Consider the following 56095-nt stretch of genomic DNA (forward strand, 5'->3'; position numbering starts at 1 on the left):
ACAATCGCATGCCTGCTGGCCAACACCCTGACCGCCGCATGCCGCGCAAACAAACTCCCAGAACCAGAAGGCCTGACTGTGTGACCCATAGCGGACAGTCGTGCATGTAGATTTTCAGGGCCGGGGTACTCCCCGGCCTAAAATTTGTTAATATGTAAACTAAGTGTGAGATTACGGGCATTGAATGTGCCTGTATTGGTGATAAACTTTCTATTCCAGCCGGTTACGTTGTAATATGGCAAGTCCCCGGTAGTATTGGCTGGACCCGGAGAGTTGTTGTCGAGTGTTTATGTTCACGAAACTGCGCCCAGTTTTCGCCGAAATAGTAGGGTACCGGTTGATTGCCGGGCTGGTTTTCCTTCTGCTATTGTCCTTCGTATTCCAACCATTTCAGGCCATCGAAGTAACCTTTCCTTGGCGCTTGGCCTTCTGGGTCGGGGTGATGGGGCTGGCGCTAGGAGTGACCTGCGTCGCAAGAAGATTGTTGCGTAGGTTGTTCGCTGAGACCGAGTTTTCTGGGCGCGACCTTGTGCTGATATCTTTGGTTTTCGTCCTTTTTGTTCCAAGCCTTTGGTTGATGGTCTGGTTGCTGTTTTCGGCCAACGGACTGCCGTGCCCGGATATGTTATCTGTAACATCTTATGGCGCCTTGCTGTCGGTGGGCTTGATCCTGGTGCGGCGTGAGGCATCGAAACCTCAATCCGAAAATGCTGAAATTCCGCTGCCGCGCATCTACAAACGGTTGCCGGGATCCTTTCAGGGTCGGGTCTATCGCCTGACGGTCCAAGACCACTATGTGGATGTGGTGACTTCTGAGGGCACGTTTACGATCCGGTCGCGTTTTACCGACGCCATAGAGGAAATGGAACCTATACCGGGCCATTGCACGCACCGATCGCATTGGGTTGTCGATGACGCCATTGCTGGGGTCGAACGTAAGGGTGGCAAGACCATGTTGCGCCTGAAGAACGACGAGCTTGTTCCGGTCAGCAGGAAATACCGTCCGTTCCTAGAAGAAGATGGCCTGATCTGAGCCGCCCTATCTGGGCATTGGGATCATTTGCGGGATTTTCCCTGTCAAGATCGCCATTGCCTGATCGCTCATCATGGCGTCCAGAACGTGATCCGAGCTAAAGAGCCCACCAGTATAAGTCCCATAGGCAGGCAGGATCAGACGCGCCTGATCCATCAGGAAGGCGGGGCGGGTGATGGAACGACCGCGAACCCGCACGCGCGCCTTGGGGTGGTAATGTCCCGAAACCTCAGCCTTGCCCTTGGGTTGCGCAATATGACGAAAGACCAGAGGATCAACCGCATATTCGGCCAGATGGCTTCCGCCCAGATCTACCGGGCCGGGGTCATGGTTTCCTTCGATCCAGACCCAGCGGCGACCGGCCTGCATCGCCGTAATCTGCAGCCTGTCGGGCACACTCAAGGCGTTTAGGGCATCAAGATCATCAAAACTATCCCCAAGGCAAATAACGATGTCAGGCTGAGTGTGCTCGATATCTGCGGCCAATCGAGCTAGGGTGTCCTGGCTGTCATAGGGGGGTAATGTCGTGCCGCCCCGGCGCGCCAAACGCTCGGATTTACCCAGATGCAGATCGGACACGCAAAGCACGCTTTTGTCGGGCCACCAAAGGGCACCAGACCCAAGCGCCAGCAGATTTTGCCCGGCTAAACAGATCGAAACTTCGTTCATGTTACGTTCTTTGCGACGTTCCGCTACCGCGCGCAAGAGGTTTTAGCAGGATTTCAGCCCAGCCTCTTGCAATAGGCGCGCGCTTTCTTCCGCCAGCAGGCGTTCTTCAGCAGCACCTTTTACGGGTACCTTGCCAACCTCAAGAAACAGTGGTGCAGCCAGAGGTGAAACCCGATCCAGTCGCATCAGATCTATACGTCCCCCGATCCGCTCGATCAGTGCTTCGATCCGCCCGAAATCGACGAGGCCGCGCATGGCCTCTTCTCGGGTGATCTGCATTAACAGGTGATCGGGATCGTATTTCAGCAAAGTATCGTAGAGGATATCTGAGGAAAACGTGGCCTGCCGACCATTTTTGCGCTGACCGGCCATGTTCCGTTCGATCAGCCCTGCAATCGTGGCCGAGGCACGAAAGGTGCGCTTCATCACGGCATTGCCCGCCAGCCAGGTTTCCAAGCCGCTGCGCAGCTCGTCCGGTTGGAACAGCAGGCGCGGGTCCATTACTGCGTCCAGCCCCCAGATCAGGGTTGCATAGTCGGTGGCAACAAAGCCCAGCGGTGCCAGGCCGGTTTCCTCCATTCGTTTGGTCAGCAACAGCCCCAGTGTCTGCTGCGCATTGCGACCCGCAAAACCGTAGACACACAGGTTTTCGCGCCCATCGTTGGGGAAACTTTCGATCAGTAACCTGTCACGTTGAGGCAGGCGCGAGATATCGCGCTGCAACGCCAGCCAATCCGCGGTATGCGCGGGTAACTGGGGCCAATCGGGCTGTGCAAACAGCCGCAGGATACGGTCGCTCAGCTGCGTCGAGGTCGCAAATTTGGTGCCTGAAAACGTTGCGATCTTGGGCTTCTTATCCGCTCGGCGGCTGACTTCGACCGTCATCTCGCGCAATCCCTCATAGCGCACGATCTGGCCGCCGATCAGAAAGGTATCTCCGTGTGTCAGCGAGGCAGCAAAGGCTTCTTCGACCTCTCCCAGAGGTTTGCCCCCTCGATTGCGTTTCAGGCGGACTTTCAACGTATCGGTGTCCTGAATCGTGCCAAGGTTCATGCGGATACGCTGCGCAGCACGGGGGTCACGCAGCTGCCATTGACCATCTGGCCGTAGCTGCAGCCTTTGCCACCGATCATAGGCGCGCAGCGCATAGCCCCCGGTTGCACAAAAGTCCAAACAGGCGTCGAACTCTGCTCGGGTCAACCCGGCATAGGGGCCCGCTGCGGTCATTTGCCGGAACAGGTCATCGGCCAAGAATGGCCCGGATGCCGCGGCAATCAGGATATGTTGACACAACACATCGCGTGGACCTGCGCCGCGGGGATCACCGTCCAGATCATGAGCTTTCACAGCCTCAAGTGCCGCTATGCATTCCACAACTTCGAAGCGGTTTGCGGGCACTAACAATGCTTTGGAGGGGGCGTTGTATCTGTGATTTGCGCGCCCGATGCGCTGAACCAGCCTTTTGACGTTTTTGGGCGCCCCGATCTGAATGACCAGGTCGACATCGCCCCAATCAATACCAAGATCCAGACTGCCTGTGCAGACGATTGCGCGCAGCTCACCGCGAACCATTGCGGCCTCGACACGTTCGCGTTGCTGCCTGTCCAGACTGCCGTGATGAATGCCAATCGGCAGCCCGTCTTCGTTGGCAAGCCAGAGGTTGTGAAAGAAAATCTCGGCCTGTGCGCGGGTGTTGTGAAAGATAAGCGTCGTCTTATGCTTCCGGATCTGGTCCAGAACGGCAGGGATGGAATAGGCCGCTCCACCGCCCGACCACGGAGGCATTTCCGGCGTTTCCAACATTTGGATATCGGGGTCAGGCCCAGGATCGGCCTCAACGATCCGGCAGGGATCAGGGTGACGTGCCAGAAATCGGGCAATCGCATTGGGGTCTTCGACCGTTGCAGACAGGCCCACCCTGCGCAGGTCCGGGCAGAGCCCCTGCAAACGGGCCAGCGCCAGCATCAGCTGGTCGCCACGCTTGCTCTCGGCCAGGGCGTGGATTTCATCGACAACCACCCGTTGCACGCCCTGAAACATCCGCCCGGCGTCTTCATAAGAGGTCAGCAGGGCCAGGCTTTCAGGTGTGGTCAAAAGGATCTGCGGTGGGTCAACCCGCTGACGCTTTTTCTGTGTGGCTGAGGTATCTCCGGTGCGGTCCTCAATCCGGACGGCCAGGCCCATTTCCTCGGCTGGGCCACGCAGGTTTCGCCGGATATCTGCCGCCAGCGCCTTGAGAGGGGAGACGTAGATTGTATGCAGGCCATCATGGTCCCGCTCTGCCAGATCGGCCAGCGTGGGCAGAAATCCGGCCATTGTCTTGCCCCCGCCGGTGGGGGCTATCAGCAACGTCGCCGGTTCAAGGGCCCGGTCGTACATGTCCTGCTGATGCGGGTGGATGGACCAACCTTTGTTTTCAAACCAGTCAGTAATCCGGGCGGGAATCTGCGTCATAAAGGCAGATTACCCGGCCCGTTAGCGAAATGGCATTAGGTTATTTGACGATTTTCTCATCTTTGACGAACATGTTGGCCCAAGCGCGTTCAATCAGATCGGGGCTCATCTGATAGGGGATGCCCTCGAATTCGCAGATCGAGATCATCTGATCAATCAGGAATATCGGCTGATAGTTCGCATAGATGTTGTCGATGGTCGGGTATTTGACCTTTAGCAGATGGACCAATGCGGCCTCGTCGAGAGGCATCCCGCGTTTGCGGGCCACCATGGCGAAGATTTTCAGGAAGTTCTCTTGGTTCGGACCGTCAATCTTGATCTTGAAGAAGATTCGGCGCAGAGCGGCTTGGTCAAAGATCTCGTTGGGGTGAAAGTTGGTCGAAAAGATGACCAGCGTGTCAAAGGGCACTTCGAATTTTTCACCCGATTGCAGGCCAAGGATATCCTTGTTCTCTTCCAGTGGAACAATCCAGCGGTTGATCAGGGCCTGTGGTGGTTCCTGCTGACGGCCAAGGTCGTCAACGATAAAGATGCCGCCCGTCGATTTCAGCTGCAGCGGGGCCTGATAGGTCCGCGCCGTAGGGTTATAAACCAGATCGAGCATGCTGAGTGACAGTTCACCGCCAGTCACAACAGTTGGTCTTTCACATTGGACATAGCGCGAATCAAACCGCTTGCGGCGGCGCAAGCTATTGGGATCATCTGCTTCTTGTTCGATGGCTGTGTGTACAATCGGGTCATACACCGTGATCACCTGACCAGCGTATTCGATAGCATATGGGACATAGACACTATCGCCCAAAGCATCCCGAATACCGTTCGAGATAGAGGATTTACCATTACCCGGAGGTCCATACATCAGGATTGATCGGCCTGCACTAACCGCGGGTCCAAGGTGATCCAGCAGGCTGTCAGGCAGAACCAGATGGCCCATTGCCCCGGTCAACTGGTCGCGGGAAACCTGGATATTCCGGATCGACTGGCGTTTTACCTGCTCGCGGTACACATCCAGCGGGACGGGCATGGCGCCGAAATATTCGGATTGGCTGAGCGCATCCAATGCACGCGCTTTGCCCGCATCGGTCAGCTGATACCCCATCTCATTGCCGCTGTTGGCGTTCAAAGTACCGGTTGCTTCCAGCAGCTTTTGTTCGCGGGCAAGGTCGATCAATTCCTGTGTGACAGAACCCGGCAAGCAGATCGCTTGGGCAACTTCGGAAACTGTATCTACGGTTTTACGAAAGATAGTTTTCAGCAGGATATCCCGCATCATAACAATAGGAAGCTGCATATCGCCCAACCCCTTTGGGGTAGGGGGGGCCATTACCGAGGTTGTCTGCATATTCATGAGCGTTGCCCGTCTAATTCAGTATTCACGCCAATAGCCCTGAAAAGGGCCCTTTGACGAAAATTTGGCCGGGCTTTGTGTCAGTTCCAAGGCGGGGACAAGGCGGACTGATGATAGTTTACGAGCCGTAAACAGTTCCAAGTATCAGGTAGATGGCCAGGGTTGCACCAAGCGCAAAACCCATTGGAAATTGTTTGTCCCGACGCCAGCTTTCCCAATCTGGGGCAATAGCTCTGAGAGCGGTATGTTTGGCCAATCGATGCGTGACAAAGGCCGCCAAGGTGGTCGACATCAGGATCAACAATACCAATGTGAAATCGCCCATCCAGACAAAGGCCGAGGCCGCGGCTATGAACTTTGCGTCTCCGGCTCCCATAATGCCGGCAGCGTTGAGCAGAATGCCGATGACCAGCATTACAACTATATGTAACAGCTGCCACAAATAGGGTGGGAGGGACACAGAAAACGGGCCGGTAATCCAACCCTCCGACCAGGGCGGCAGGACAAACAAGCCGATGACCGCAAATACCAGGGCCAGTGCAACTACGGCGTGATTCTTGATGAGCATGTCACGCAGGTCGGTGAAGGCCACGTAATAGCAGATCGGCAGTACGAACGGCAAAAACCAGACCGCAGCACCCGCTGGAATATGCATGTATCAGGCTTCCTCAAGCGCGCGCAGGGATCGAACGGCTTCGTCGTAATGTTGCGGATGGGTGGCGATCGCTTCGCGGAACAGGTTCTTGGCCGTCGCCACATCACCGCGTTTCACCGCCGAGATGGCCATCGTGTTCAACAACATCGCGCGTTCGACCTGAGACATGGGAACGACCGGCATGCTGTAATTGCCCTGTGCAGCCCGGGCGAGGACCAGATTGTTCTTTGCCGTGAATAGAGAGTTATCCTGTCGAATGGCCTCGGTGAATAACCGTTCGGCTTCGTCGTACTGGCCGCGCGTCAGTTTGGAATATCCCCAGTTGTTCATCACACCACCGGGGCGGGTCGTCAGACCCACGGCGGTTTCATAGAAATGATCCGCGCGTTTCCAGTCTTTTTGTGAATCTGCGACGACGGCTTCCAGGCGGTAGCGTTTGAAAGATTCAAAAGTCGGCGGGACCGAATCCAAAGTGGACTTGGCTTTTGCCCAGTTCCCGGAACGTACCAGAGAATCTGCGTATTCGACCTTGTCTACATTGGTCGTACCGCTCATCGTGGTGACTTTTTTCCAGGCGGCGGTTGCCTCGGTCGTCCGTTTGGCGCGCGCCAGTGAAATCGCCAGCCCACGTTGCAGGTCTATACGACCCGGGTTCTTGGCGGCGGCACCCTGGAAATAGGTAACGGCTTCGTTTGGGTCGGCGGCCGACAGAAGAACGTCGTTCAGGTTGGTCTCGTCAATGACGTTCACCTCCTGAAATGTACGCTCGACCTTTTCTTCTTCGGATTCTTTTTCACAGGCTGAGAGGATCAGCCCGCAGATTGCGATAGACGGAATCAAGAATTGTTGGCGCATTTTTGCGTCCCTTACTGCTCTTGCCTATGTTACGGGAGCTTGCGCAGCATGAATTGCCCGTCGCCTTGCTGCTCCAGTGTGTATTCTTGTTCTTGAGGGGTATTATTATCAGTATTTTCCATTTTTGCGAGAGCTAACCGCAGATTGTCCCGGATTGCGTCACTTTCGCCATTATCGAGAGCATAGGCCCGGCGAAAGACCTGAGCGGCCTCGGGGTATTCACCGATTTCCATCAGCAACACACCCAGATTGTTCCAGGCGACAGACCATTCGGGGTCATCTTCAACCGCACGGCGCAGCAGTGTTTCCGCCTGCCCAAGCCTCCGAAGGCCCAGATTTGCCGTCCCCATCGAGGTCAGGATCTGCGTTGTCATTCCCTGATTGAGCGCTGCGCGGATAAAGGCATCCAACGCAAGCTCGTATTCACCCGAAGCCATCAGCCGGTTGCCGACTGCAATCTGATCCTCGGCCGGGGCTTTACGATCAATGCCAGGTGCATCCAGATCCCCGGAGGACCCCGTTTCCGTGCAAGAAGCCACCGTGGCAAGAACCACGGTGGCCTGTAACACGCGGCGTATCCCCGTTTGGATGCACCTGGGTTTCAATTTCATAGGCTATTAGCCTCCGCCGAATTCAGCGATGCCTTTGGCCGAGGGTCCAACCAGAATGACCAGCAACGGTGGCACCGTCAGCATCATAGTGGCGAGTGTCATTTTGGTTGGCAACTTGTTAGCGGCCTCTTCGGCGCGCATCACGCGCTTATCTCGCATCTCGCCAGCGTAAACCCGCAAGGCTTCGGCGATGGATGTACCGAATGTTGCCGATTGGATCATCACCGTCACAAATGAGTTAACATCCTGAACGCCACAGCGCGTACCAAAATCGCGAAGAACCGTATCCTTGTCCTTACCGGCCTTCAATTCGTGGGCGACGACTTCAAATTCAAGCGAAATCTCAGGGTAGGAGGCTTTCATTTCGCGTGCGACGCGAACGATGGCCTGGTCCAGCGACTGGCCAGCTTCGACACAGACCAGCATCAGGTCAAGAGTATCGGGAAAGCCTGCGGTGATCGCTTCTTGCCGTTCTGCGACCCTTCGGGTGATCCAATAGCGCGGCAGAAAATACCCGGCGGCCGAAGGGACAAGAACTCGTATTATCATCTGCTGCGCGGTAAATTCCTGACCGTCGGAAAGGACAGTGACCAGCAAAACACCAATCACAATTCCGATGATGCCCAAGGAAAATTGAGCGAAGTGGAAGAACCGAACTGCGTCCTTTGACTGGTACCCCGCCTGCCGCAGTTTCAGCTGCATGGCAGACAGTTCTTCCTTATTCTGTGGCTCAAGGAAGTTGGCAAATTTCTCAAGCTGCTCGTTTCGCCCGCTGGTTCTGAGCTTGTCCTTTTTGACCTTCTTATCCTGTCGAGGGGCTGCATTAGAACGCTGCAGTTTCTTCAGGGGATCTTCTGGCTGGCTCAGGATCAAGGGGACTGTGATCAAGATCATGAACAGTCCAAGTACACCAACCACGATCAGTGGACCGAAGGGGCCAAGGAGCTCGGTTAGAAAGTCGTTTATTCGGGTCAGGATTTCCATGGTGGTGTCCTCAGACCTTGATGTCGGTTAGAATGCGCATGACGATCAGGTTCAGTGTCAGCATGATGCCGACAAAGAAACAGGCAGGAATGAACCATGGGTGATCCATAACTTCGTCATAGTACCCGGGGTCGTTCACCAAAATGAATCCCAGGCAGAACAGTGGAAATCCAGATAGGAATTTTCCTGACCATTTTGCCTCGGCTGTGATGGCGTTGACGCGCCGGAAAAGTCGAAAACGGGCCCGGATCACCTTGGCCAGACCGGCCAAAATTTCGGCCAGGTTACCACCGGATTGCTGTTGGATACCGACGGCCACTGCCAAAAACCGTAGATCCTGCATATCCAGTCGTTGTGCCAGATCTTTGAGAGATTCACCGACGTCACGGCCATAGGCACATTCATCAGCGATAACCCCGAATTCAGTGGCGAGTGGATCCTGGACTTCATTTGCGACGATTTGAATGGTGGACACAAAAGGGTTCCCGACGCGAAGCGACCGAACCATCAATTCCACAGCATCTGGCAACTGTTCTTCCAGCATTGCCATACGCTTTTTGGCCTTGTTGTTTACCCACGCATAGACACCGCCAACACCGATTGCGACCGAAATAGCGGCCCGCATTATGGTTTCCGTTCCCGTTGCAATACTGAGCCCCATAAAGGCAAAGCCTGTCACCAACACCATAATCAGGATCAACTGACGGGGTGTGAAGGCGATGGCGGCCTTCTGAGCCTTGTCCGCCAACAGGGAATAGAGCGGAATGCTCTGGGACTTCATATGCTGCTGCATTTCCTTGCGCAGCTGTTCCAGAACTTGTTCGCGCCCGACGCCTTTATCCAGCATGTCCAGACGGCGGTTCACGCGGCTGTTCAGACTGATGGATTTTCCGAAGGCAACCAGATAGATTCCTTCCACCAACGCAAGTACGCCTACGAAGATCGCGACGTAGATCAGTGCCTCCATAGGCAGTTGCATTTCAAGATCTCCTACATAGTCGTTGGTTCGTAAATCGAAGGGGGCAGATCATAGCCCCACAGACGGAAGCGTTCGGAGTAGTGGCTGCGAACGCCTGTCGCGGTAAAATGGCCAATGATCTTGTTGTCGGGCGTTAATCCAACGCGTTGAAAACGAAAGATTTCCTGCATGGAAATCACATCACCTTCCATACCAGTGATTTCGGTGATCGAAGTCATACGCCGCGAGCCGTCCTGCAGGCGGCTTGCCTGAACGATCAGGTTCACAGCACTGGAGATCTGGCTACGGACGGCCTTGATCGGCATTTCGATCCCGGCCATCGCGATCATGTTTTCAAGGCGCGAAATCCCGTCTCGGGCCGAGTTCGCGTGGATCGTTGTCATCGAGCCATCATGGCCAGTGTTCATGGCCTGTAGCATGTCGATAACTTCCGAGCCCCGTGTCTCACCCACGATGATACGGTCGGGACGCATACGAAGGGCGTTTTTCAGACAGTCGCGGGGGCTGACTTCACCCTTGCCTTCGACGTTAGGCGGGCGGCTTTCCATCCGGCCAACATGAGACTGTTGCAGCTGGAGTTCCGCTGTATCCTCGATGGTCAGAATACGCTCGGCGTCGTCGATAAAGCTGGACAATGCGTTTAGCGTGGTTGTTTTACCGGAACCGGTACCGCCCGAAACGATCACATTCAGGCGTGTAGATACAGCAGCCTGCAGATAGGCGGCCATTTCTTCGGTGAAGGCACCAAAATTCACCAGGTCATCAATGGCCAGCTTATCTTTTTTGAACTTACGAATGGATACCAGCGAGCCGTCAACGGCAATCGGTGGCACCATGGCGTTGAAACGCGAGCCATCCGCCAGACGGGCGTCCACATAGGGGTTGGATTCGTCAACACGGCGGCCCACGGCGGATACGATCTTGTCGATGATCCGCATCAGGTGCTTTTCGTCTTTAAAGGTAACGTCGCTAATTTCTAGCTTACCGAACCGTTCAACGAAAATTTGCTGCGGGCCGTTGACCAGAATATCGCTGACAGAGTCGTCCTGAAGCAAGGTCTCGAGAGGGCCAAGACCGGTTACTTCGTCATACAGTTCCTTGTTCAGCTGTTGCCGGTCGTCGCGGTTCAGAACGATGTTGCGGGATTCCAGAACCTCACTGGCAATCGCACTGATTTCCGAGCGCAGCTCGGATTCTCCAGCTTTCTCAAGGGCCGCAAGGTTCAGGTTTTCAAGAAGCTCGCGGTGGAGTTCGATCTTGATTTCGCCCAGACGCTCTTTGCGCTTGCGTTCCTTGTCCGCCCCTACAACCTCGGCCGCCTTTTTGGGGGTGGGTCGTCGGGCAACTGCAGTAGCGGTTGATGCTTGCTCCGCTGCAGGTGCAGGTGTGGCCTCGGGCGATTTAGCCGGTGCCTGGACCGGTTGTGCTTCGGGTTTTTTATATCTTGAAAACACGGCGGCTCTCCCTGTGGGATTGTGTTATGCGGCTTCGGCGCTACTGCTGCCCAGGCTGTGCAGCGACTTCGCAAGCTTTGCGATTTCCTTGCGCAGTGGGTTCTTGGCCGCAGCGTTGGCCAATGGCAGACCGTGATCACCGCTTTGCATCACGGGTTTGCCGCCATCCGGCAGTTGAAGATCAATAGAGATGCCCAGGCTTTCACCCATGCGCTTGACCCGGCCCTTACCATTCAGATCGGTAAATTTCGGGGCGCGATTGAGAGCGAAACGCAACTTATTGAAGGGTAGTTCCTCGGCCTGTAAAGCGCGCTTGAGGCGCAATGCGTTCTGAGCCGAACGCATGTCCAGTTCTATCAGGGCAAAGTAAACATGGGCGGCCTGCAGTACAGTTTCCGACCAGTGAACCAATGTCGTTGGCATGTCGACGATCACATAATCGAAGTGTTTTCGCGCCTTTTCGATCACCCGTTCGATATCTTCTTGCGTAATCAGATCCAAAGGCACCATATCCGACGGCGCGGTTAGCACCTGCAGCTTGTCCTCATAGGACTGAAGCGCCTGGTTGAAGACGTCATCATCCATTGCCGCCGTATCAGACAGCATCTCGAATACAGTTTCTCGACGGGGAAGATCCAGATAGGTCGAAACCGTTCCGTATTGCAGGTCCAGGTCAATCAAACAAACCGAAGGGGCCTCTTTGTCAGAGACCGTTGCCAGTTCCCAAGCTAGGTTGACGGCCATAGTCGTCGACCCGACCCCACCGGCAAGTCCCTGAATCACAAACAAAGCACCCTCTTTAGAGTCGCCAGCTGCACGTGCGGCATCTGATCCGGGGGCAACGGCGACGGGTTCGGGTTTGTTCATCCGGTCGATTGCTTCTTGCAATTCACCTTCTGGAAGAGGGTAGGGGACGAATTCGTCCGCGCCCTTGCGCAACAACTGATGCAGCGAAGCCGGGGTCACGTCCTCGGCGATCAGAACTATTTTGATATTTTTGTCTTTGGCCTGTGTGATGATTTCACCCATCAGTGACAGGTTGTCTTCATCCTCGCCATCAATGGCCAACGCGACAAATTGCAGTGAATTGGCTTCGGGTTGGTTAAAAAATGTCAGGGCTTCGGCAAAGCCGAGATCGCCCCAACGCTCACCCAAAGCGCCTTCCATATCTTCTATAAGCAGATCGAAATTCTGGACATCACGACTGATCGTGCAGGCCAGAATTGCGGTCTCTTCGTTTTGCGGCGTGGCGCTTGTCATTAACACAATCCTCGTCGAAGGGTAGGCGAACCATCCTGGCCCAGAGGACAGGATTGGCTTGCTGTCACCCTATTGCGGCCATTTTCGGACGCAGGTCACCCAATTGTTGAAAATGTGGCTTGGAACTTAGGCAAGAATTAGGCGCAAAAGAACCAATTGTAGGGAATTGGGCGACGATGTCGCCCAATCACAGTTTATTGTTCGCTTGTATCGCCAATAGCGGTCTCGCGGCGCAGCTGGGTTTCATAAACGGCGCTCTCCACGTACTCACGATTGACGATGGCGGCGTATTTGCCATCGAGTAGCTGGGGTGCACGATCAACGAAGCCTGATACTTCGGTCACGGTGCGCCTGTTGCGACGGTCTCGATCCGGCGTAGCCACAAGAGGTCGTGACTTACCGAATGAAACAACCGCCTCCAACCGCGAGCGAGAGATACCCTGCCGCGTAAGGAACGCAACAGCCGCATTTGCGCGCCGCTGGCCCAGGCTTTGGTTATATGCCGTTGATCCAACAGCATCCGTATGGCCATAGACCCGGAACCGTGCCTCGGGGAACTGTTTGATCCAGTTCGCCTGACGCAAGAGTACTCGCTGAGCTGTTTCGTCCAGTTGAGCGCTGTTGAAATCAAAGTTGATCTGGGTCGGCACTTCGGCTGCGAACCGTTGGCCCAGGATCTGGGCATATGTCAGTTCGCCATTCATTACTTGAATGTTGTTCAGTGTCGCATTCCCGAACGCGCCCTGATCGGCTTCGTATCCGGCCTCACGCGTACATGCGGCGACAGCGACCGAAAGACCCAGTGTGATGATCCACTTCTGCATTGGTCCTATCCTCCTAATCAATCCAGGACGTAGCCGTACGAGCTACCGAAGTCCTGATTCGCGACTTCCGAAGCTGCACCGGCACCCAGACGTTCAGTCCGACCGACTTTGCCATTAACGAACAGATCAAATTCGCTGGGTGGTTTGACCCGATCCGTAGGCAGAGCCAGTGCCTCACCACGTGTCGGCGACACAAGGTGGGCTGTGATGATGATCACCAGTTCACTTTGCTGACGCTGATATTCCGCGCTGCGGAAGAGGGCGCCAAGAACCGGGACGTCACCCAACCAGGGAATTTGGTTACTCAGGTCGGTGAAGTCATCCTGGATCAGGCCTGCGATTGCAAAGCTCTCACCATCACGCAATTCAACCGTTGTACTGGTTTGGCGCGTGATAAAGGACGGGACATTATCACCCTGAATGGTGAAGTTCGAGGACCCATCGATTGCCGATACAGCTGCAGCCATTTCAAGGTTAATCAGATCACCATCCACAACGCGGGGGATAAAGTCGATTTCGACACCGAAGGCTTTGTATTCAATGGCAATTACGCCATCGTCCTGCGGCACCGGAATAGGAACTTCACCACCTGCGAGGAACGTCGCTTCCTGACCCGAAAGGGCAGACAGGTTAGGCTCAGCGAGGCTGCGTGCCAGCCCTTTTGATTCAAGGGCTTCCAGCAACAAACGCACTTGCGTTGACCCTGCGCCAAAGCCGAACAGGATCGCACCAGTATTCGTCTGTGAAACAGGAATGTTGTTGCCAAGAGCATTCGCCAGAGCAGCAGAGTTGTTCAGAGTGTTGATACCACCGGTTACGTCGCCGCCGCCAAAACCAAGCGATGCGGACAGGCTTTTAGCCACCGACCGATTCATCTCGGCAAAGCGCACTTTCAGCATGACCTGCTGAACGCCGCCAACCGACATCAGGTTCGATACGCGCTCCGGTGCATAGCGCTCTGCCAGCTCCAATGCCCGCGCCAACTTGGCAGCGCTAGAAATTGTGCCAGAAAGAACGATACCGTCATTGGCGGTGCGAACTTCGATAGGCTCGGTTGGCAAAATCTGGCGCAGACGTTCTTTAAACTCGGTAACATCCGGTGCCACACGGACCCGAACATTAGCAAGTAGATTACCTGCACCGTCGAACAATGTCAGGGTCGTCAGGCCAGGAGCCTTACCCAAAACATAGATAGTACGATCCGAAAGCGACGAAATATCAGCGATGCCTGCATTGGCGATGCTGAGTTCGGCAAACGGTTGCTCACTTTCTACAACTATTGCGCGGTTCATTGGCACATCAAGCGTTTCCGCTGTACCCTTCTTTACCACGCGAAGTGTTTCAGCCCAGGCAGCATTGCCGACTGGGCCAACTACGAGCGCCAAGCCCAATAGGGCTGCGCTTATCCAGGAACTTCTTTTCATGTGACCTGCCTCTCCGATCACGCCTCGTTTTTTGCGGCTACTGCCTTATGTCTGATAACACTGCGCGAATTGAGAATTTATTGCAATAATCAATGGTTTCTGGAATTTTCCTTATGTGGACAATGCGCAACATGCGAACAAATTAGGGCCGCGCAATTCGCGCGGCCCCGGTCATGTAACGCACTGATTTTCTGTTAATTTGTGCAGGGTGTTACTATTCCCGTGTCGACGATCTCGGCACCGCGGCGTGTCTTGACCGTACAGACCTCTTCCGCGATTTTGGGTGCCACGGGGACGACATCTTTAATGCCCAGAAGTTTTCTTTGGTCAACTTCGACCGCGCTTGCGATTGTGTCGTCTTGCACGCCAACCAGCGCCAAAGACAGGCGGCCGGTGTTCTGAGCCTGAGCCAGTGCCGCGATTTGTTCCGGAGTAGCAGCGACCGTAACGGTGCGCGCGATCGTGGCTCCGGTCAGATCGGACCCGGCGCTCTGGTCAACAGCGATCAACTCAATGCTGGTTTGAATCAGGCGGGTGATTTCGCCGCGCGACCCATCGATTCCGCCACCATACGAACCGGTCCAATAAACATCGATACTGTCACCAGGGCGAAGGAAGCCGGATACGCCCGAGGCAACGTCCACGCTGATTGCAAATGCGCGCTTACCTTTCGCGATTCGTGATGTCAGACCCGCTGCCTCGCCTGGTTTGGTTACTTTGACCTCCATCAGGGCTTCGTCTTTTTCCATGGTCCTCAGAACGAAGCGGTCGCCACTTGCATCCTCTGGAAACAGGACGGCCATTTCAAGGAAGCTTCCTTCGGGAATTGCATCCTCAGGCCATTTCACGATCCGCACATCTTCAGCGGCCAGACGCTCACCATACTTAAGAGCACGGTTCGAAACCAGAACGTCCACCGTCGGGACGGACTTAACATTTGCCAATGCTTCCTGAGCCGCCAAACGTTCTCTGGCCAATTCCGCCTGATACTGAGAAATATAGTCCCGCGCCATATAAACAGCTCCTCCTGCCAGAGCCACCCCAACAATCAGGACAAGTCCAAATACTGCACGCATGCGCGTTCCCTCATTTATTTGTATGCGATGTCAGTCGTCATAGGGAATACGACTTCAACTGACTATTGGTTACAGGAGAATTGTGTCGAAAAGGGGGACAATGAAGTATTTTTTTGACGCCCGTGTCCTTAGTGCCAGATTGATCAATCTGATTCCGATGCCTGTTCCTGATTCGCAGAATAGACCTCTACACCGCGAAGTGCATTACCTGTCTCGGTATCGACGTGTTGTACCCCGCCCGTCAAGTTGAATACCGTGACAAGTCCAAGGCCGACCAGCGCAGCAGTAAGCACCACCCAATCAACGGTGATCGCGCCATGTTCCCCGGATAAGAATTTTGAAATACCCTTCATCGCAGGACCTCGTCTTTTTTCTATAAAAAAGGGGGCCGCGATCTGACGAGCGCAGCCCCCTTCAAAATTCTATCTAAATTATTACGGGGTTGGGCCCGAGTTAGGTGCTGTAACAACAACGCCGGTCAAAGCGACATCAATGTCGCTGGCCAGATCGTCGACACCGTCGCTAACCTGTGTCCAAGCAACGGCCGCCAGGCCAACAACGGCTGCGGTCAGAACGACCCAGTCTACTGTTACGGCGCCGTCTTCGTCAGTAGTGAAATTCTTGATGAACTTGATCATGTTACGTCCCTCCTAAAGGATCTAAAAAGTCTAGTGAACCTCGGCGTCTTCCAGAGCTTCGTCTCTCAGTCCGCTCCCGATCGTCTCGGTATGGCATTATGTTTGCCTGTTGGGCGTGGCAGGAATTGGGCCAAACCCCAAATTTTTGTGCCTCAGCTTAACTTTTTGGTAGCTTTCCGTTTAACCAATTGAAATTAAATCAATAAAAACTCTCCCTCCGTGCGGACACCGATAAAACCCGATGCAAAATGGCGCCAAATGAGGCGAAATTGCCCCAATTCACATTGTTTTTCTGGCCTTACAGACAGATTCGGGGTTCAAATCGACGCAAAAGAGAACGTGAGGCAGGCAAATGAATCTCCGGAACGCAATAACTTGCGCCGGCTTGGCGCTGGCAGTGGTATCCGCACCTGTGTCTGTCCCCGCCAACGAGGTCGAACCGCGTGGCGTATATAAACGGATCAAAGCAGCCAAGCCTGGTCAGCGCCCGCGCATTACGGTTCAGATATCGCCTACAGAACATGCCTCAGCACCTTCGGCGCCCAGCACAGGGGCTGAGATCGTAGTTCCTGAGATTATCGCAAGGACACGTGTTACGCCTCCGGGGCTTCCGGGAATTACGCCGCAAAACAAACCTGTCGGGTCTTATAAAGCGTTCTGGGACAGGATCTCACCCGGGATAGATGAGGCCAGTTCGGGTCGTTTGCAGGACTCGATAAATGCGCTTGCCGCCATAAACGTAGCCTCGCCCCGATTGCAGACGCTTCAGAATATTGCTCAACGGCAGGGGATCGACATTTTACGCTCGACCGTAGGGACAAATGTGTCGCCTGCGTTGGTGCTGGCCGTCATCTCGGTTGAATCGGCGGGCCGCGAAACGGTGGAAAGCTCGGCTGGGGCACAGGGATTGATGCAGCTTATGCCCGCGACCGCGAAACGATTTGGGGTCGAGGACAGCCTTCACCCGGGGCAGAACATCTCGGGCGGAGTGAAATACCTGAACTGGCTGATGGAAGAGTTTGGAAACGACCCGATCCTGGTCCTGGCCGGATATAATGCGGGCGAGGGTGCGGTTCGCAAACATGGTGGTGTACCGCCTTATGCGGAAACACGGGATTATGTGCCCAAGGTTCTCGCGGCTTTTCAGGTGGCGCGAGCGCTGTGTTCGACACCGCCCGAGTTGATTTCTGACGGGTGCGTGTTTCAAACCGCGCTCAACTGACCAAGGCCCGCACTGACGCGGGCCTTGCCGGTACATGACTAGATCAGTCGACGAGCGTCGCCTGTGTCGCGGCGCGCATCTCATCTTCGCTGACACCATCTGCGAGCTCTACGATCTTCAGGCCGCCATCGACCACATCCAGAACTCCAAAATTGGTGATGATGCGATCCACAACACCCTTGCCGGTCAAGGGCAGAGTGCATTCCTTCAGCACTTTCGATTCACCGTGTTTGTTGGTGTGATCCATAACCACGATCACACGGCCAACGCCGGCCACCAGATCCATGGCGCCGCCCATGCCTTTGACCAGCTTGCCGGGAATCATCCAGTTGGCCAGATCGCCTTTTTCATCCACTTCCATGGCACCCAGGATTGCCGCAGCGATTTTGCCGCCCCGGATCATGGCGAAAGACGTAGCGCTGTCGAAATAAGCAGTCCGAGACAGTTCGGTGATCGTCTGCTTGCCTGCGTTGATCAGGTCCGGGTCTTCGTCACCCTCGAAAGGAAAGGGACCCATACCAAGCATTCCGTTTTCGGATTGCAGGGTGATATCCTTGTCGCCAACATAATTTGCCACCAGCGTCGGGATACCGATGCCGAGGTTTACATACATGCCGTCTTCCAGCTCTTGCGCCGCGCGGGCGGCCATCTGATTCCGGTCCCAGGGCATTATGCGTCCTCCTTCTTGCGGGTGGTGCGCTGTTCGATGCGCTTTTCGTGATTGCCCTGAATGATGCGATGCACGTAAATTCCAGGTAGGTGGATCATGTCAGGGTCCAGAGAGCCACGGGGCACGATCTCTTCAACTTCGACCACACAGATCTTACCGCAAGTGGCGGCGGGCACGTTGAAGTTTCGGGCGGTCTTGCGGAACACCAGATTGCCGGTGTCGTCGGCTTTCCACGCCTTGATAATCGCCAGATCTGCAAAAATACCTTCTTCGAGAATATAGGTCTCGCCGTTGAAGTCTTTGTGTTCTTTGCCATCGGCAATAACAGTGCCTACGCCCGTTTTTGTGTAGAAACCCGGGATCCCGGCACCACCTGCGCGCATCCGTTCGGCCAGGGTGCCTTGAGGGTTGAATTCCAGTTCAAGCTCACCGCTGAGGTACTGACGCATGAATTCGGCGTTTTCGCCCACATATGAACTGATCATCTTTTTGACCTGCTTCGTTTGCAGCAGGATACCGATACCGAAATCGTCCACGCCCGCATTGTTCGAGGCAAAGGTCAGGTCTTTGGCACCCGAGGTCTTGATCGCCTCAAGCAGCAGCTCGGGAATCCCGCACAGGCCAAACCCGCCAGCGGCGATCAACATGCCATCCGAAAGCACGCCATCGAGCGCTTCGTTGGCATTGGCATAGATTTTCTTCATGGAAAACTCCCCCAATGAGATGGTGTTGGGCAGGTTGTGCCGTCACGTCACGGGGAAGTCAATGAAACCGGGCGAAGGGTGGTATTTCTACCTAACCGGCCTTCTTGGTTGTCTTCTTGGCGGCTTTTTTCTTGGGCGCCGCCTTTTTCTTGGTCCCTTTCAGGGCCGCGCGCTCATTGACCAGTTCGATGGCCATTTCCTGCGTTACGTCCTCGGGTTTGATGTCTTTGGGAATGGTCGCGTTGACCTTTTCCCACTTCACATATGGACCATAGCGCCCATCCAGAACCTGCATTGCGCCACCATCGGGATGTTCCCCCAGTTCTTTCAGCGCTTTGGCCGCAGCCCGGCGTCCGCGTCCCGGATTGGAGCGCTTTTCAGCAAGCAATTCGACCGCGCGGTTCATGCCGATCTCGAACACGTCATTGGGGTCTTTGAGGTTTGCATAAACCGGTTTGGCCTCGTCCGCCAGCTGGTGCATCAGATATGGTCCGAACCGCCCGAAATTCGAGCTGATCATACCGCCCTCGGGGTGCTCACCAATCTGGCGGGGCAGGGATAGCAATGTCAGCGCCTTGTCCAGATCCATATCATCCTTGCTCCAGCCACGTGGCAGCGAGGCGCGCGGAGGTTTCTTGTTCTCGGGCGTTGGCTCTCCACGTTGAACATAAGGTCCGAACCGACCGGTCTTCAGCCAGATATCATCACCTGAATCTTCACCCAGCAGGCGCTCTTCACCCTCGGCACCTTCACCGGCGATAGGACGGGTATAGGTGCATTCGGGATAGTTGCCGCAGCCGACGAACCCGCCAGTGCGTGAAGTTTTCAGGTGCAACTGGCCTGCGCCGCATTTCGGACAGACACGCGGGTCAGATCCATCCTCGCGTGGCGGATAGAGCTGCGGTGCCAATGCTTCGTCCAGTTTGTCCAGCACTTCGGAAATGCGGAGTTCCGATGTCTCGCCAATCGCGGCCGAGAAGTCGCGCCAGAATTTGCCCAACAGATCCTTATAGTCCCGATCACCTGCACTCACATCGTCCAGCTGTTCTTCCAGATTGGCGGTGAATTCATAACCGACATACTGACGGAAGAAGTTCAGCAGAAAAATCGTGACGATCCGTCCCTTTTCTTCGGGGATCAGCCGGTTCTTGTCCTTGCGTACATATTCCCGGTCCTGAATCGTTGTGACAATCGAGGCATAGGTCGACGGTCGCCCGATCCCCAACTCTTCCATCCGCTTGACCAGCGTCGCCTCGGTATAGCGCGGCGGCGGTTGAGTGTGATGTTGCAGCGCCAGAACTGATTCATTGTCTGACAGAATGGCCTCTTTCGCGGCCCGGTCCGTGCCATCGCTTGTCGCTTTGGTGAACTGATCCCGCAACGTGGTTTTAGAGAACCGTGCAGGGTCGCCCTGCATGATCTGGGGCAGGCGTTTGTCATCCTCATCGGCGACATCATCGCGGCCTTCTTCATAGACACGCATGAACCCGTCAAACATCACCACCTGACCGGTCGCGCGCAGGCCAACCTGCCCATCTTCGCTTCCGATTTCGACAGTTGTGCGTTCCAGCCGGGCAGCGGCCATCTGGCAGGCAATGGTGCGTTTCCAGATCAGGTCATAGAGCTTGCGCTGATCGTCGTCCGTTACCTTCAGCGCTTTGGTATCGCGGGTCATATCCGTAGGCCGGATGCATTCGTGGGCTTCCTGCGCGTTCTTTGCCTTGTTCTTATAGATGCGAGGGCTGTCCGGCACATATTCCGCGCCATAGCGGTCGGCGATGGTCTCGCGCGTAGCCGCCACGGCCTCGGGGGCCATGTCGATGCCATCGGTTCGCATATAGGTAATGTAGCCGGCCTCATACAAGCGCTGTGCCACTTGCATCGCGTGACGCGCACCCATGCCGAACTTGCGGCTGGCCTCTTGCTGCAGGGTCGAGGTCATGAAGGGTGCGCTGGGATTTCGAGCGGCGGGTTTCGCCTCGACCGAAGTGACACTGAGCGCGCGGCTGGTGATCGCCTGCACCGCCAGTTCGGCCTGGGTTGAGTTGGACAGATCGTGCTTGTCCAGCTTTTTACCGGCCAGTGTGACCAGGCGTGCCTCATAGGTCTGACCACGAGGTGTTTCGAACAGGGCGCGCACCGACCAGTATTCCACCGGTTTGAACGCCTCGATTTCCATCTCTCGCTCGACAATCAGGCGCAGGCAGACAGACTGCACGCGGCCTGCGGATTTTGCACCAGGCAGTTTGCGCCACAAGACGGGCGACAGGTTAAACCCCACAAGATAATCCAGGGCACGGCGGGCCAGATAGGCCTCGACAAGTGGCATGTCCACCTGACGGGGGTTTCGCATCGCCTCGGTCACTGCGTCCTTGGTGATGGCGTTGAAGGTCACCCGGCTGACAGGCGTATCCTTTTTGATCGACCGGCGTTTGGTCAGTGCTTCCTGCAAATGCCAACTGATCGCCTCACCCTCACGATCGGGGTCGGTGGCGAGGATCAGGGCGTTGTCTTCTTTCAGCGCGTCGGCGATGGCTTTGACATGTTTGCGGCTGTCGTTCCCGACCTCCCATTTCATCGCAAACTCATCCTCGGTATCGACCGAGCCATCTTTGGGCGGCAGATCTCGAACATGGCCGTAAGACGCCAGAACCGTGTAGTCCGGGCCAAGATATTTATTGATTGTTTTGGCCTTGGCAGGGGATTCTACAACAACTACAGGCATTTAAGGGGAAACCTCGCTCGACGGAATTGGCGCCTTCTATGAGTGTGCAAGATGTGTAGGGCAAGAGCGAATTGTCAATGCGTTCCTTTGAAAGCAAGGATTTATACGCGATTTCAATGGGATATCTGTGTAAGGTTGGATATCCAACACTCAGGCGGTCAATGAAAGAAGACCCCCGGGTTGGCGTTGAATACGTCCGTCCAGTTCCAGATCGACCAAAACCGGGGCAATTTCACCCGCCGTCGCCTCAACATCGCGGATCAACTGGTCTTCGGCGATAGGAGAGGGGCCGAGCCGGGTCAGAATCAGGCGTTCCAGGTCATTGGTTGAGCATGGTGTGCGGGGTAAATTCTTTTGGAGCATTTGCTGGGGTTCGAATAGGTTCGCTTGCTGCGGTAGCGCTTCGATCACATCTTCTGCAGACCTTATCAAAGTAGCACCGTCGCGGATCAGCAGGTTGCAGCCGGCCGCACGCGCGTCAAAGGGGTGTCCGGGCACGGCCAGAACATCGCGCCCCTGGTCCAAGGCGTCGCGCGCTGTAATCAGGCTGCCGGATTTGGCGGCGGCTTCGACCACAATAACGGCCTTTGCCATGCCCGAGATGATCCGGTTGCGACGCGGGAAATGGCGCGCCTGTGGCGTGATGCCCATCGGTTGTTCCGAGACGCGCAGCCCGGAACCTGCGATTTCAGCGGCAAGATCGGTGTTTTCGGCGGGGTAAACCACGTCGACCCCCCCCGCCATAACGGCGATGGTGCCTGTTTCAACCGTGGCTAGGTGCGCCGCGGTATCAATCCCGCGGGCCAGGCCAGAAACGATCACATAACCCTGTTTTCCCAGATTGGTCGCCAATCCGCGCGCCATTCGCGCGCCCAGAGATGAGCAGTTGCGGGCACCGACCATAGCGACCGAGGGGCGCTGTAAAAGAGAGAGGTCGCCGATTGCCCACAGCATTGGCGGAGCATCATTCAGATCATGCAAAGCGGATGGGAAATCGGCGGACCCTAGGCACAAAAGCCGCGCATTGGCAGCTTTTGCGGCCTTGAGTTCCGCCTCAATCACGCCGGGCGGGCAGATTTCATACCCTTCTATTCCGGCAGCGCGTGCCATTTCCGGCAGCGCGGCCAGCGCATTCTGCGCCGAGCCATGTTCGCGAAGCAGCCGCCGAAACGTCGCCGGGCCCACTTTGCGAGAGCGCAACAGACGAAGCCAGGAAAACCGATCCTCTTCCGTGGTGGGTGGGAGTGTGGGGTGATTGGAAGAAAGCTGCTCTTCGGTCATCCGTTGCTCCGTCTGATTGCAGAACTGGTTTACGGCTGCCAGGGTTAACAGCGTGTGAATCCCGTCAAATTTTCCGGATATATTTCGAGTCTCGGTTGTCTCAGATGCGTAGGTTGTTGAAAAACAACGGCAAAAAATACAGCCGAGTCGGAAGCCGGAAAACGCCTCTCCGCAAAGTATCAATGCATATCCAAAGCGGGGCGTTAACCCTGCGCTTTGGAAGCAGTGACCGATTCTACTTAGGCCGCCGATCCTCCAATCGTCAGCCCATCCATCAGGACCGTAGGTTGCCCGACGCCCACGGGCACCCATTGGCCATCCTTGCCACACGTGCCCATTCCCGGATCCAAGGCCATGTCGTTGCCCAACCCGCGAACGCGTTTGAGGGCAGAGGGGCCATCGCCAATCAATGTTGCTCCTTTGACCGGCGCGCCGATTTTGCCGTTTTCAACCCGGTATGCCTCGGTGCAGGAAAACACGAACTTGCCATTGGTGATATCCACCTGGCCGCCGCCAAAGCCTACGGCCCAGATGCCATCCTTTATATCGGCTACCAAAGCGGCGGGATCGGCATCGCCACCCAGCATGATTGTATTTGTCATCCGCGGCATTGGTTTATGGGCATAGCTTTGACGCCGCCCATTCCCGGTTGGCGCAACACCCATCAGACGGGCGTTTTGGCGATCCTGCATATATCCGGTCAGGATGCCGTCTTCGATCAGCACAGTGCGCGAGCTGGGTGTGCCCTCATCATCGACGCTGATTGACCCGCGCCGGTCGGCGATTGTGCCGTCATCAACGACCGTGACACCTTTGGACGCGATCTGTTGCCCCATCAGCCCGGCAAAGGCGGAGCTGCCCTTGCGGTTGAAATCCCCTTCTAGACCGTGGCCAATCGCTTCGTGCAGCAAGATGCCGGGCCAGCCAGGGCCCAGTGCGACCTCCATCACGCCCGCAGGGGCGGGAACAGCTTCGAGGTTGACCATGGCGATGCGCAGGGCCTCGCGGGCTTTATCCTGCCAGTCGGTTGGGTCGATCAGCCCGTCCAGGCCGATCCGGCCACCTCCACCGGTCGAGCCGCTCTCACGACGGCCGTTCTGTTCCACGATGACCGAGATATTCAACCGGGTCATGGGGCGGACATCGCGGACCAGAATGCCGTCAGGGCGTAGAATCTCAACCTCCTGCACAGCAGCAGCAATAGTGGCACTGACCTGTACTACACGCGGATCAAGATCGCGGGCAAAGGCGTCAATCTCGCGCAATGTTTCGATCTTGACGGGAAAACTGGCAGATTCGATCGGGTCTTCGTCTGTATAGAGGCGCTTGTTGGTGGCCCGGGGGGCATCGGCTAGCGTTCCGCCACCATCACCGACCGCCAGCCGCGCGGTCTCGGCGGCCCGTTTCAGGGCAGGAATCGAGACGTCCGTTGAATGCGCATAGCCTGCCACTTCGCCCTGTACGGCGCGCAGGCCGAAACCTTCGGACGCGTCATAAGAAGCGGTCCGCAAGCGCCCGTCATCAAAGACCAGAGACTCGGATTTCCGGCGTTCAACGTACAATTCTCCGTCCTCGGCCCCGGCGGTGGCGGATTGCAGTACCGCAAGCGCTTCGTCATGTGGAAGAGCGCTTTCAAACGGGCGAAACGGGTCGTTGGGCATCTCTTGGGACCTTTCGAGTTTGATCCAGATCAAAAATAGCGTCTGTTTGACGCAAGCATTTTGCTTTATCTACCCGCAGGAATATGGTTTTTAACGCGGCCAAAGACAACGGGTGAGGTGTGGCCGATTCACACCTTTTCGCCAGGGACGCAAAGATCAAACGATCAGGACAGAAAATGAAGAACGCTTTGAAGCTTTCGGGGCTTATGACAGCCCTCTCCAGCCTTCCCGCCATGGCTCAGGAGCTTGAGATTATCGGTCAGCCGGTTGACGGCGGCATAGGATTCCAGCCCGCAGCCACAAGCCTTGCCGAGGGGATTCATCGCCTGGATAATATGATTCTGGTGATTATTACCGCGATCTGCATATTCGTTGCGGGCCTGCTGGTTTACTGCATCATGCGTTATAACCAACGCGTCAACCCGACCCCAGCGAGATTCTCGCACTATACTCCGGTCGAGATCGTCTGGACGTTGGGTCCGATTCTGATTCTGGTATTCATCGGTGCTTTCTCTCTGCCGGTTCTGTTCAAGCAGCAGGAAATTCCCGAAGGTGATGTCGTTATCAAGGTTGTCGGCAACCAGTGGTATTGGACATATGAGTATGTCGATCACGATTTTGCATTCGACAGCTATCTGCTTGGCCATCCGGCCACGTTGGACGAAGGTACCCGCCCTGCCGATGCGGACGTGACGGCGTTTGTCCTGGATGACGCGATGCGGGCCAAGCTGGCAGACGCAGGGTATAGCGACGATGAGTGGCTGCTGGCCACCGACACAGCGGTTGTTGTCCCGGTTGGCAAGGTCATCGTGATGCAAGTGACCGCGTCCGACGTGATCCATTCCTGGACCATTCCGTCCTTCGGTGTGAAGCAGGACGGTGTACCCGGACGCCTGGCTGAGCTGTGGTTTGAGGCCGAAAAGGAAGGCATCTATTTCGGCCAGTGTTCGGAACTGTGCGGCAAGGACCATGCCTATATGCCGATCACTGTCAAAGTTGTCAGCCAAGAGGCGTATGACGCTTGGCTGAAAGGTGCGATCGACGAGTATGCGGGCCTGCCGCAGAATTATCAGGTCGCTTCGAACTGATTTCAATAAGGGCGGGATGCGTCCCGCCTGCTACAAGATGCAGGCTGTGCGAGAGATCGCACAGCCTTCGCCCCAAAAGGACCCGAGATGAGCGACGCAAGCATCAATGCAAGCCAAACGACCGCCCAAGCGTATGCGAATGAGGCCAGCTTTGGCGATTACTTCGCCCTGCTGAAGCCGCGCGTGATGTCGCTGGTTGTATTCACGGCGCTTGTTGGTCTGCTGGCAGCGCCGGTACCGGTACATCCGTTCGTTGGGTTCTGCGCGATATTGTTCATTGCCATCGGAGGTGGCGCATCCGGCGCGCTGAACATGTGGTGGGATGCAGATATCGACCGCGTTATGAATCGCACCAAAGGTCGCCCAATACCGTCGGGCAAGGTACAAGAGGGCGAAGCGATGGCCTTGGGCCTGGCACTGTCCGGCCTGTCGGTGATCATGTTGGGTCTTGCAACCAACTGGTTCGCCGGAGCCTTTCTGGGCTTCACCATCTTCTTCTATGTCGTTGTCTACACGATGTGGCTCAAGCGCTCGACGCCACAGAACATCGTGATTGGCGGCGCAGCTGGGGCTTTCCCGCCGGTCATCGGCTGGGTCGCTGCAACCGGATCCATGTCCGTTGAACCTTGGCTGATGTTTGCCCTCACCTTCATATGGACGCCGCCGCATTTCTGGGCGCTGGCCCTGTTTATGCGGTCGGATTACGACGATGCGGGTGTGCCGATGTTGACGGTAACCCATGGTCGGCGGGCGACGCGCTGGCATATTCTGGTCTACACCGTTCTGCTGGCAGTGCTTGCGATTGGAACCGGCTTTTCGGCAATCGGCGGTCCGATCTATCTGACTGTCGCTATTGTACTGAACGCGTTGTTCCTGCGCGGAGCATGGGCAATATCGCGTCGGACCGAGGATGACTCCGAGGCTGATAACTTCAAAGTTGAGCGTGGCTTTTTCAAGCTCTCGCTGCTGTATCTTTTCCTGCATTTCGGCGCGATCCTTGCCGAAGCACTGCTGAAGCCTTACGGGCTGGGAGGCTGGGCATGAGCCTGCGCAAAAGCCATGAGTTGCATCAACGTCGGTTCAGCCGAAATCTGGGCGTTGGCCTGACGCTTGCTGCATTCATCGTGCTGATCTTTGGGCTGACGATCGTCAAAGTCTCAGGGACCGATTTTAACAGGGCCATGCAAGAGGTGCAGAACTGATGGCGCTCACGGGGCCGCAAAAAACCGTCGTGCAAACCGTCGGCGTTGTTGTTCTGATGGGCAGCCTCGCCTGGGCTTCGGTACCGTTTTACGACTGGTTTTGCCGGGTCACCGGGTATGGCGGCACAACCGGAGTGGCTGAAGCCGCGCCAGAGGACATCCTTGAGCGCACTGTTACCGTTCGCTTTGACGCCTCAAAGGCGAAAGACATGGCCTGGGAATTTAAGCCGGTCGAGCGCCAGATGGAAATCCGCATCGGTGAAACGGGCCTGGCCTTCTATGAGGCATATAACCCCACGGACCGCCCGATTGCCGGTCAGGCGTCTTACAACGTTGCGCCTTATTCGGCCGGTGGGTATTTCCAGAAGATCGCCTGTTTCTGTTTTGAAGAACAGGTGTTGCAACCCGGAGAACGGGTTCAGATGCCGGTGAGCTTTTTCGTCGATCCCGAAATGGTCGAGGATCTGGAAGCCAAATATGTGCATACGATCACTCTGTCGTATACATTCTACGAAATTGACCTGCCCGAGGGCTATGCCGCCCTTGATGTTCAGGCTGATACAAACAAGAACTAACGCCTGTAGGTGAGGGACGCTGATGGCACACGCAAAAAATCATGATTACCACATTCTGACCCCTTCGATCTGGCCACTGATCGGCGCCGCGGGCGGCTTTGTAATGTTGTTCGGGGCCGTCCTCTGGATGCACGGCGTCACCTCCTACATGTTCTGGGCCGGTCTTGTCGCGGTTCTTTACACCATGTTCGCCTGGTGGTCCGAAGTGGTGGCCGAAAGCCGTGTAGGCGATCACACGCCGGTCGTGCGCATTGGCCTGCGCTATGGGTTCATCCTGTTCGTGATGTCCGAGGTGATGTTCTTCTTCGCCTGGTTCTGGTCCTTCTTCAAACACCGTATGTACCCGATGTACGACTATGCGGGCACCGAGTACATCCAGCCGGATATCCACGCGGTTGACCCGTTCCACTTGCCGCTGATCAACACACTGGTCCTGCTGCTTTCGGGCTGTGCCATCACCTGGGCGCACCACGCGCTGGTGCATGACAATGACCGCAAGGCGCTGATCAACGGCCTCGCTATTGGTATCGTTTTGGGCATCGCCTTTACCGCTCTGCAGGGCTTTGAGTACTACGAATTGCTGGCCCATGAGGGCTGGAAATTCGGTGGTGATCAGTTCTATTCGAACTTCTTCATGGCAACCGGCTTTCACGGCTTCCACGTGATTATCGGCACCATCTTCTTGTCGGTCTGTTTGATCCGGGCACTGAAAGGTGATTTCACGCCAGAAAAGCACGTCGGTTTCGAGGCCGCGGCCTGGTACTGGCACTTTGTTGACGTTGTCTGGCTGTTCCTGTTCTTCGCAGTCTATATCTGGGGACAAGCCCCTTTGATCTGACGCCGGACCGGTAACAAAATTGCAAAAGCCGCCCCCAAGGGCGGCTTTTTCTCTATCAGGGTGCAAGATTGCACCCGATACAAATGGGTGGTTGCAATTCAGTTCACACAGCCCTTAACAAGACGCCGGTTTCTGCAACAAGGTTTGACCCCGCCATGCGCCGCATAACTTTCCTGCTGATCTTCGGGCTCGCCGGTCTGGGCGTACTTGTGTCGCTGGGCGTCTGGCAGGTACAGCGGCTTGGGTGGAAACAAGACGTGTTGGCCGAGATTAACGACCGGATCTCTGCCGAGCCTGTTTCCCTGCCGCAGCAGCCTTCCGAGATACGGGACAAGTACCTACCGGTTTTCGTCCAGGGTGAGATGCAGCCGGGTGAAATCCATGTTCTGGTTTCGGTAAAACAGGTTGGTGCCGGCTACCGGGTTATCCAAGCTTTTGATACTGGAATTCAAAAGATACTAGTGGATCGGGGCTTTATCCTGGCCACTGACAAGCAGGTAGACAGACAAACAGGGAAGATGGCGCTGACGGGCAATTTGCATTGGCCGGATGAGATCGACAGCTATACGCCCGAGCCAGATGTGGATGCCAATATCTGGTTTGCCCGCGATGTTCCCAATCTTGCTGCAGCTCTGGGAACCGACCCGGTTCTGGTGATCGCACGATCCCGGACCGATCCGAATTTGACACCTTTGCCGGTGAATACGGCAGGCATCCCGAATGATCACCTGGGATACGCAGTCACATGGTTTGGTCTGGCACTGGTCTGGGCTGCGATGACCGTTTATTTCCTGTGGCGCGGCCGCGCCCCATCAGAAAGTGAAGCGCAATGAAATATGTCTCAACCCGTGGGCAGGCGCCCGAACTGAGTTTTGAAGAGGCGATGCTGACCGGGCTGGCCCGCGACGGCGGCCTGTATCTGCCCGCTGAAATCCCGGTCTTGAGCCACGATGAAATCGCCGCGTTGGCAGGACTGTCTTATGAGGACATCGCCTTTCGCGTGATGTGGCCCTATGTCAGCGGATCATTTGGGGAAGATGAGTTTAAACAGATCATTGCCCGCGCCTATCAAGGGTTCGGCCATGACGCCCGCGCACCGTTGAAGCAGTTGAACGAGAACCACTTCCTGCTTGAGTTGTTTCACGGCCCGACACTGGCCTTCAAAGACTTCGCCATGCAGCTAATCGGTCAGTTGTTCCAGGTAGCACTGAAGCGTCGCGGGAATCGGGTGACTATCGTGGGCGCGACCAGCGGTGATACCGGTTCTGCCGCGATTGATGCGTTCCGGGGGCTGGATGCGGTAGACGTGTTTATCCTGTATCCGCATGGCCGTGTATCTGAGGTGCAGCGTCGTCAGATGACCACACCTGCGGACGGCAATGTGCATGCTCTGGCCGTCGACGGGGACTTTGACGACTGTCAGGCCGCGCTGAAAGATATGTTCAACGATTTCGACTTCCGTGACGGTGTGAAACTGGCGGGGGTGAACTCGATCAACTTTGCCCGCGTGCTGGCACAGATCGTCTATTACTTCTCGGCCGCCGTCAGCCTTGGCGCACCGCATCGCAAGGTCAGCTTTACCGTGCCTACGGGTAATTTCGGGGACATCTTTGCGGGCTATCTGGCCAAACGCATGGGCTTGCCGATTGACCGGTTGGTAGTGGCGACCAACCAGAATGACATTCTGCATCGGTGTCTGGCAGGCGAAGGGTATTTCAAGGGGGACACGATCCCTTCGATCAGCCCTTCGATGGATATTCAGGTCAGCTCGAATTTTGAACGGGCGCTGTATTATGCCTATGACGAGGATGGCAATTCTGTGGCTCAGCTGATGGACGAGCTGAAGACGGGCGGCTTCAATGTCAGCCAAGGCGCGATGGAAGCGTTGCGCGAAAGCTTCGACTCGGGCCGCGTGTCCGAAGAGGAAACACTGGCGACGATCACAGCCACGCTGGCCCTCAGCACCGAACTGGTCTGCCCCCATACTGCCGTGGGTATCAAAGTTGCCGAGGAGCACCGCGACGCGAACGTCCCGATGATCACTTTGGCGACCGCACACCCGGCCAAGTTCCCGGCTGCGGTCGAGAAGGCGAGTGGCGTACATCCGCCTCTTCCCTCTCGCATGTCTGATCTGTATGAACGTCCGGAACGGGTGACCCGCATCGCCAATGATCTGGGCGCCCTTGAGGATCATATCAAAGGGCATATCGCCGAGTGACTGTCAGACAAGACCAACTGAAGAACGGCTTCCGTATCGTCAGTGAACATATGCCGGGGCTGCAATCTGCGGCCATAGGCATCTGGGTAACCGCCGGTGCGCGCAATGAGCGGATCGAACAAAATGGCATAGCCCATTTCCTTGAGCATATGGCGTTCAAGGGAACCAAACGGCGATCCGCGCTGCAAATTGCCGAAGCGATCGAGGATGTGGGCGGGTATATCAACGCCTATACTTCGCGCGAGGTGACGGCCTATTACGCGCGCGTTCTAAAAGACGATGTGGCGCTGGCGATGGATGTCATCGGTGACATCGTCCTGAACCCGATCTTCGATCCGCGCGAGATTGAGGTCGAACGCGGTGTGATCCTACAGGAAATCGGTCAGGCCTATGACACGCCCGACGATGTAATCTTTGACTGGCTGCAAGAGCAGAGCTATCACGACCAGCCCCTGGGCCGGACCATACTTGGCCCCACTGAACGCGTCAGCGCATTCTCGCGCGAGGATCTGTCGGGTTTCGTGGCCGAGCATTATGGCCCTGAACAGATGATCCTATCCGCTGCTGGTGCGGTTGATCATGATGCACTGATGAAAACGGCCGAAGAGATGTTTGGTCACCTGCAACCACGCAAGGGTTTGATCCCTGAAGTGGCCCGATTTACCGGTGGTGAGGCGCGGCAGGAGAAAGAACTGGAGCAAGCTCATTTCGCTTTGGCGCTGGAAAGCCCTGGCTATCGCGACGACGCGATCTATACCGCTCAGATTTATTCGACCGCGCTGGGCGGGGGTATGTCTTCGCGCTTGTTTCAGGAAGTTCGGGAAACACGCGGGCTTTGCTATACGATCTTTGCCCAGGCCGGCGCCTATGCCGACACCGGCACTACCACGATCTACGCGGGCACATCTGCGGATCAGATCGGTGAGTTGGCGACGATCACCATTGACGAAATGAAGCGTGCCGCCGAGGATATGAGCCCCGAAGAGGTCGCCCGTGCTCGTGCGCAAATGAAGGCCGGAATGCTGATGGGGCTGGAAAGCCCCTCGAACCGGGCCGAGCGTCTGGCGCGTCTGGTGCAGATCTGGGGACGGGTGCCGTCGCTTGAGGATACAGTCGCCAAGATTGACGCGGTCAGCACCGAAGATGTCCGCAGCTTTGCCGAACAGATAGCAGCACAAGCGCCAGCGGCGCTGGCGCTGTATGGTCCGGTATCAGGTGCACCCACACTCGCGGACTTGCAGGAGAGGCGCGCGGCGTGATGCTTCTGGGCAGACGCAAGCTGAAACTTGAAACCGAGCGGCTCAGCTTGCGCCCGCCCGTGCACTCCGATTTTAACGACTGGGCGGCGCTGCGACGCTCGTCCAAAGACTTTCTGACCCAGTGGGAGCCGATCTGGGCCTCGGACCACTTGAGCCGGAAATCCTTTACTAACCGTGTCTACTGGGCGCAGCGCTCGGTTGCGAGTGGGACGGCGATTCCGTTATTTCTGTTCCGGCGATCTGATGACCTGCTGGTCGGTGCGATCACCCTGGACAATGTGCGCCGTGGCCCAGCACAGGCGGGGACCCTGGGCTATTGGACGGGCCAAGCCTTTGCTCGCAACGGGTATATGCGCGAGGCTATTGGCGCGGTGGTCCATCATGCCTTCACGCGTTTAGACCTGAGCCGGATCGAGGCGGCCTGCCTGCCCGAAAACAAACCCTCGCGCGGATTGCTGGAAAGCTCGGGCTTTAAATACGAAGGCGTGGCGCAGTCCTATCTGCAGATTGACGGGCGCTGGCGAACGCATGTGTTATATGCCTGTCTGCGGTCGGACCGGCGCGGGAAGACAGAAGCGGGGTAGGTGGCCTCGGTGAGGCCATTGGGGCTCTGCCCCAAACCCCGAGGTATTTTTGGCCAGATGAACTAGGGGCATGACTTGGCGGGCTCTTGCGCTACAATCACGTCATGCGCTGGGTGGTTTTTGCATTGATGGTGATCTCGGGCGGGGCTGTGGCGCAGGAGCGTCGGCCAAGCCATTGCATCGCCATTGCGGATGCGGCGCCGGGGATCGAGTACCTGCATAAAGCAGCCTGGCAGGATCCGGTGCCGGAGCATTCGGTTCGGATCAGCTATGTCGCGCATGCGTCTTTCCTGATCCAGACGCAGGGCGGGTTGAACGCCGTGACGGATTTCACCGGGTTCATCGGCGGGGCCAGTCTGATTCCCGATGTGGTGACGATGAACCACGCCCATGGCACCCATTGGACCGAATACCCCGATCCCGCCATTCCGCATGTGCTGGAGGGGTGGGGCGTGTTCGGGGAGGGGATCGAACATCATCTGGATCTGGACGAGATGCTGGTACGCAATGTCTCGACCGATATCCGTTCTGTTTATGGCGGGGTCGAAGAACGTGGCAATTCGATCTTTGTGTTTGAGGTGGCGGGCTTGTGTATCGGGCATCTGGGTCATCTGCACCACGTCCCATCGGACGCGCAATTTGCGGCCCTTGGGCGGTTAGATGTTGTCATGGCCGCCGTTGATGGCGGGACGACCATGCCGCTGCCCGAGATGATCTCGGTTCTGAAACGATTGAAAAGCTTGGTCATTATTCCGATGCATTGGTTTTCGGACTATTCGCTGGATCGGTTTCTGGCGGATGTCAGGGGCGATTTCCCGGTTGAGCGCGATGGCGTGTCGGAAATCACCGTATCCCTGCGCTCACTTCCGGACCGGCCAACGGTGGTTGTGTTAGAGCCGCAATACCTGATCGAGTTGGAATAGGGCTTGTCGGGACCCGTTGCCTTGGGCAAGAAATGGGCATGACCCTGAATCCCGCAGACGATCAATTCGCCCAATCAATTCGCGCCGCCTTGCCGGATGAAGTGCTGCGACCGGTCACTGCGCGATATCTCGAGGAGCCGCGCCGTCGGATTTCCGGGCAGGCGGGGGTGCTTGCGGTGCCCAGAACGGCCGAGGAGGTGGCGGTTCTGATCCGATTGGCTGCCGAGGCATCGGTCCCGGTGGTGCCATATGGGGGCGGCACTGGTGTGGTTGGCGGGCAGGTGACGTCGGACGGGCCTGCGCCTTTGCTAATCTCGCTAGAGCGGATGACAGCGATCCGGGCTGTCTATCCGACAGAGAATGTGATGATTGCAGAAGGTGGTGTGATCCTTGCAGATGTGCAGGCGGCTGCCGAAGGCGCGAACCGGTTATTTCCACTTTCCCTTGCCTCACAGGGGTCATGTAGGATCGGAGGGAACCTGTCGACAAATGCAGGGGGGGTTAACGTGTTGCGCTATGGAAACGCCCGTGACCTGTGTCTGGGCCTAGAGGCGGTTCTACCAAGCGGCGAAATCTGGCATGGGCTCAGCCGGTTGCGAAAGGACAATACCGGGTATGATCTGCGCAATCTTTTGATCGGAGCCGAAGGGACGCTAGGGATCATCACTGCGGCGGCACTCAAGCTGTTTCCCTGCCCTGAGGCGGTTGGAACGGCCATGGTTCAGGTCACCTCTGCCGAAGCGGCGGTTGATTTGCTGGCGCTGGCGCGGGACCTCATGGGGGACAGCGTCAGCGCATTTGAACTGATTCACCAACAGGGGCTTTTGTTCCTGAGTGAGGTTCTGCCAGACACGCGGCAGGCCTTTGCCGAGCCGCCCGAATGGTCTGTACTGATCGAGATTGGCTTGTCGATGGGCCAATCACCTGAAACCGCGTTTGAGGTGCTGTACGAGGCCGCTGAGGCACGTGGGCTGGTCACCGATGCGGTGATTGCACAAAGCGAGGCGCAGCGGCAGGACATGTGGGCTGTGCGCGAGCGTATTCCGGATGCAAACCGGCTGATCGGGTCGGTCTCAAGCCACGATATCTCGGTGCCGATCTCGGCCATCCCAGAATTTATCCGGCGTGGTGCAGATGTTGTGGCCGCGCTTGGTCCGTATCGGGTGAACTGTTTCGGGCATCTGGGCGACGGGAACCTACATTACAATGTGTTTCCGCCAAACGGGCATTCCCGGTCAGAGTATGACGCCGAAAGTGCGAAGGTAAAAAGGGCCGTTCATGACCTTGTGCATGAGTTCCAGGGATCCGTCAGCGCAGAGCACGGTATCGGGCGATTGAAGACCGATGATTTGGAACGATATGGCGATCCGGTCAAACTGAGCGCGATGCGGGCGATCAAATCGGCGTTGGACCCCAAAGGGATCATGAACCCCGGCGCGGTCCTGCGGCTGTAACTGTGGGATCGATCAGAGTCCTTCGAATTCGCACAGGACATGAACATCCATGCCCATCTCTTCCAGAACCTTGCGCCCGCCCAGTTCTGGCAGGTCAATGATGAAGGAACATGACACGATCTCGCCGCCCAGCCGTTCGATCAGTTTGATCCCGGCGGCGGCGGTGCCTCCGGTGGCCAGCAGGTCATCCACGACCAGAATTTTCTCACCCGGTTGGATGGCGTCATCGTGAATCTCGACAATGGCCTCGCCATATTCCAGCGTGTAATCCTGGCTGATTGTTGTGCCGGGCAGCTTGCCCTTTTTGCGGATGGGGACGAAACCGACGCTCAGCTGATGAGCGATGGCGCCGCCCAAAATGAAACCGCGCGCCTCGAGCCCCACGACCTTGTCGATCTGTTCGCCAGCATAGGGGTGCAACATCTGGTCAATCGCCATGCGAAACCCGCGCGGGTCCGCAAACAAGGTGGTGACATCCCGAAACATGATCCCTTCGTGCGGAAAGTCGACGATGGTTCGGATGTAATCCTTGACCGACTTGTTTCTTGACATGACCATCCCCTTCTGGCGTCAAAACACGCTGGGTTGTTTGGCCCATCGGGGACGGTCATGCAAGAACAGAATGAATGTGCTGGCTTGCAATCTTCCTAGAACGTGCGATTGCCTATCTCACCGAAAAAACCGGATAGGTTTCCCAAGACGTCGTCTTTTTTAGCCAATGCGTTGGTTCCGAAAAAGAATTACCTGAATTGAACACAGGCTACTTGCAAAGATTCCGCAAGGTTGTTAGCTGCCCATCATATGTTTTCTATATACTTAGTATATACGTTTCATTCCTTCTGAAGTCTTTTGGAGACAAAGTGCATGTCAGGGACAGATCGTAAGGTTTCAGCCAAAAAGGACAGCCAGCTGGTTCTGCGGCTGGATCGTGGCGAGCGCGATGCTTTTGTAGAGCTGTGCAGGGAACTCGACACGTCGGCGGCGCGAGAAATCAGGCGGTTTATTCGCGGATTTATGAATGATCACACTGCAGAATAGGCCCTCAGGCCGGGCGACGCAGGATTGATGTGGCGATCCCCATACCGATCAGGGTCAGCCCCCCGAAACGCGTCAATGCGCGAATGGTGCTTGCGCGGCCGATCATATGGCGCAGCCGATCTGCCAAAAGGGCATAGGCCAATGCGTTCAACCAGGCCAGCCCAACGAAAGTGCCTATCAGGATCGCGAATTGAGGGCCCAAAGGTTCGGTAGGGCGCAGGAATTGCGGCACGAAGGCGATAAAGAACGCAATCGATTTGGGGTTCAGGGCGGTTACAGCGGCCGCGTGACCAAAGACGCCTCGCGCAGTGATATCTGCGCCGGGTTCAACCGCTTGCAGCCCCGCCGATGGGTCGCTGCGGAGTAACTTGATACCCAGCCACACCAGATAGGCCGCGCCGATCCACTTCAATACGGAAAACAACGTAGCTGAGGCCAGAACCAATGCCCCCAATCCCAGCAATGAGGCCGTCATGGCCACCAAATCGCCAACCGCCACCCCGGTGGCCGAGGCTACGGCAACGCTGCGGCCTTTGGACAGCGCATAGCTGAGCACCAGCAGCACAGTGGGGCCGGGGATCAGCAGCAAAGCGGTGGATGCGGCCACAAAGGCCAGCCAGATGTCAAAGGGCATGTGATCTCCGAATAAGATACGCGGGTATCAAGCTTTGGTGACGAGCAAAGGTCAAGCCCCTGAGGGCCGGGTCACGCGGTGCATCAACGCCTCAAGTGGTCCGCGTCTGAAGCGCAGGAACCATAGCAGCGCAAATCCTGAGGACAGCACGCAGAAACCCAAGGCGTAGCCAACGATCTGTGGCGCGCTGAGCGATCCGTCCAGCAGGCCGGCCTCTTCCAGAATGCCCATCCCGATTACGATATGCGCAATATAAAGCGTCAGGCTTTGCCGTCCGGGCGCAGTCAGCGCCATCGCGGCGCCCAGCCCTTGAATCCGCGGCCAGAGCTTTAGCAACAGGCCGATCACCACGCAGGCGGATCCAGCCCCGGCCAAAATGTAAAACGGCCCGGGAGGGATGGATTGAGTGCCCAGATAGGCCACCAGGTCAGGATCGGTTGCCAGCTTTTGTGGAAACAGGGCCAGAACCGCTGCGCCAAATCCCCACATGATCAACCGGTGCTGAACACAGACCGTCTGTAGTTGCGATCGCCCAATCGCCATACCGATCAGCAAGAACGCTGCCCAAGGTAGAACGGGGTGCCAACCATTGAACAGCAAGTTTCGTACAAAGCCCGGTATCGTCCACAGGTCGGTATGGGTCAGGGAAACCCAGTCCCATCCCTGATCATAGTCAAAGATAAGATTGGCGAGAACGGCCAGGACAACGACACTGCATGCGCCAAGCCACAAACCAAAGATGGACGAGGACAGAAACGCCGCGCCGACAACAAAATACAATGCATAGAAATGCAGGATATCGGCCTCAAACATGGTCATGTTGATCAGGCCAAGTACGAACAGAAATGCAGCCCGTCGTAACAGAATTCCAGCAGAAGGGCTGGACAGGCCAATACCGATCCCGGCCAGAATGACAAACAATGCAGCAGCACGACCTTCCAGTGCATCGACAAGCGCCGATGCCCAGTCATCTGTCGGATTGACCTGCGCCGCGATGCGAAAGTTCACCAGCACCATGCCGCAAAATGCCAGAAAGCGTGCGGCGTCCAGGGCCTCGAGCCGTTTCATTCCTATCCTCTTCGTTCCCTGCCGCCCATACCGAACTTAAAAGGCTGCCTTTCGGTTAAGTACTGATGCGGCCGACCGGAATAGGCGCTGATACCAATCGCTAGAGCACCCGCCCCGCGACTGCGTCCAGTTTCGCCAGCAGCGCCGGATCACGTTTTTCTGGCGCGGTCAGGATCGCGTATTCCAGCGCCCGGTCACACCCGTGCGGGCAGGGCAGGCGCTCTGCCCCCAGCAACTCTGGCAAGCCCTTGACCAGCGCCCGGCCTTTTTCGGCGTTCCCGGTCAGGGTGGCGATAATGGCGGTCACGTCGACCTCGCCATGGTCCGGGTGCCAACTGTCATAGTCGGTGACCATCGCGATCGAAGCATAACAAAGCTCGGCTTCTCGGGCGAGTTTCGCCTCGGGCATGTTGGTCATTCCGATCACATCGCAGCCCCAATGCTCGCGGTACATTTTGGATTCCGCCAGTGTCGAGAACTGCGGCCCTTCCATCGCCAGATAGGTGCCGTCGCGATGAATGTTGATGCCGGCAGCCTTGCCAGCAGTCTCACAAGCATCTGACAAACGTGGGCAGGTCGGGTGGGCGACGCTGACATGGGCCACGCAGCCGGAGCTGAAAAAGCTTTTCTCCCGCGCAAAGGTGCGGTCGATGAATTGGTCGACGACAACAAAATCTCCGGGCGCCATATGCTCGCGGAACGATCCGCAGGCCGAGACCGAGATCACATCCGTGATCCCCAGACGTTTCAGCGCGTCGATGTTGGCGCGATAGGGCACGTCCGTCGGCGAATGAATGTGGCCACGCCCGTGGCGAGGCAGGAACGCCATCTCTATCCCGTTCAGCGCGCCGGTCAGTATTTGGTCCGAAGGCTTACCCCAAGGCGTTTCAACCGAGACCCATTGCGCATTCTCCAATCCGTCGATGTCGTAAATGCCTGATCCGCCGATGACGGCAATCTTGGTCTGGGTCACTGGTATTCTCCGATTTTGGTGCCTGTTCAGCGATTTGTGCGCTGCGCTGCATGGTTTGACAAGGGTGATCGCCCGGTGGATTTATCACTTTTTTCGCAGGGGTTCGGGTCGTTGCTATCCGAGCCAGGCAGAGCGTCAAGCCAAGGTGTGACGGCAACGAACCGACATCAATTCACCTATTCGCGAGATATGTGCTATGCGTGCTGCGCATATCAGCCTCCCGCCTGATGCGGTGGCTCAAAAACCGGTTCACAGATAGAAGTCCCTTTTTCGCGCGAACCCATAAACCAACAGGACGCCCTATGCCCCGAGCTATGCTGGCAAGCTTTGCCAATCGTATCGCCAAACCTGATCTTCGTTGGGTTCCGGATGAGGGGCTGACCGTCTCGCGCCTTCGGATCGAGCTGCTGTCCGGCCTGACGGTTGCACTTGCTTTGGTCCCAGAGGCGGTGGCCTTTGCGTTTGTCGCGGGCGTGCATCCTTTGGTTGGTTTGTATGCTGCGTTCATGGTGGGGCTGATTACTGCACTGATCGGTGGGCGTCCGGGTATGATTTCGGGCGCAACCGGGGCCCTGGCCGTGGTGATGGTTGCCTTGGTGGCAGAGCATGGGGTCGAATACCTCTTCGCTACAGTTGTTTTGATGGGAATACTGCAGCTGATCGCAGGGGCGATGCACTGGGGGCGTTTTATCAGGCTGGTACCACATCCAGTGATGCTTGGGTTTGTGAACGGATTGGCCATCGTGATTTTTCTGGCCCAGATGGGCCAGTTCAAAGTTCCCGGCAGCATGGAAAACACGGGCCATGGCATGAGCGGTGGCGAATGGCTTTCCGGTATTCAGCTTTTTACTATGTTGGGTCTGGTCGGCCTGACTATGGCAGTGATCCTTATCGTGCCGCGCATTACACGCATTGTCCCGGCGCCTTTGGCAGGGATCATGGTCGTCGCAGCATTGGTGATTGGTTTTGGACTGGACGTCCCACGGGTGGGCGATCTTGCCTCGATCGAAGGTGGCTTGCCGCCGTTCCACATCCCGATGGTGCCGCTGAACTGGGAGACGTTTGAGATCATCCTGCCATACGCCGTCATATTGGCAGCGATTGGCCTGATCGAGTCGCTTCTGACGCTGAATCTTGTTGGCGAAATCACCGGCAAACGTGGTGGTGCCTCGCAAGAATGTATCGCCCAAGGGTTTGCCAATGTGGCCACTGGCTTTTTCGGAGGCATGGGCGGCTGTGCCATGATCGGTCAGTCCATGATCAACGTGAAATCAGGTGGGCGCACGCGCATTGCCGGTATCGCAGCGGCGCTGTTCCTGTTGGTATTCATCCTGTTCGCCTCCCCTCTGATTGAGCAGATTCCATTGGCCGCTTTGGTCGGGGTGATGTTCATGGTGGTGATCGGGACCTTCGCCTGGAACTCGTTCAAGATCATGCGCAAAGTGCCCTTGATGGACGCGTTTGTCATCGTGCTGGTGACTGTCGTGACCGTGATGGAGGACCTGGCGGTAGCGGTTGTTGTTGGTGTGATCGTCTCGGCCCTGGCTTATGCTTGGAATAACGCCAAGCGTATCCATGCAATCACCCGCGATTCACTGACGGAAAAAGGCGCAAAGGTCTACGAGATTCAAGGGCCGCTGTTCTTTGGTTCATCCGAGGGATTTGTTGAGATATTCGACGTTTCAAACGACCCGGAAACCGTGATTGTCGATTTTGCCGAAAGCCGTGTGGTGGATCAGTCGGCATTGCAGGCCATCGAGAACATCGCTTCGAAATATGAAGCCGCAGGAAAGCGCGTCATGCTCCGTCACCTCAGTCGTGACTGTCACAAACTGCTGAACAAGGCAGGCCATTTGATGGTCGACAGCGACGATGACCCCGATTACGCGCTGGCGGTCGATTATTCTGTTCGCACCGGCATTCTGGGTGGGCACTGATTGTGAAAGGCGGCCAAATGGGCCGCCTTTTTTTAGGGGGTTAAACGCTCCAGCATATCGACGTTTCCGGACAGCAGAGCACTTTCGGATTCGGTAATCAGATCAGTTGGCCAATCCCACCACTTCAAAGCAAGCATCCGGTCGATTGTACCGGCCTCAAACCGATACCGTCGTACCTCTGCAGGATTGCCTGTCACGATTGCATAAGGCGGTACTGTTCCGCGCACGACGGATCCTGCACCGATAATGGCGCCATCTCCGATTTTAGCGCCAGGCATGATCAAGGCACCGTATGCGATCCAAACGTCATTTCCGATCACGGTATCGCGCCTGTCAGGTTGATATTCCAACAGCTTTTCGGGATCGAAAACGGGAAAAGGATAACATGTCGCCCCGCTCATGGCGTGATTGGCCGATGAAGTGATGAACCGGACGCCGTGGGCGATTTGACAGAATCTACCCAAGACAAGTTTTTCGCGGGAAAACGGGAACAGATAAGGGGCAAGGCGTTGCGCCCAATCCTCTGGTGCGTCGAAATCCGACGCATAGCTATATTCACCGGCTTCTATTCTGGGGTGGTCGATAGCCTGAGACAGGAAGACCGTACCCGGGTGGTCCGAGCCGTCAGGCAATGTGATTGGGTATCGGCGCGATGCGTCAGGTAAAGGCATTAGTCATCCGGTCTTGAAAGGCTGAACAGCTCGGACGCGACCGAATAATCCCGGTAGCCAAGCCGTGCCAGTGGTTTGAAAGACGTCACATCGAATTTGCCATCCCGCATATGGTCGTCGTGCAGATGCACTCCTGTCACTTCGCCGAACACAACCCGGTTCGCTTGTCCGGGCAGGGTCACGATCTGCGTGAGCTTGCATTCCAATGCGGCTGGGGCACCTTCGACACGGGCGCAGGGGATGGTCTCGCATTCGATTGCGGTAAGGCCGGCGTGTTTGAACTCGTCGACATGTTTGGGCAGCGCGGCTGAACTGGCGTTCATTGCGTCGCGGTGGGCGTGGGCGACAACGTTCACGCAGAATACGCCTGTTGCCTCGATATTGGCGATGCTGTCCTTTCCACCGTCCTGATCGGCCTTGGTTCCGGTCGAGGCAAACATGACCTGCGGGGGTGTGTAGGCCACACCATTAAAGAACGAATAGGGCGCGAGGTTGTTGGTCCCATCCGCGCCACGGGTTGATATCCAGCCGATCGGGCGCGGGGTGATAATGGCGTTGAACGGATTGTGTGGCAGGCCGTGGCCGTCTTCTGGGCGATAGAACATAAGGTCTCCAAGCGTTTGCCCAAGGCGTAACGAAGTGCTAGGGCGAATTCCAGCTAGGAAAAGAGGGCAGGGTGCAGCAATTCGTGATCAGGCCGGAGGAGCCGGACGATTGGTGGGAAGTCGAGGCTTTGTACGATTTGTGCTTCGCGCCCGGGCGCGAAGCGCTGTCTTCGTATCGCCTGCGCGATGATGTCCCGCCAATGTCAGGCTTGTCACAGGTGGTGCGGGACGGGCAGGATATCCTGGCCGGTGCAATAAGATTCTGGCCCGTGCATGTTGGCAATCAGGACGCGCTGCTTTTGGGCCCTGTGGCCGTCCACCCGACCCATCAAGGTGAAGGACTGGGTGGATTTTTGATCCACGAAGGATTGCGGGCCGGGCGAACCAAGGGTTGGGACAGGGTCATGTTGGTCGGGGATGCACCCTATTATGCTCGGTTTGGATTCACCCGTCTGACCGGGGTCGAGATGCCCCCGCCAACCAACCCGGATCGGGTTCTTGGCGTGGACCTGATACCCGGCGGATGGGACGGAATAACTGGTCCGGTAACCCGCTGGAGCCGCTGAGCTATTGAAACCGCTGCGGTAAGTGCCGATGTTCTAGGGGCAGGAGGGTACTTATGCAGGACATGGTTCTTGTCGGAAAACTCAATGCCGAAGCGGAACTGGACCGTTTGGCCGGATATTACCAATCCGCCGGAGGGCCGGGCGTCAAGTTGTTGAACAGTGTCGGTGGCTCGGCAGAGTCGTTGCTTGAACAGCTGCCGCCATCTGTGCGCGAAGCCCTAACCGGGGCGACAGAAAAGGCGCTTTGGATTGCGATGAACGCGGCTGAAGGGTCGCGTAGGGCGGTGCCCGATCAGTTGCCATGGGTCAATACGGCCCTGACGACAGCCATGGGAGCTGCAGGTGGTATCGGTGGTGTTCCGACCGCATTGATGGAGTTACCGGCAACCACGACCATGCTGCTGCGTTCAATTCAGGGCGCTGCGGCGCGCGAAGGGTTTGACCCTTCTGAGGTTGGTGTCAAATTCGACTGTGTCCGGGTATTGTCAGCCGCTGGTCCGATGTCTTTCGATGACGGCGCGGATCTGGGTTTCTTTTCGGCGCGCCTGACCCTGACAGGCCCAGCTTTGCAAAAGCTGATATCTGCCGTTGCCTCGAAACTGGCGGTGGTTTTGGGGCAAAAACTGGCTGCGCAATCTGTGCCTGTGTTGGGCGCCATAGCCGGCGGCGGTACGAATTATGTCTATACACGCTATTACCAACAGATCGCCCGCGTCCATTTTGGCCTGAGGCGGCTGTCAGTAGATGCCGATATTCCGCATGAGGTTCTGATCCGCAAACTTGAGGCGCGGATGCAAGGGATTGAAAAATAACGCTTCATATGGCATTCTTCAGATGCGGGCCCGCTAAATAAGCGCAAAAGCGCATCGGGCGGGCATATCCAACGTTCCCTGAAGAGGCAGCAGGACGTGATCGAGCAAAGGCAACTCAACCTGCATCAAGCGGGCACTGTACGAGTCGTACGGCAATCGGCAGCTCTGTGCTATCGTGTCCAACGCGGTACGCCTCAGGTGTTGCTCATTACAACGCGTGGTTCCGGTCGTTGGATAATACCCAAGGGGAATTTGATCGAAGGCCTCTCACCCTCCGGGACAGCCAGTCAAGAAGCCTGGGAAGAGGCGGGTGTGACCGGTACCTGCACTCCAAATGCCTTTGGGCAGTTCCTGCATTACAAGCGGAGGTACAAGAAAGGATCAGCGGTTTATCTGGTCGATGTCTATCCGCTGGTGGTCAAATCCCTGGCCGCGCGATACCCTGAATGGCAAGAGCGCAAGCGCAGGTGGTTTTCGCTGGGACATGCCGCCTCTCGGGTTAATTCGCCCGATCTTGCATCATTGTTACGCAATGTAGAGCATTTGTATCACTGATGACCCCCTCAGGGGCTTGCCATTGCAATAGTGGTTGGTATCTATTTGGCATCCGACATTTGGACAGAACATGATTCAATATGCGTTGAAATGTAATAGCGGTCACAGCTTTGACAGTTGGTTTCAATCAGCCGCCGCTTACGACAAACTTGCCGCCGCGGGCATGGTGACATGCGCTGTGTGCGGTGATCCGCAAGTTGAAAAAGCAATCATGACCCCGCGTGTCCGCCCCGGACGTACGGTCGAATCTCGTACCACGGTCCCGGCATCTCGGGATGAGGTCGTCAACATGGCAACGCCAAGCGTTGATGTCGAGAAAGCCCTTTCTGAGCTGCGGCGCAAAGTCGAGGACAACTCGGACTACGTTGGCAAGGATTTTGCCAAAGAGGCCCGTAAGATACATTTGGGCGACGCGCCGGAACGTGCGATCTATGGCGAGGCCAAGCCAGAAGAAGCCAGGGCATTGATCGATGACGGCGTTCCTGTTGCGCCGCTGCCTTTCGTACCTTCGCGCAAGACGAACTAGCCCATGCATGTTGTTATCACCGGTGCTGGGCGGGGGATCGGAAAGGTTCTGGCGGACAGGTATCGGGCGCAAGGATGCGATGTAACGGGCACGGCTCGGGATGGCAGCGCGGAGGTGGCGCTGGATGTAACAGACCCGAAACAACATCAAGCGATGGCGGAAAAACTGGCAATGCGCCCTGTTGATCTGCTGGTCTGCAATGCCGGGGTATATCTGGATAAATCCCAAACCATCGATGGCTACCCCGCCGAAATGTGGGCGCAGAGTTTCGCTGCCAATGTGACGGGGGTCTTTCTGACAGTTCAGGCCTTGTTGCCCAATCTGCGCGCGGCACAGGGCAAGATTGCGATTTTATCCTCGCAGATGGCCTCGCACACGCGGGCACCTGGTGGCAGCTATATCTACCGCTCGTCCAAGGCGGCGGTTCTGAACCTAGGGCGCAATCTGGCTGTGGACCTGCGCGGCGACGGCATTTCAGTAGGCATTTACCATCCCGGCTGGGTGCAGACGGATATGGGCGGGACCGGGGCTGATATCACGGTTGATAAGGCTGTTCAGGGCCTGATCAACCGTTTCGATACTCTGTCACTTGAAAATACTGGGTGCTTTGAAACCTATGAAGGCCAGTCGCACCCTTACTGACGGGCAAGAGCGACTTTAGGGATCTCATATACCTCACCGGGATCAACGAAAATCACCATAACATCGCCTCGGTTTTCATAGGTGATCTTAGCTGCCGAATTTGTCGAATCCGGGATGCCATCGGTGAAATAGATGTTGCGGACTTCGCCATTTCCCATCGCAACCGCAAGCGTAGAGCTGCCGTCGTCACGGCGCCGCATTTCGGCGTTGCAAGTGCGCATCGCCTCGCCTGGGCTGGTCGCACAGGGTACTTTCCCCAAGGCGTTTTGACCGTCGGTGCCGGTCAGCGAGGCGACTTGCGCCGCTGCAGGTGTGGAAAATAGGGCAAGGACAAGGGCAAGACGGTGCATTGAATACCTCGTAGTGAATTTGATGCGTCAGGCTTACACCGTCATACGCGGTTGTAAAGCGATGCTAGGCCCCGACTGATGCGGTATTGCACTCTTGCTCTTGCGGCCCCCCTCGCATAAGACGCACGGGATCTGAATTCCAAGGCGCGGAGACATCAGCCCCCATGCCCGTACTCGTGATGAAATTCGGCGGCACATCCGTCGCAAATCTGGACCGTATCCGCCGCGCTGCAAAGCGCATAGGCGTTGAGGTGGCCAAGGGTTATGACGTGATCGTCATCGTCTCGGCCATGTCGGGCAAGACCAACGAGCTGGTGGGCTGGGTCAACGAAACCTCGCCACTGTTTGATGCGCGCGAATATGACGCCGTGGTGTCTTCGGGGGAAAACGTCACCGCCGGCCTTATGGCGCTGACATTGCAAGAGATGGACGTACCAGCCCGCAGTTGGCAGGGCTGGCAGGTGCCGCTGCTGACCACCAGCGCCCACAGCCAGGCGCGGATCGAGGATATCCCGACCGACAACCTGAACCAGAAATTCGGCGAGGGTATGAAAGTGGCCGTTGTCGCGGGTTTCCAGGGTCTCAGCCCTGAAGGCCGTATCACGACACTTGGCCGTGGCGGGTCGGATACCACTGCGGTGGCCTTTGCTGCCGCATTCGGGGCCGAGCGCTGCGACATCTATACCGATGTAGACGGCGTTTACACGACCGACCCGCGCATCTGCCAAAAAGCGCGTAAGCTGGATCGAATCTCGTTCGAAGAAATGCTGGAACTGGCCTCGCTTGGGGCTAAGGTGCTGCAAACCCGCTCGGTTGAGCTGGCGATGCGATATAAAGTGAAATTGCGCGTTCTCTCAAGTTTTGAAGAACAATCCGACGAGGCCGGTACGCTGGTCTGCGACGAGGAGGATATCATGGAATCCAATGTTGTGGCCGGTGTGGCCTATTCTCGTGACGAGGCCAAGATGACCGTCGTTTCCGTGGCGGACCGCCCCGGTATCGCCTCGATCATCTTCACGGCGCTTAGCGACGCGGGTGTGAATGTGGATATGATCGTTCAGAACATCTCGGACGAAGGGCGCACGGATATGACCTTTTCCTGCCCCACGGATCAGGTGACGCGCGCCGAAAAGGCGCTGTTGGCTGTGAAAGACCGGGGAGAGCTGAACTATGCCGACCTGGTCGCAGATAATGATGTCTGCAAGGTTTCTGTGGTCGGGATTGGAATGCGTTCGCAATCGGGTGTTGCGGCCAAAATGTTCAAGATACTCTCGGATGAGGGTATCAACATCAAGGTCATTACAACCTCTGAGATAAAAATTTCCGTCTTGGTGGACAGGAAATACATGGAACTTGCGGTTCAGGCACTGCATGATGCCTTTGAATTGGACAAGGCGGCCTGAGCAATTCAGCCAAGGGTCACGCCTGAAACCTTAGACTGGTTGGGCTATGGCAGACGGCACTGAAACAGAATCCCGTAAGCTGCTGGGGCGGCTGCGTGAAGAGATGGCGAGCGAAGCTGCCGGTCAGGAACGTCTTGACCGGATCACTCACCTGATCGCAGACAGTATCCGGGCCGAGGTCTGCTCGATCTATCTGTTCCGCGACGAAGAAACCCTGGAACTTTGTGCGACCGAAGGCCTGTCGCCCGAGGCCGTTCATAAGACCCGTATGCGCATGGGCGAAGGACTGGTGGGGCGCGTCGCGAAATCCGGCAAAATCGTGAATACGCCCGATGCGCCGTCAGCCAAGGGCTTTCGCTATATGCCGGAAACGGGCGAGGAGCGTTTCTCGTCTTTTCTGGGTGTGCCGATTCAGCGGCTGGGTGAAAAGCTTGGCGTTCTGGTTGTTCAGTCCCGCAACGCGCGCGAATATTCTGCGGATGAAGTTTATGCGCTGGAAGTGGTTGCAATGGTTCTGGCCGAAATGGCTGAACTGGGAGCATTCGTTGGCGAGGGCGCGGCCCTGTCGCCACGCCACCAGCAACCGGTTCAGTTTACAGGCGGCCCAGCACAAGAGGGCTCGGCCGAAGGCCATGTCTGGCTGCACGAACCGCGCGTTGTTGTTACCAACCCGATTGCCGATGACCCGCACCGCGAACAGGAGCGTCTGACCGAGGCGGTCGAAGAATTGCGCGTCGGTGTCGACAAGATGCTCGAGATATCCAAGAACGGCGACAAGGAACAGCTACAGGTTCTGGAAGCCTATCGCATGTTCGCCAACTCCAAAGGTTGGATGCGCCGGATGGAAGAGGACATTGCACTCGGGCTTAGCGCCGAAGCTGCGGTGGAAAAGGAACAATCCCAGGCGCGCGCGCGCATGAGCCAAGTCTCCGACCCCTATCTGCGCGAGCGATTGGCGGATTTGGACGATCTCAGCAACCGTCTGCTGCGCATTTTGACCGGGCAAGGGCAGACAAACAGTGCCGACCTGCCACCGGACCCAATCCTGGTTGCCCGGAATATCGGTCCAGGTGACCTGCTGGAATATGGCCGGTCCTTGAAAGGCATCGTGCTCGAAGAGGGCTCGGTCGGAAGCCATGCCACCATTGTTGCCCGTGCTTTGGCCATACCACTGGTGGTCCATGTTGGGCGCATTACGACCGAGGCCCTGAACGGAGACCATATCCTGGTTGATGGCGATCAGGGCACTGTGCAGCTCAGACCAGAAGATACCGTGGTTAGCGCGTTCCGTGATAAGGTCGCGATGCAGGCCAAGGCGCAGGAACGCTATGCCTCGATCCGCGAAACGCCAACGGTGACGCGGGATGGAGAGCGGATCAATCTGGTGATGAACGCGGGTCTGATGGCGGACCTGCCTTCGCTGAACAATTCCGGTGCCGAAGGCGTGGGCCTGTTTCGTACCGAGCTCCAGTTCCTGATCCGCAATAAGATGCCCAAGCGTTCCGAGCTTGTGACGCAATATCAGCGGGTTCTGGATGCGGCCGATAAAAAGCGCGTGGTATTTCGCACGCTGGATATCGGGTCCGACAAAGTTCTGCCCTACATGAAACATATCGAGGAGCCGAACCCGGCCTTAGGCTGGCGCGCAATTCGGGTTGGCCTGGATAAACGCGGCGTGATGCGGATGCAGCTGCAGGCTCTGATCCGGGCCGCCAATGGTCGTCCGTTGACGGTCATGTTCCCATTCGTGGCACAAGCGGAAGAGTATTACGAAGCGCGATGGGAAGTGAATAAGACCATCGACCGCGAGAAACGTCTGGGCCATGCCCTGCCTGAAAGTATTGAAGTCGGAGCGATGTTGGAAACACCCTCACTCGCTTTTGCACCGCAGAAGTTTTTTGACGAAGTCGATTTCATTTCGATTGGTGGCAATGATCTGAAACAGTTCTTCTTTGCTGCCGACCGTGAAAACGAGTTGGTCCGCCGCCGCTATGACTCGCTGAATGTCAGTTTCCTGACTTTTATCGAACGGATCGTAGAACGCTGCAACATCTCGGATACGCCGCTCAGCTTCTGCGGTGAAGACGCAGGACGCCCGGTCGAGGCGCTGTGTCTGGCCGCGATGGGAATCCGGACGTTGTCGATGCGCCCGGCGTCGATTGGGCCGGTCAAAAGCGTATTGTTGCGGGCAGATCTGCAAGCAGTGCGCAAGATCATATCGGACGCTCGTCATCGCGGAGAGCAATCCGTGCGACCGGCGGTGATGGAATGGTTGCGCAGCCAGGGGTAGTGCGTCAAATCCACCCTTGCTTTCTTTTCTCGCTTTGCCTAAGGAAATAGTGAATGTTAGCGATAACATTTTCTATTCACCGGCGCTGTTAGCTTTAAGTGCTATTGTGGTTCAGCAGAGGATTGAAGGAGCCCGACGATGGTTTCACGCGTAATTCCCGTTAACCCGTTCGATCTGGTGCTGTTTGGCGCGACCGGTGATCTGGCGCAGCGAAAAATCCTGCCGGGTTTGTGTCATCGTTTCGAAGTCGGCCAGATGCCAGACGAAGCCCGGATTATCGGGTCTGCCCGATCCGCCATTGATAGCGACGCGTTTCGGGATCAGATACGCGCCTCGATGAAAGAGTTCGCGCCGGAATTCAAAAAAGACGTTCTGGACCGCTTTCTGTCACGCGTGGAATATGTACAGGTTGATGCCTTGGGTGATGCGGGCTGGGACAATCTGGCCAAGTCATTGCGCCCAGACGTTGTGCGAGCGTTTTACCTTTCTGTCGGCCCAAGCTTGTTCTCGGGCATTGCGAAACGGCTGAACGATCACGATCTTGCAACGCCTGACAGTCGTATCGTTGTGGAAAAGCCGTTTGGTCATGATTTGGCCTCGGCCAAAGCGCTGAACGAAGGGCTGCGCGCCTGTTTCGAAGAACATCAGATCTATAGGATCGACCACTATTTGGGCAAAGAGACCGTGCAGAACCTGATGGCCCTGCGCTTTGCCAATTCCCTGTTCGAGCCGTTGTGGAACGCAACACATGTCGACCACGTCCAGATCACCGTGGCTGAAACCGTCGGCGTCGAGGGGCGCGGGGCCTATTACGATCAGTCGGGTGCAATGCGGGATATGATCCAGAACCACTTGGTACAGCTGCTGTGCCTGACAGCGATGGAGCCGCCGTCCAAGTTCTCTCCCAACGCGGTTCGCGATGAAAAGGTCAAAGTGATCGAGGCGCTTGAGCCGGTGATGCCTGCGGATATCGCCCGCGGTCAATACCGCACGGGCGAGGGCGGTGACGGGTATCTGGACCATGTCGGCAACCCTGCAAGCCGGACAGAAAGCTATATTGCGCTAAAGGTTCATTTGGGTAACTGGCGTTGGGCTGGGGTGCCTTTTTATCTGCGCACCGGAAAACGTTTGCGTGCTCGCGAGTCGGAAATCGCCGTCTACTTCAAGGATCCTCCACACACTATCTTCCCCAATGTAGGGCCATTGCATGGAAATGTGCTGGTGATCCGTCTGCAACCGGACGAAGGGATCACCCTGCGCACCACCATCAAAGATCCCGGTCCGGGCGGATTCCGGCTGTCGGATGTGTCGCTGGATATGAGTTTTGCCGAGGCGCTGGGCGCAGATGCGCGGGCTCAGGACGCTTATGAACGGCTGGTGATGGATGTGATCCGCGGCGACCAGACCCTGTTCATGCGTGGCGACGAGGCCGAAGCCGCCTGGGCTTGGGTTGACCCTATTATTCAGGGTTGGGAAAACCGGGGCGACCGGCCATCGAAATATGATCAAGGCAGTTCCGGGCCTGAAGAAGCTCTGATGCTGATGCATCGCGACGGGCGCCGCTGGCGTCAGATCGGAGGTTAGACATGGTTAATTCAGTTATCACCGACGTCACGCAACGGATTATAGCGCGCAGCGCCGATTTGCGTGGCCCGCATCTTGAGCGGATGGAACAGGCCCGGTCCAAAGGCCCGGCGCGGGCGCATCTGTCCTGCAGCGGTCAGGCCCACGCCTATGCCGGCGCAGGCGATGACCAACAATCGATGGCCACTGGTACGGCGGGCAATCTGGGCATCGTCACCGCCTATAACGACATGCTGTCAGCCCATCAGCCGTTCGAGCGCTATCCCGGCCTGATCCGCGATGCGATCCGCACCGCAGGTGGAACCGCGCAAGTGGCAGGTGGCGTACCGGCAATGTGTGACGGCGTCACGCAGGGCGAGGCGGGGATGGAACTGTCGCTGTTCTCGCGCGATGTGATCGCATTGGCTACAGGCGTGGCGCTGAGCCACAACACTTATGACGCTGCCGTGTTTTTGGGGGTCTGCGACAAGATCGTGCCCGGCCTTGTGATCGGCGCGCAGGCGTTCGGCCATCTGCCAGCTGTATTTCTGCCCGCAGGCCCGATGACCAGCGGTTTGCCAAATGACGAAAAGGCCAAGATCCGTCAGAAATTCGCCGCCGGAGAGATCAACCGCGCCGAGCTCATGGCCGCCGAGATGGCCGCCTATCATGGCCCCGGCACCTGCACCTTTTATGGCACCGCCAATACCAACCAGATGCTGATGGAGTTCATGGGCCTGCACCTTCCGGGATCCAGCTTTGTCAATCCAAACACACCGCTGCGCGATGCGCTGACAGAAGAAGGTGCGCGCCGTGCTCTGTCGCTCAGTGCGCTGGGCAACAACTATGCGCCGGTCTGCCAGATACTTGACGAACGTGCCTTTGTGAACGGCATCGTCGGTCTGATGGCCACGGGCGGGTCGACAAACCTGCTGATCCACCTGATCGCGATGGCGCGCGCGGGCGGTATCGTGCTGGATTGGCAGGATTTTTCCGAAATCTCCGCCGTGGTGCCTTTGGTCGCGCGAGTCTATCCCAACGGACTGGCCGATGTGAACCATTTCCACGCCGCGGGCGGGCTGGGCTATTGCATTGGCACGCTACTCGAAGACGGGTTGCTGCACCCCGACACGCTGACCGTCGCGGGGCAGGGGCTGCACAATTATACCAAAGAACCCAAGCTGAAAGACGGCGACCTGACCTGGGAGGACGGCGCAGGCCAAAGCCTGAATGACAAGATATTGCGCCCCGCCAAAGACCCGTTCCAACCTACAGGAGGTCTCTCGCGGCTCAGCGGCAATCTGGGTACCGGAGTGATGAAGGTTTCGGCGGTTGCCCCCGAGCATCAGGTGGTCGAGGCCCCGGTACGGGTGTTCCAAACTCAGGATGCGGTCAAGGCGGCGTTCAAAGCCGGAGAGTTCACGGATGACGTCATCGTCGTTGTGCGATTTCAGGGACCCAAGGCGAATGGCATGCCCGAATTGCATTCATTGACGCCGATGCTGTCGATCCTTCAGGGCCGGGGGCAAAAGGTGGCGCTGGTGACCGATGGCCGTATGTCCGGCGCCTCCGGCAAGGTTCCCGCTGCCATTCATATTTGCCCCGAGGCTCTGGATGGCGGTGCGATCGCCTATTTGCAGGATGGCGACATTCTGCGCGTGGATGCCGTAAACGGCGCGCTCGAAATCCTCACCCCAGGTGTGCTTGACCGCACTCCGGCCACGGCTGACCTTTCTGCCAACCAACATGGTGTCGGGCGCGATCTGTTCGGCGCGTTTCGCAACGCTGTCGGCACCGCGGATACCGGCGCCAGCATCTTCGGAGTGTAAGACCTATGTCCAAGACACAACGCACCCGTGAAATCTGTGCCCTTGCCCCGATTGTCCCGGTTCTTGTAATTGACGACGCCACCAGCGCACGACCTCTGGCCGAAGCTCTGGTCGCGGGCGGTCTTCCTGCGCTCGAAGTCACCTTGCGCACCCCGGCAGCGCTCGATGCGATCCGGGCGATGGCGCAGGTTCCCGGTGGCGTCGTCGGGGCGGGTACATTGATCACGCCTGATGACGTGCGCGCCGCGAAAGAGGCTGGCGCGCAGTTTGGCGTCTCGCCCGGTGCCACTGACGCCCTGATCGCCGTATGCGAAGCCCAAGACCTGCCTCTGCTGCCCGGCGCCGCAACCGCCACCGAGGCGATGGCCCTGCTGGAAAAAGGCTATGACATGCTGAAATTCTTCCCGGCCGAGGCCTCGGGCGGGGCGCCTGCGCTCAAGGCTATCGGCGCGCCCTTGCCGCAAATCACCTTCTGCCCAACGGGCGGTGTATCGCCTTCAAATGCCCGAGATTACCTGTCTCTGTCCAACGTGATCTGTGCAGGCGGCAGCTGGGTTGCGCCCAAACAGATGGTCGCAGAAGGCAACTGGTCCGGGATCGAAACGCTTGCCCGGGATGCCGCCAAGCTGATGGATTGACGCCGAAATTGGCCACGTTAGGGTAGGGCCAATTCAAACAGGTTGATCCCATGACACATCCAATCTCCCTCGCGCGTGGGCGCGAGTATCTGGCCATTCCAGGCCCCTCGGTCATGCCTGACGCTGTGCTGCAGGCGATGCACCGACCGTCACCTAATATCTACGACGGCGAATTGATCGAGATGATGCCCGATCTGATCCGCGATCTGCGTCGCGTTGCCCGCACGGTCCATAACGTGGCCATCTACATTGCCAACGGCCATGGCACGTGGGAGGCGGCACTGTCGAACACCATCGCGCCAGGTGAGACAGTGCTTGCCCCCGCATCGGGGCGGTTTACCCATGGATGGGCCGAAATGGCCGAAGGGATCGGCGCCAAGGTGGATGTGATTGATTTCGGAACCAGCTCGGTCTGGGATTTCAATCGCATTGCCGAGGTGCTACGTGCTGATTCATCGCATGATATCAAGGCTATACTTGCAGTTCACGTGGATACCTCGAGCTCAATTCGCAACAACCTCCCGGCGCTGCGCGCGTTGCTGGATGATCTGGGTCACCCGGCGCTGGTGATGGCGGACTGCATCGCCTCGCTGGGATGTGAGCAATTCGAGATGGATGCCTGGGGTGTCGACGTGACTGTTACCGCCTGTCAAAAAGGGCTGATGACCCCACCGGGCATGGGGTTTGTATTCTTCAACGACAAGGCGCAGGCAAAACGGGCAGCAATGCCGCGTGTTTCCCGGTATTGGGACTGGCAACCACGAGCCAATCCCGAGCTATTCTACCAATACTTCGATGGTACCGCACCGACCCATCATCTCTATGGGCTGCGGGCCGCGCTCGACCTGATCCACGCGGAAGGGATCGAAAATGTCTGGGCGCGCCATCAACGCCTCGCTCAGGCAATTTGGACCGCCTGCGAAATCTGGGCACAGGGCGGTGCACTGTCGTTGAACGTAGCTGACCGCGCAGACCGAAGTCATGCGGTCACCGCGCTGCGCCTGAGTGGAGGGCTCGGAACCCCATTGCGGTCCTATACCGAACAATCGCTGGGCCTGACTTTGGGAATAGGCCTCGGGATGGAAGATTGGGACGGCTGTTTTCGCCTGGGCCATATGGGTCACATCAATGCACAGATGGTCATGGCGATGCTTGGCGGCGTGGAAACTGCCATGGCCGCCCTTGAAATTCCGCGCGGCACGGGTGCGTTAGAAGCCGCCGCCACCGCGCTTGTGACCTGAGACCAGCTCCCGATCTCAGTGCTAATCTGTATCTTCATCTGACTCAAAATACTTTCGGGGGGAATCGCGCAAACGGCGCGATGGGGGCAGACAGCCCCCCGTCCCGATGGCCATAAGCGAGAGCTTCAGACGTTCAGCGCCCGGGCGTCAGCAAGCGCTTTTGGCAAAGAGGCGGCAAAAGCCCCTAGATTGGAGGCATCGCCGCAGCTCACTCGAATGCACCTGTTCTGAGGCGCGGCAAAGGGCATCCGAACGAAAACCCCCTGCGCCACCAGCGATTCCAGAACAGCCTTGGCAAACACCCCATCCTGACCGCAATCGATGGCCACGAAATTGGTGGCTGAGGGTAAAGGGTGCAGCCCGTTCTCCAACGCAATCGCGTTGATCCGCTCGCGCGCATCTGAGATGCGGGCACGGATTTGTAACAGCCAAACTTCATCCTGCAGCGCAGCCAACGCGCCTGCTTGTGCAGCCTTGTTCATACCGAAATGGTTGCGCACCTTGTTGAACGCCGAGATCAGGCCTGGCGCCCCAATGGCATAGCCGACACGCGCGCCGGCCATTCCGTACACTTTGGAAAACGTGCGCATCCGGATCACACGCGGGTCATCTGCGGCAACCGGCGCTGCAGTCCCGTCGGGGGCGCATTCCACATATGCCTCGTCCAGAACCAGCAAACAGCCATCGGGCAGCGCATCCAATACAGCCACGATATCAGTGCCCGAATGCCAGCTGCCCATAGGGTTGTCAGGATTGGCCAGATAGACCAGCTTAGCCTTGACCTCAGCGGCCTTGGTAAAGAGTGCCTGAGGGTCTTCGTGATCGTCGCGATAGGGAACCGTGTGTATCACCCCGCCAAACCCGGCGACGTGATAGTTGAAGGTCGGATAGGCCCCGTCCGAGGTCACAACCGTATCTCCTTGCCCAACCAGCAAGCGCACCAGATAGCCCAGCAACCCATCAATGCCTTCGCCAACCACGATATTTTCGGGTGAGACGGCGTGGTATTCAGCCAGGGCGTGGCGCAGGTTGTGGTTTTCTGGATCGCCATACATCCAGATATCGCCAGTTGCCCCCCGCATGGCCTCGATAGCGCGTGGCGAAGGGCCAAAGACATTCTCATTCGCACCCAGCCGGGCCACAAATGGTGCACCGCGCTGTCGTTCCTGTGTTTCAGGGCCGACAAAAGGCACAGAAGCAGGAAGAGATTGGGCAAGCGGGGTATAGCGTGGATTGGTCATGCAGACAGATAAACGCAAGGTCATCCGACAGGCAACCTTGCTTTGCCTGCACAGTGCCCACAGTCTGGCATCAACAAAAACAAAGGAGTGTCCATGCGCATCGCGATTGGTTTGGCTTTAGTGGGGCTTGCCTATTTGATATTTTGGCCTGTTGGCGTGGACCCAGTGGCCTGGGAGCCGCCCGAAGCTCCGGGCTTTACCGGCGTGTTTGCCGAGAACAACGCTTTGGACAGCCTCGAACTAGTCTCTTTGCCGGATGGCGAGGAAGGCCCGGAAGACATCGCGATCATGCCGGATGGCACGATCTACACGACATCCATGTCCGGCGCGCTTTATCGGATCGACGGCGACAGCCCGGTCAAGATCGACGACCTGGGTGGGCGCCCTTTGGGTCTGCAAGCTGGGCCGGACGGCGCGCTATATATCGCAGATAGCTACCGGGGGCTGATGCGCTGGACCGGGCCCGGCACGCTGGTATCCCTTGTGTCCGAGATTGGCGGGTCTCCGGTGGTCTATGCCAATCAGTTGGACGTGGCTCCGGACGGTACGGTCTATTTCTCGAACTCGTCTGATCGGTTCGATCCCGAAACCATGGGCGGTACCAAAGCCACCTCGGTCCTGACCATCTGGGAGCAGTCGGATACGGGATACGTGGCCCGCTATTCCCCTGATGGCACAACAAAAAAGGTGGCCGAGGGCTTTGTCTATACCAATGGTGTAGCGCTTTCCCCGCAGACGGATTTTCTGCTGATCGCCGAAACTGGTCGTGCGCGGGTGCACAAGCTCTGGCTAACTGGGCCGAGTGCTGGGCAGCGCGAGGTGTTGATGGAAAACCTGCCGGGATA

55 protein-coding genes (1 of these 55 cut by a window edge) are annotated in these 56095 nt (G+C 57.0%); 27 read left to right on the forward strand and 28 right to left on the reverse strand.

Features of this window, described 5'->3' with window-relative positions; genetic code table 11:
- Positions 1-289 precede the first annotated feature (289 nt).
- Complete coding sequence (locus AC2FLE_RS14860; RefSeq protein WP_496697983.1) at positions 290-1033, forward strand: LytTR family DNA-binding domain-containing protein; 744 nt, start codon at positions 290-292, stop codon at positions 1031-1033.
- A 6-nt stretch (positions 1034-1039) separates the two neighbouring features.
- On the opposite strand, the gene pdeM is transcribed toward AC2FLE_RS14860, so the two are convergent.
- From pdeM to AC2FLE_RS14935, 15 genes are all read right to left on the reverse strand, one after another.
- Positions 1040-1702, reverse strand: a complete 663-nt coding sequence (pdeM, locus tag AC2FLE_RS14865) for a ligase-associated DNA damage response endonuclease PdeM (RefSeq protein ID WP_496697984.1) — start codon at positions 1700-1702, stop codon at positions 1040-1042.
- A gap of 42 nt (positions 1703-1744) precedes the next feature.
- Complete coding sequence (locus tag AC2FLE_RS14870; protein WP_496697986.1) at positions 1745-4156, reverse strand: ligase-associated DNA damage response DEXH box helicase; 2412 nt, start codon at positions 4154-4156, stop codon at positions 1745-1747.
- A 40-nt stretch (positions 4157-4196) separates the two neighbouring features.
- Entirely contained in the window at positions 4197-5504 is a 1308-nt protein-coding gene (locus AC2FLE_RS14875) for a DUF8689 domain-containing protein (protein WP_496697987.1), read from the reverse strand.
- A gap of 118 nt (positions 5505-5622) precedes the next feature.
- Positions 5623-6159 (reverse strand): prepilin peptidase, encoded by a 537-nt coding sequence (locus AC2FLE_RS14880; RefSeq protein WP_496697989.1) that lies wholly within the window; start codon positions 6157-6159, stop codon positions 5623-5625.
- 3 nt (positions 6160-6162) lie between these two features.
- Positions 6163-7014 carry a tetratricopeptide repeat protein gene (locus AC2FLE_RS14885; RefSeq protein WP_496697991.1) on the reverse strand — a complete coding sequence of 284 codons (852 nt, stop codon included), beginning with the start codon at positions 7012-7014 and terminating at the stop codon, positions 6163-6165.
- Positions 7015-7043: 29 nt separating this feature from the next.
- Positions 7044-7625, reverse strand: a complete 582-nt coding sequence (locus AC2FLE_RS14890; RefSeq protein ID WP_185956705.1) for a tetratricopeptide repeat protein — start codon at positions 7623-7625, stop codon at positions 7044-7046.
- Positions 7626-7631: 6 nt separating this feature from the next.
- Positions 7632-8609, reverse strand: coding sequence for a type II secretion system F family protein (locus AC2FLE_RS14895; protein ID WP_282022131.1), 978 nt, complete (start codon positions 8607-8609; stop codon positions 7632-7634).
- Between the two features lie 10 nt (positions 8610-8619).
- The gene (locus AC2FLE_RS14900) at positions 8620-9588 is read right to left on the reverse strand and encodes a type II secretion system F family protein (protein WP_142637962.1); all 969 of its coding nucleotides are present in this window, start codon (positions 9586-9588) and stop codon (positions 8620-8622) included.
- Positions 9589-9599: 11 nt separating this feature from the next.
- Positions 9600-11042 (reverse strand): TadA family conjugal transfer-associated ATPase, encoded by a 1443-nt coding sequence (locus tag AC2FLE_RS14905; protein WP_282022130.1) that lies wholly within the window; start codon positions 11040-11042, stop codon positions 9600-9602.
- 24 nt (positions 11043-11066) lie between these two features.
- On the reverse strand, positions 11067-12302 hold the full coding sequence (locus AC2FLE_RS14910) for a CpaE/TadZ family protein (RefSeq protein WP_281973278.1): 1236 nt from the start codon (positions 12300-12302) through the stop codon (positions 11067-11069).
- Between the two features lie 194 nt (positions 12303-12496).
- On the reverse strand, positions 12497-13126 hold the full coding sequence (locus AC2FLE_RS14915; protein WP_496697995.1) for an OmpA family protein: 630 nt from the start codon (positions 13124-13126) through the stop codon (positions 12497-12499).
- Positions 13127-13143: 17 nt separating this feature from the next.
- Positions 13144-14550 (reverse strand): type II and III secretion system protein family protein, encoded by a 1407-nt coding sequence (locus AC2FLE_RS14920; protein WP_496697997.1) that lies wholly within the window; start codon positions 14548-14550, stop codon positions 13144-13146.
- A 194-nt stretch (positions 14551-14744) separates the two neighbouring features.
- The gene (cpaB, locus tag AC2FLE_RS14925) at positions 14745-15626 is read right to left on the reverse strand and encodes a Flp pilus assembly protein CpaB (RefSeq protein ID WP_142637972.1); all 882 of its coding nucleotides are present in this window, start codon (positions 15624-15626) and stop codon (positions 14745-14747) included.
- A gap of 143 nt (positions 15627-15769) precedes the next feature.
- Entirely contained in the window at positions 15770-15979 is a 210-nt protein-coding gene (locus AC2FLE_RS14930) for a hypothetical protein (RefSeq protein ID WP_282027745.1), read from the reverse strand.
- An 81-nt stretch (positions 15980-16060) separates the two neighbouring features.
- The gene (locus AC2FLE_RS14935) at positions 16061-16264 is read right to left on the reverse strand and encodes a hypothetical protein (protein WP_496697999.1); all 204 of its coding nucleotides are present in this window, start codon (positions 16262-16264) and stop codon (positions 16061-16063) included.
- Between the two features lie 352 nt (positions 16265-16616).
- Here AC2FLE_RS14935 and AC2FLE_RS14940 point away from each other — a divergent pair, with 352 nt between their 5' ends.
- Complete coding sequence (locus AC2FLE_RS14940) at positions 16617-17486, forward strand: lytic transglycosylase domain-containing protein (RefSeq protein ID WP_496698001.1); 870 nt, start codon at positions 16617-16619, stop codon at positions 17484-17486.
- 43 nt (positions 17487-17529) lie between these two features.
- Here AC2FLE_RS14940 and AC2FLE_RS14945 read toward each other — a convergent pair whose 3' ends face one another.
- The 5 genes from AC2FLE_RS14945 to tldD form a co-directional block, all read right to left on the reverse strand.
- Positions 17530-18156 (reverse strand): CoA transferase subunit B, encoded by a 627-nt coding sequence (locus AC2FLE_RS14945; protein WP_496698003.1) that lies wholly within the window; start codon positions 18154-18156, stop codon positions 17530-17532.
- A complete protein-coding gene (locus tag AC2FLE_RS14950; protein WP_142637982.1) occupies positions 18156-18860 on the reverse strand; it encodes a CoA transferase subunit A in 705 nt (234 codons plus the stop codon). The genes AC2FLE_RS14945 and AC2FLE_RS14950 overlap by 1 nt, the downstream gene beginning before the upstream one ends.
- 91 nt (positions 18861-18951) lie before the next feature.
- Complete coding sequence (gene topA, locus AC2FLE_RS14955) at positions 18952-21585, reverse strand: type I DNA topoisomerase (protein ID WP_496690175.1); 2634 nt, start codon at positions 21583-21585, stop codon at positions 18952-18954.
- A 150-nt stretch (positions 21586-21735) separates the two neighbouring features.
- Positions 21736-22866 carry a DNA-processing protein DprA gene (dprA, locus tag AC2FLE_RS14960; protein WP_496698006.1) on the reverse strand — a complete coding sequence of 377 codons (1131 nt, stop codon included), beginning with the start codon at positions 22864-22866 and terminating at the stop codon, positions 21736-21738.
- A 239-nt stretch (positions 22867-23105) separates the two neighbouring features.
- Complete coding sequence (gene tldD, locus AC2FLE_RS14965; protein ID WP_142637988.1) at positions 23106-24527, reverse strand: metalloprotease TldD; 1422 nt, start codon at positions 24525-24527, stop codon at positions 23106-23108.
- Positions 24528-24703: 176 nt separating this feature from the next.
- On the opposite strand from tldD, the gene coxB reads away from it, so the two are divergent.
- The 11 genes from coxB to AC2FLE_RS15020 all read left to right on the forward strand — a co-directional run bounded on the left by coxB (position 24704) and on the right by AC2FLE_RS15020 (position 34668).
- Positions 24704-25615 carry a cytochrome c oxidase subunit II gene (coxB, locus tag AC2FLE_RS14970; protein ID WP_142637990.1) on the forward strand — a complete coding sequence of 304 codons (912 nt, stop codon included), beginning with the start codon at positions 24704-24706 and terminating at the stop codon, positions 25613-25615.
- An 87-nt stretch (positions 25616-25702) separates the two neighbouring features.
- Positions 25703-26659, forward strand: a complete 957-nt coding sequence (cyoE, locus tag AC2FLE_RS14975) for a heme o synthase (RefSeq protein ID WP_496698008.1) — start codon at positions 25703-25705, stop codon at positions 26657-26659.
- A complete protein-coding gene (locus AC2FLE_RS14980; RefSeq protein ID WP_185956706.1) occupies positions 26656-26817 on the forward strand; it encodes a cytochrome c oxidase system small membrane protein in 162 nt (53 codons plus the stop codon). The genes cyoE and AC2FLE_RS14980 overlap by 4 nt, the downstream gene beginning before the upstream one ends.
- Positions 26817-27392: a cytochrome c oxidase assembly protein gene (locus AC2FLE_RS14985; protein ID WP_142637994.1), complete on the forward strand. Its 576-nt coding sequence runs from the start codon at positions 26817-26819 to the stop codon at positions 27390-27392. The genes AC2FLE_RS14980 and AC2FLE_RS14985 overlap by 1 nt, the downstream gene beginning before the upstream one ends.
- Positions 27393-27414: 22 nt before the next feature.
- Positions 27415-28230 carry a cytochrome c oxidase subunit 3 gene (locus AC2FLE_RS14990; protein WP_142637996.1) on the forward strand — a complete coding sequence of 272 codons (816 nt, stop codon included), beginning with the start codon at positions 27415-27417 and terminating at the stop codon, positions 28228-28230.
- 155 nt (positions 28231-28385) lie between these two features.
- Positions 28386-29063 carry an SURF1 family protein gene (locus tag AC2FLE_RS14995; RefSeq protein WP_496698011.1) on the forward strand — a complete coding sequence of 226 codons (678 nt, stop codon included), beginning with the start codon at positions 28386-28388 and terminating at the stop codon, positions 29061-29063.
- Complete coding sequence (gene thrC, locus AC2FLE_RS15000; protein ID WP_496698013.1) at positions 29060-30448, forward strand: threonine synthase; 1389 nt, start codon at positions 29060-29062, stop codon at positions 30446-30448. The genes AC2FLE_RS14995 and thrC overlap by 4 nt, the downstream gene beginning before the upstream one ends.
- Positions 30445-31707, forward strand: a complete 1263-nt coding sequence (locus AC2FLE_RS15005; protein ID WP_142638002.1) for a M16 family metallopeptidase — start codon at positions 30445-30447, stop codon at positions 31705-31707. The genes thrC and AC2FLE_RS15005 overlap by 4 nt, the downstream gene beginning before the upstream one ends.
- Positions 31707-32291, forward strand: coding sequence for a GNAT family N-acetyltransferase (locus tag AC2FLE_RS15010; RefSeq protein WP_496678290.1), 585 nt, complete (start codon positions 31707-31709; stop codon positions 32289-32291). Before AC2FLE_RS15005 ends, AC2FLE_RS15010 begins: the two co-directional genes overlap by 1 nt.
- A gap of 104 nt (positions 32292-32395) precedes the next feature.
- Positions 32396-33214 carry an MBL fold metallo-hydrolase gene (locus AC2FLE_RS15015; RefSeq protein WP_496698192.1) on the forward strand — a complete coding sequence of 273 codons (819 nt, stop codon included), beginning with the start codon at positions 32396-32398 and terminating at the stop codon, positions 33212-33214.
- A gap of 38 nt (positions 33215-33252) precedes the next feature.
- Entirely contained in the window at positions 33253-34668 is a 1416-nt protein-coding gene (locus AC2FLE_RS15020; protein WP_496698015.1) for an FAD-binding oxidoreductase, read from the forward strand.
- 12 nt (positions 34669-34680) lie between these two features.
- On the opposite strand, the gene AC2FLE_RS15025 is transcribed toward AC2FLE_RS15020, so the two are convergent.
- Entirely contained in the window at positions 34681-35220 is a 540-nt protein-coding gene (locus AC2FLE_RS15025) for an adenine phosphoribosyltransferase (RefSeq protein ID WP_142638010.1), read from the reverse strand.
- 312 nt (positions 35221-35532) lie between these two features.
- Here AC2FLE_RS15025 and AC2FLE_RS15030 point away from each other — a divergent pair, with 312 nt between their 5' ends.
- Positions 35533-35706, forward strand: coding sequence for a hypothetical protein (locus tag AC2FLE_RS15030; protein ID WP_281995766.1), 174 nt, complete (start codon positions 35533-35535; stop codon positions 35704-35706).
- 4 nt (positions 35707-35710) lie between these two features.
- Here the strand turns inward: AC2FLE_RS15030 and AC2FLE_RS15035 are convergent, their stop codons facing one another.
- From AC2FLE_RS15035 to AC2FLE_RS15045, 3 genes are all read right to left on the reverse strand, one after another.
- Positions 35711-36340 carry a LysE family translocator gene (locus tag AC2FLE_RS15035; RefSeq protein WP_496698017.1) on the reverse strand — a complete coding sequence of 210 codons (630 nt, stop codon included), beginning with the start codon at positions 36338-36340 and terminating at the stop codon, positions 35711-35713.
- A gap of 51 nt (positions 36341-36391) precedes the next feature.
- Entirely contained in the window at positions 36392-37408 is a 1017-nt protein-coding gene (locus tag AC2FLE_RS15040; RefSeq protein ID WP_496692882.1) for a DUF418 domain-containing protein, read from the reverse strand.
- Between the two features lie 100 nt (positions 37409-37508).
- The gene (locus AC2FLE_RS15045) at positions 37509-38381 is read right to left on the reverse strand and encodes an S-methyl-5'-thioadenosine phosphorylase (protein WP_496698019.1); all 873 of its coding nucleotides are present in this window, start codon (positions 38379-38381) and stop codon (positions 37509-37511) included.
- Positions 38382-38683: 302 nt separating this feature from the next.
- Between AC2FLE_RS15045 and AC2FLE_RS15050 the strand changes: the two genes are divergently transcribed.
- Entirely contained in the window at positions 38684-40318 is a 1635-nt protein-coding gene (locus AC2FLE_RS15050; RefSeq protein WP_142638018.1) for a SulP family inorganic anion transporter, read from the forward strand.
- Positions 40319-40350: 32 nt separating this feature from the next.
- On the opposite strand, the gene AC2FLE_RS15055 is transcribed toward AC2FLE_RS15050, so the two are convergent.
- Entirely contained in the window at positions 40351-40989 is a 639-nt protein-coding gene (locus AC2FLE_RS15055; RefSeq protein ID WP_496698021.1) for a CatB-related O-acetyltransferase, read from the reverse strand.
- Entirely contained in the window at positions 40989-41594 is a 606-nt protein-coding gene (locus AC2FLE_RS15060) for a flavin reductase family protein (RefSeq protein WP_142638022.1), read from the reverse strand. Before AC2FLE_RS15060 ends, AC2FLE_RS15055 begins: the two co-directional genes overlap by 1 nt.
- Positions 41595-41665: 71 nt before the next feature.
- Between AC2FLE_RS15060 and AC2FLE_RS15065 the strand changes: the two genes are divergently transcribed.
- From AC2FLE_RS15065 to AC2FLE_RS15085, 5 genes are all read left to right on the forward strand, one after another.
- Positions 41666-42160 carry a GNAT family N-acetyltransferase gene (locus tag AC2FLE_RS15065; protein WP_496698023.1) on the forward strand — a complete coding sequence of 165 codons (495 nt, stop codon included), beginning with the start codon at positions 41666-41668 and terminating at the stop codon, positions 42158-42160.
- 53 nt (positions 42161-42213) lie between these two features.
- A complete protein-coding gene (locus tag AC2FLE_RS15070) occupies positions 42214-42972 on the forward strand; it encodes an EcsC family protein (RefSeq protein WP_496698025.1) in 759 nt (252 codons plus the stop codon).
- Between the two features lie 96 nt (positions 42973-43068).
- Positions 43069-43527 (forward strand): NUDIX hydrolase, encoded by a 459-nt coding sequence (locus AC2FLE_RS15075; RefSeq protein WP_271950475.1) that lies wholly within the window; start codon positions 43069-43071, stop codon positions 43525-43527.
- Between the two features lie 70 nt (positions 43528-43597).
- Positions 43598-44053 (forward strand): DUF1178 family protein, encoded by a 456-nt coding sequence (locus AC2FLE_RS15080; protein ID WP_271950473.1) that lies wholly within the window; start codon positions 43598-43600, stop codon positions 44051-44053.
- 3 nt (positions 44054-44056) lie between these two features.
- Complete coding sequence (locus tag AC2FLE_RS15085; protein WP_496698028.1) at positions 44057-44695, forward strand: SDR family NAD(P)-dependent oxidoreductase; 639 nt, start codon at positions 44057-44059, stop codon at positions 44693-44695.
- Here AC2FLE_RS15085 and AC2FLE_RS15090 read toward each other — a convergent pair.
- Positions 44689-45045, reverse strand: a complete 357-nt coding sequence (locus tag AC2FLE_RS15090) for a hypothetical protein (RefSeq protein WP_142638033.1) — start codon at positions 45043-45045, stop codon at positions 44689-44691. The genes AC2FLE_RS15085 and AC2FLE_RS15090 overlap by 7 nt on opposite strands.
- Positions 45046-45209: 164 nt before the next feature.
- Here AC2FLE_RS15090 and AC2FLE_RS15095 point away from each other — a divergent pair, with 164 nt between their 5' ends.
- The 6 genes from AC2FLE_RS15095 (at position 45210) to AC2FLE_RS15120 (ending at position 54009) form a co-directional block, all read left to right on the forward strand.
- On the forward strand, positions 45210-46448 hold the full coding sequence (locus AC2FLE_RS15095) for an aspartate kinase (protein WP_142638035.1): 1239 nt from the start codon (positions 45210-45212) through the stop codon (positions 46446-46448).
- A 46-nt stretch (positions 46449-46494) separates the two neighbouring features.
- Positions 46495-48738, forward strand: a complete 2244-nt coding sequence (gene ptsP / locus AC2FLE_RS15100; RefSeq protein WP_142638037.1) for a phosphoenolpyruvate--protein phosphotransferase — start codon at positions 46495-46497, stop codon at positions 48736-48738.
- Between the two features lie 138 nt (positions 48739-48876).
- A complete protein-coding gene (gene zwf / locus AC2FLE_RS15105) occupies positions 48877-50322 on the forward strand; it encodes a glucose-6-phosphate dehydrogenase (RefSeq protein ID WP_142638040.1) in 1446 nt (481 codons plus the stop codon).
- 2 nt (positions 50323-50324) lie between these two features.
- A complete protein-coding gene (gene edd, locus AC2FLE_RS15110) occupies positions 50325-52130 on the forward strand; it encodes a phosphogluconate dehydratase (RefSeq protein WP_496698031.1) in 1806 nt (601 codons plus the stop codon).
- A 5-nt stretch (positions 52131-52135) separates the two neighbouring features.
- The gene (gene eda / locus AC2FLE_RS15115; protein WP_496698033.1) at positions 52136-52768 is read left to right on the forward strand and encodes a bifunctional 4-hydroxy-2-oxoglutarate aldolase/2-dehydro-3-deoxy-phosphogluconate aldolase; all 633 of its coding nucleotides are present in this window, start codon (positions 52136-52138) and stop codon (positions 52766-52768) included.
- Positions 52769-52818: 50 nt separating this feature from the next.
- Positions 52819-54009, forward strand: a complete 1191-nt coding sequence (locus AC2FLE_RS15120) for a pyridoxal-phosphate-dependent aminotransferase family protein (protein ID WP_496698035.1) — start codon at positions 52819-52821, stop codon at positions 54007-54009.
- A gap of 125 nt (positions 54010-54134) precedes the next feature.
- Here AC2FLE_RS15120 and AC2FLE_RS15125 read toward each other — a convergent pair whose 3' ends face one another.
- Positions 54135-55250 carry a pyridoxal phosphate-dependent aminotransferase gene (locus AC2FLE_RS15125; protein WP_496698194.1) on the reverse strand — a complete coding sequence of 372 codons (1116 nt, stop codon included), beginning with the start codon at positions 55248-55250 and terminating at the stop codon, positions 54135-54137.
- 93 nt (positions 55251-55343) lie between these two features.
- Between AC2FLE_RS15125 and AC2FLE_RS15130 the strand changes: the two genes are divergently transcribed.
- Positions 55344-56095 carry the 5' portion of an SMP-30/gluconolactonase/LRE family protein gene (locus AC2FLE_RS15130; RefSeq protein WP_496698037.1) on the forward strand. The gene runs 319 nt beyond the window's last position, so the window shows 752 of its 1071 coding nt (coding positions 1-752); its start codon is at positions 55344-55346; the stop codon falls past the right edge of the window.

This window comes from Ruegeria sp. CDSA077, assembly GCF_059612265.1.

What these genes read in the sequence shown, in the direction of transcription:
- AC2FLE_RS14860 (WP_496697983.1), top strand. Translation starts at nt 290, where the DNA reads ATGTTCACGAAACTGCGCCCAGTTTTCGCCGAAATAGTAGGGTACCGG.
- pdeM (WP_496697984.1), bottom strand. Translation starts at nt 1,702, where the DNA reads ATGAACGAAGTTTCGATCTGTTTAGCCGGGCAAAATCTGCTGGCGCTT.
- AC2FLE_RS14870 (WP_496697986.1), bottom strand. Translation starts at nt 4,156, where the DNA reads ATGACGCAGATTCCCGCCCGGATTACTGACTGGTTTGAAAACAAAGGT.
- AC2FLE_RS14875 (WP_496697987.1), bottom strand. Translation starts at nt 5,504, where the DNA reads ATGAATATGCAGACAACCTCGGTAATGGCCCCCCCTACCCCAAAGGGG.
- AC2FLE_RS14880 (WP_496697989.1), bottom strand. Translation starts at nt 6,159, where the DNA reads ATGCATATTCCAGCGGGTGCTGCGGTCTGGTTTTTGCCGTTCGTACTG.
- AC2FLE_RS14885 (WP_496697991.1), bottom strand. Translation starts at nt 7,014, where the DNA reads ATGCGCCAACAATTCTTGATTCCGTCTATCGCAATCTGCGGGCTGATC.
- AC2FLE_RS14890 (WP_185956705.1), bottom strand. Translation starts at nt 7,625, where the DNA reads ATGAAATTGAAACCCAGGTGCATCCAAACGGGGATACGCCGCGTGTTA.
- AC2FLE_RS14895 (WP_282022131.1), bottom strand. Translation starts at nt 8,609, where the DNA reads ATGGAAATCCTGACCCGAATAAACGACTTTCTAACCGAGCTCCTTGGC.
- AC2FLE_RS14900 (WP_142637962.1), bottom strand. Translation starts at nt 9,588, where the DNA reads ATGCAACTGCCTATGGAGGCACTGATCTACGTCGCGATCTTCGTAGGC.
- AC2FLE_RS14910 (WP_281973278.1), bottom strand. Translation starts at nt 12,302, where the DNA reads ATGACAAGCGCCACGCCGCAAAACGAAGAGACCGCAATTCTGGCCTGC.
- AC2FLE_RS14915 (WP_496697995.1), bottom strand. Translation starts at nt 13,126, where the DNA reads ATGCAGAAGTGGATCATCACACTGGGTCTTTCGGTCGCTGTCGCCGCA.
- AC2FLE_RS14920 (WP_496697997.1), bottom strand. Translation starts at nt 14,550, where the DNA reads ATGAAAAGAAGTTCCTGGATAAGCGCAGCCCTATTGGGCTTGGCGCTC.
- cpaB (WP_142637972.1), bottom strand. Translation starts at nt 15,626, where the DNA reads ATGCGTGCAGTATTTGGACTTGTCCTGATTGTTGGGGTGGCTCTGGCA.
- AC2FLE_RS14930 (WP_282027745.1), bottom strand. Translation starts at nt 15,979, where the DNA reads ATGAAGGGTATTTCAAAATTCTTATCCGGGGAACATGGCGCGATCACC.
- AC2FLE_RS14935 (WP_496697999.1), bottom strand. Translation starts at nt 16,264, where the DNA reads ATGATCAAGTTCATCAAGAATTTCACTACTGACGAAGACGGCGCCGTA.
- AC2FLE_RS14940 (WP_496698001.1), top strand. Translation starts at nt 16,617, where the DNA reads ATGAATCTCCGGAACGCAATAACTTGCGCCGGCTTGGCGCTGGCAGTG.
- AC2FLE_RS14945 (WP_496698003.1), bottom strand. Translation starts at nt 18,156, where the DNA reads ATGCCCTGGGACCGGAATCAGATGGCCGCCCGCGCGGCGCAAGAGCTG.
- AC2FLE_RS14950 (WP_142637982.1), bottom strand. Translation starts at nt 18,860, where the DNA reads ATGAAGAAAATCTATGCCAATGCCAACGAAGCGCTCGATGGCGTGCTT.
- topA (WP_496690175.1), bottom strand. Translation starts at nt 21,585, where the DNA reads ATGCCTGTAGTTGTTGTAGAATCCCCTGCCAAGGCCAAAACAATCAAT.
- dprA (WP_496698006.1), bottom strand. Translation starts at nt 22,866, where the DNA reads ATGACCGAAGAGCAGCTTTCTTCCAATCACCCCACACTCCCACCCACC.
- tldD (WP_142637988.1), bottom strand. Translation starts at nt 24,527, where the DNA reads ATGCCCAACGACCCGTTTCGCCCGTTTGAAAGCGCTCTTCCACATGAC.
- coxB (WP_142637990.1), top strand. Translation starts at nt 24,704, where the DNA reads ATGAAGAACGCTTTGAAGCTTTCGGGGCTTATGACAGCCCTCTCCAGC.
- cyoE (WP_496698008.1), top strand. Translation starts at nt 25,703, where the DNA reads ATGAGCGACGCAAGCATCAATGCAAGCCAAACGACCGCCCAAGCGTAT.
- AC2FLE_RS14980 (WP_185956706.1), top strand. Translation starts at nt 26,656, where the DNA reads ATGAGCCTGCGCAAAAGCCATGAGTTGCATCAACGTCGGTTCAGCCGA.
- AC2FLE_RS14985 (WP_142637994.1), top strand. Translation starts at nt 26,817, where the DNA reads ATGGCGCTCACGGGGCCGCAAAAAACCGTCGTGCAAACCGTCGGCGTT.
- AC2FLE_RS14990 (WP_142637996.1), top strand. Translation starts at nt 27,415, where the DNA reads ATGGCACACGCAAAAAATCATGATTACCACATTCTGACCCCTTCGATC.
- AC2FLE_RS14995 (WP_496698011.1), top strand. Translation starts at nt 28,386, where the DNA reads ATGCGCCGCATAACTTTCCTGCTGATCTTCGGGCTCGCCGGTCTGGGC.
- thrC (WP_496698013.1), top strand. Translation starts at nt 29,060, where the DNA reads ATGAAATATGTCTCAACCCGTGGGCAGGCGCCCGAACTGAGTTTTGAA.
- AC2FLE_RS15010 (WP_496678290.1), top strand. Translation starts at nt 31,707, where the DNA reads ATGCTTCTGGGCAGACGCAAGCTGAAACTTGAAACCGAGCGGCTCAGC.
- AC2FLE_RS15015 (WP_496698192.1), top strand. Translation starts at nt 32,396, where the DNA reads ATGCGCTGGGTGGTTTTTGCATTGATGGTGATCTCGGGCGGGGCTGTG.
- AC2FLE_RS15020 (WP_496698015.1), top strand. Translation starts at nt 33,253, where the DNA reads ATGACCCTGAATCCCGCAGACGATCAATTCGCCCAATCAATTCGCGCC.
- AC2FLE_RS15025 (WP_142638010.1), bottom strand. Translation starts at nt 35,220, where the DNA reads ATGTCAAGAAACAAGTCGGTCAAGGATTACATCCGAACCATCGTCGAC.
- AC2FLE_RS15030 (WP_281995766.1), top strand. Translation starts at nt 35,533, where the DNA reads ATGTCAGGGACAGATCGTAAGGTTTCAGCCAAAAAGGACAGCCAGCTG.
- AC2FLE_RS15035 (WP_496698017.1), bottom strand. Translation starts at nt 36,340, where the DNA reads ATGCCCTTTGACATCTGGCTGGCCTTTGTGGCCGCATCCACCGCTTTG.
- AC2FLE_RS15040 (WP_496692882.1), bottom strand. Translation starts at nt 37,408, where the DNA reads ATGAAACGGCTCGAGGCCCTGGACGCCGCACGCTTTCTGGCATTTTGC.
- AC2FLE_RS15050 (WP_142638018.1), top strand. Translation starts at nt 38,684, where the DNA reads ATGCCCCGAGCTATGCTGGCAAGCTTTGCCAATCGTATCGCCAAACCT.
- AC2FLE_RS15055 (WP_496698021.1), bottom strand. Translation starts at nt 40,989, where the DNA reads ATGCCTTTACCTGACGCATCGCGCCGATACCCAATCACATTGCCTGAC.
- AC2FLE_RS15060 (WP_142638022.1), bottom strand. Translation starts at nt 41,594, where the DNA reads ATGTTCTATCGCCCAGAAGACGGCCACGGCCTGCCACACAATCCGTTC.
- AC2FLE_RS15070 (WP_496698025.1), top strand. Translation starts at nt 42,214, where the DNA reads ATGCAGGACATGGTTCTTGTCGGAAAACTCAATGCCGAAGCGGAACTG.
- AC2FLE_RS15080 (WP_271950473.1), top strand. Translation starts at nt 43,598, where the DNA reads ATGATTCAATATGCGTTGAAATGTAATAGCGGTCACAGCTTTGACAGT.
- AC2FLE_RS15085 (WP_496698028.1), top strand. Translation starts at nt 44,057, where the DNA reads ATGCATGTTGTTATCACCGGTGCTGGGCGGGGGATCGGAAAGGTTCTG.
- AC2FLE_RS15090 (WP_142638033.1), bottom strand. Translation starts at nt 45,045, where the DNA reads ATGCACCGTCTTGCCCTTGTCCTTGCCCTATTTTCCACACCTGCAGCG.
- AC2FLE_RS15095 (WP_142638035.1), top strand. Translation starts at nt 45,210, where the DNA reads ATGCCCGTACTCGTGATGAAATTCGGCGGCACATCCGTCGCAAATCTG.
- ptsP (WP_142638037.1), top strand. Translation starts at nt 46,495, where the DNA reads ATGGCAGACGGCACTGAAACAGAATCCCGTAAGCTGCTGGGGCGGCTG.
- zwf (WP_142638040.1), top strand. Translation starts at nt 48,877, where the DNA reads ATGGTTTCACGCGTAATTCCCGTTAACCCGTTCGATCTGGTGCTGTTT.
- edd (WP_496698031.1), top strand. Translation starts at nt 50,325, where the DNA reads ATGGTTAATTCAGTTATCACCGACGTCACGCAACGGATTATAGCGCGC.
- eda (WP_496698033.1), top strand. Translation starts at nt 52,136, where the DNA reads ATGTCCAAGACACAACGCACCCGTGAAATCTGTGCCCTTGCCCCGATT.
- AC2FLE_RS15120 (WP_496698035.1), top strand. Translation starts at nt 52,819, where the DNA reads ATGACACATCCAATCTCCCTCGCGCGTGGGCGCGAGTATCTGGCCATT.
- AC2FLE_RS15125 (WP_496698194.1), bottom strand. Translation starts at nt 55,250, where the DNA reads ATGACCAATCCACGCTATACCCCGCTTGCCCAATCTCTTCCTGCTTCT.